The sequence below is a fragment of the Hyphomicrobium sp. CS1GBMeth3 genome (assembly GCF_900117455.1).
Classification (GTDB): domain Bacteria; phylum Pseudomonadota; class Alphaproteobacteria; order Rhizobiales; family Hyphomicrobiaceae; genus Hyphomicrobium_C.
The window spans coordinates 788,991-845,572 of the sequence record NZ_FPHO01000003.1 but is presented as its reverse complement, the minus strand read 5'-3'; the positions used below and the strand labels follow the sequence as shown (position 1 = coordinate 845,572).

General features: G+C 63.1%; 51 protein-coding genes (1 of these 51 only partly in view). 25 read left to right on the top strand and 26 right to left on the bottom strand.

Annotated elements, in window-relative coordinates; translation table 11 throughout:
- On the bottom strand, positions 1-564 hold the 5' portion of the coding sequence (gene alr, locus CS1GBM3_RS11220) for an alanine racemase (RefSeq protein ID WP_072395382.1). Its footprint begins 555 nt before the window's first position; the window shows 564 of its 1,119 coding nt (coding positions 1-564); its start codon is at positions 562-564; its stop codon lies off the left edge, out of view.
- Positions 565-696: 132 nt separating this feature from the next.
- Between alr and CS1GBM3_RS11215 the strand changes: the two genes are divergently transcribed.
- The 7 genes from CS1GBM3_RS11215 to CS1GBM3_RS11180 all read left to right on the top strand — a co-directional run bounded on the left by CS1GBM3_RS11215 (position 697) and on the right by CS1GBM3_RS11180 (position 6,344).
- Positions 697-1,176 carry an Lrp/AsnC family transcriptional regulator gene (locus CS1GBM3_RS11215; protein WP_072395381.1) on the top strand — a complete coding sequence of 160 codons (480 nt, stop codon included), beginning with the start codon at positions 697-699 and terminating at the stop codon, positions 1,174-1,176.
- Positions 1,177-1,272: 96 nt separating this feature from the next.
- The gene (locus CS1GBM3_RS11210) at positions 1,273-1,611 is read left to right on the top strand and encodes an ArsR/SmtB family transcription factor (RefSeq protein ID WP_244534632.1); all 339 of its coding nucleotides are present in this window, start codon (positions 1,273-1,275) and stop codon (positions 1,609-1,611) included.
- Positions 1,592-2,722 (top strand): SRPBCC domain-containing protein, encoded by a 1,131-nt coding sequence (locus CS1GBM3_RS19300; RefSeq protein WP_083567476.1) that lies wholly within the window; start codon positions 1,592-1,594, stop codon positions 2,720-2,722. Before CS1GBM3_RS11210 ends, CS1GBM3_RS19300 begins: the two co-directional genes overlap by 20 nt.
- A gap of 168 nt (positions 2,723-2,890) precedes the next feature.
- The gene (locus tag CS1GBM3_RS11195; RefSeq protein WP_083567474.1) at positions 2,891-4,426 is read left to right on the top strand and encodes an ArnT family glycosyltransferase; all 1,536 of its coding nucleotides are present in this window, start codon (positions 2,891-2,893) and stop codon (positions 4,424-4,426) included.
- 3 nt (positions 4,427-4,429) lie between these two features.
- Positions 4,430-5,227, top strand: a complete 798-nt coding sequence (locus CS1GBM3_RS11190; protein ID WP_072395378.1) for a phosphatase PAP2 family protein — start codon at positions 4,430-4,432, stop codon at positions 5,225-5,227.
- Positions 5,227-6,021, top strand: a complete 795-nt coding sequence (locus CS1GBM3_RS11185) for a glycosyltransferase family 2 protein (protein ID WP_083567473.1) — start codon at positions 5,227-5,229, stop codon at positions 6,019-6,021. The genes CS1GBM3_RS11190 and CS1GBM3_RS11185 overlap by 1 nt, the downstream gene beginning before the upstream one ends.
- A complete protein-coding gene (locus CS1GBM3_RS11180) occupies positions 6,006-6,344 on the top strand; it encodes a lipid-A-disaccharide synthase N-terminal domain-containing protein (RefSeq protein ID WP_072395377.1) in 339 nt (112 codons plus the stop codon). The genes CS1GBM3_RS11185 and CS1GBM3_RS11180 overlap by 16 nt, the downstream gene beginning before the upstream one ends.
- An 8-nt stretch (positions 6,345-6,352) precedes the next feature.
- On the opposite strand, the gene CS1GBM3_RS11175 is transcribed toward CS1GBM3_RS11180, so the two are convergent.
- A complete protein-coding gene (locus tag CS1GBM3_RS11175) occupies positions 6,353-6,784 on the bottom strand; it encodes a hypothetical protein (protein WP_072395376.1) in 432 nt (143 codons plus the stop codon).
- Positions 6,785-6,803: 19 nt separating this feature from the next.
- Positions 6,804-8,243, bottom strand: coding sequence for a GMC oxidoreductase (locus CS1GBM3_RS11170; protein ID WP_072395375.1), 1,440 nt, complete (start codon positions 8,241-8,243; stop codon positions 6,804-6,806).
- A gap of 321 nt (positions 8,244-8,564) precedes the next feature.
- Between CS1GBM3_RS11170 and CS1GBM3_RS11165 the strand changes: the two genes are divergently transcribed.
- A complete protein-coding gene (locus tag CS1GBM3_RS11165; RefSeq protein ID WP_072395374.1) occupies positions 8,565-10,136 on the top strand; it encodes an FAD-dependent oxidoreductase in 1,572 nt (523 codons plus the stop codon).
- A gap of 16 nt (positions 10,137-10,152) precedes the next feature.
- On the opposite strand, the gene CS1GBM3_RS11160 is transcribed toward CS1GBM3_RS11165, so the two are convergent.
- Genes CS1GBM3_RS11160 through CS1GBM3_RS11140 form a run of 5 tightly spaced genes read right to left on the bottom strand, consistent with a single transcriptional unit; the run spans position 10,153 to position 16,947 of the window.
- Positions 10,153-11,217, bottom strand: coding sequence for a glycoside hydrolase family 5 protein (locus CS1GBM3_RS11160; protein WP_072395373.1), 1,065 nt, complete (start codon positions 11,215-11,217; stop codon positions 10,153-10,155).
- A complete protein-coding gene (locus CS1GBM3_RS11155) occupies positions 11,207-12,085 on the bottom strand; it encodes a glycosyltransferase family 2 protein (RefSeq protein ID WP_083567471.1) in 879 nt (292 codons plus the stop codon). The genes CS1GBM3_RS11160 and CS1GBM3_RS11155 overlap by 11 nt, the downstream gene beginning before the upstream one ends.
- Positions 12,073-13,362, bottom strand: coding sequence for a polysaccharide biosynthesis protein GumE (locus CS1GBM3_RS11150; protein WP_171946482.1), 1,290 nt, complete (start codon positions 13,360-13,362; stop codon positions 12,073-12,075). Before CS1GBM3_RS11150 ends, CS1GBM3_RS11155 begins: the two co-directional genes overlap by 13 nt.
- 23 nt (positions 13,363-13,385) lie before the next feature.
- Complete coding sequence (locus tag CS1GBM3_RS11145; RefSeq protein ID WP_072395371.1) at positions 13,386-15,236, bottom strand: WecB/TagA/CpsF family glycosyltransferase; 1,851 nt, start codon at positions 15,234-15,236, stop codon at positions 13,386-13,388.
- Positions 15,237-15,264: 28 nt separating this feature from the next.
- Entirely contained in the window at positions 15,265-16,947 is a 1,683-nt protein-coding gene (locus CS1GBM3_RS11140; RefSeq protein ID WP_072395370.1) for a tyrosine-protein kinase domain-containing protein, read from the bottom strand.
- Positions 16,948-17,229: 282 nt separating this feature from the next.
- On the opposite strand from CS1GBM3_RS11140, the gene CS1GBM3_RS11135 reads away from it, so the two are divergent.
- Genes CS1GBM3_RS11135 through CS1GBM3_RS11125 form a run of 3 tightly spaced genes read left to right on the top strand, consistent with a single transcriptional unit; the run spans position 17,230 to position 20,559 of the window.
- Positions 17,230-17,952 (top strand): sugar transferase, encoded by a 723-nt coding sequence (locus tag CS1GBM3_RS11135; protein WP_244534631.1) that lies wholly within the window; start codon positions 17,230-17,232, stop codon positions 17,950-17,952.
- A gap of 46 nt (positions 17,953-17,998) precedes the next feature.
- Positions 17,999-19,051 (top strand): phosphoribosyltransferase family protein, encoded by a 1,053-nt coding sequence (locus CS1GBM3_RS11130; RefSeq protein WP_072395368.1) that lies wholly within the window; start codon positions 17,999-18,001, stop codon positions 19,049-19,051.
- Entirely contained in the window at positions 19,048-20,559 is a 1,512-nt protein-coding gene (locus CS1GBM3_RS11125) for a lipopolysaccharide biosynthesis protein (protein ID WP_083567467.1), read from the top strand. Before CS1GBM3_RS11130 ends, CS1GBM3_RS11125 begins: the two co-directional genes overlap by 4 nt.
- On the opposite strand, the gene CS1GBM3_RS11120 is transcribed toward CS1GBM3_RS11125, so the two are convergent.
- Positions 20,546-21,562: a glycosyltransferase family 2 protein gene (locus tag CS1GBM3_RS11120; RefSeq protein WP_072395366.1), complete on the bottom strand. Its 1,017-nt coding sequence runs from the start codon at positions 21,560-21,562 to the stop codon at positions 20,546-20,548. The genes CS1GBM3_RS11125 and CS1GBM3_RS11120 overlap by 14 nt on opposite strands.
- 44 nt (positions 21,563-21,606) lie before the next feature.
- Positions 21,607-22,941 (bottom strand): polysaccharide biosynthesis/export family protein, encoded by a 1,335-nt coding sequence (locus tag CS1GBM3_RS11115; protein WP_171946481.1) that lies wholly within the window; start codon positions 22,939-22,941, stop codon positions 21,607-21,609.
- A gap of 417 nt (positions 22,942-23,358) precedes the next feature.
- Between CS1GBM3_RS11115 and CS1GBM3_RS11110 the strand changes: the two genes are divergently transcribed.
- A complete protein-coding gene (locus CS1GBM3_RS11110) occupies positions 23,359-25,155 on the top strand; it encodes a polysaccharide biosynthesis tyrosine autokinase (protein ID WP_072395362.1) in 1,797 nt (598 codons plus the stop codon).
- A gap of 16 nt (positions 25,156-25,171) precedes the next feature.
- Here CS1GBM3_RS11110 and CS1GBM3_RS11105 read toward each other — a convergent pair whose 3' ends face one another.
- The 5 genes from CS1GBM3_RS11105 to CS1GBM3_RS11085 all read right to left on the bottom strand — a co-directional run bounded on the left by CS1GBM3_RS11105 (position 25,172) and on the right by CS1GBM3_RS11085 (position 30,435).
- Positions 25,172-26,383, bottom strand: a complete 1,212-nt coding sequence (locus tag CS1GBM3_RS11105) for a glycosyltransferase family 4 protein (protein WP_072397433.1) — start codon at positions 26,381-26,383, stop codon at positions 25,172-25,174.
- A 133-nt stretch (positions 26,384-26,516) separates the two neighbouring features.
- Positions 26,517-27,296 (bottom strand): cobalamin-binding protein, encoded by a 780-nt coding sequence (locus tag CS1GBM3_RS11100; protein ID WP_072395360.1) that lies wholly within the window; start codon positions 27,294-27,296, stop codon positions 26,517-26,519.
- A 5-nt stretch (positions 27,297-27,301) separates the two neighbouring features.
- The gene (locus tag CS1GBM3_RS11095; RefSeq protein WP_072395358.1) at positions 27,302-27,871 is read right to left on the bottom strand and encodes a hypothetical protein; all 570 of its coding nucleotides are present in this window, start codon (positions 27,869-27,871) and stop codon (positions 27,302-27,304) included.
- A gap of 125 nt (positions 27,872-27,996) precedes the next feature.
- Positions 27,997-29,454 (bottom strand): DUF4332 domain-containing protein, encoded by a 1,458-nt coding sequence (locus CS1GBM3_RS11090; RefSeq protein ID WP_072395356.1) that lies wholly within the window; start codon positions 29,452-29,454, stop codon positions 27,997-27,999.
- A gap of 102 nt (positions 29,455-29,556) precedes the next feature.
- Positions 29,557-30,435: an alpha/beta fold hydrolase gene (locus CS1GBM3_RS11085; protein ID WP_072395354.1), complete on the bottom strand. Its 879-nt coding sequence runs from the start codon at positions 30,433-30,435 to the stop codon at positions 29,557-29,559.
- 53 nt (positions 30,436-30,488) lie between these two features.
- Between CS1GBM3_RS11085 and CS1GBM3_RS11080 the strand changes: the two genes are divergently transcribed.
- The 4 genes from CS1GBM3_RS11080 to CS1GBM3_RS11065 all read left to right on the top strand — a co-directional run bounded on the left by CS1GBM3_RS11080 (position 30,489) and on the right by CS1GBM3_RS11065 (position 35,667).
- Complete coding sequence (locus CS1GBM3_RS11080; protein WP_072395353.1) at positions 30,489-31,337, top strand: fumarylacetoacetate hydrolase family protein; 849 nt, start codon at positions 30,489-30,491, stop codon at positions 31,335-31,337.
- Positions 31,338-31,508: 171 nt separating this feature from the next.
- Entirely contained in the window at positions 31,509-33,023 is a 1,515-nt protein-coding gene (locus tag CS1GBM3_RS11075) for an undecaprenyl-phosphate glucose phosphotransferase (RefSeq protein ID WP_072395352.1), read from the top strand.
- 2 nt (positions 33,024-33,025) lie between these two features.
- Positions 33,026-34,291 carry an O-antigen ligase family protein gene (locus CS1GBM3_RS11070; protein ID WP_072395351.1) on the top strand — a complete coding sequence of 422 codons (1,266 nt, stop codon included), beginning with the start codon at positions 33,026-33,028 and terminating at the stop codon, positions 34,289-34,291.
- Complete coding sequence (locus CS1GBM3_RS11065; protein WP_072395350.1) at positions 34,288-35,667, top strand: lipopolysaccharide biosynthesis protein; 1,380 nt, start codon at positions 34,288-34,290, stop codon at positions 35,665-35,667. Before CS1GBM3_RS11070 ends, CS1GBM3_RS11065 begins: the two co-directional genes overlap by 4 nt.
- Here the strand turns inward: CS1GBM3_RS11065 and CS1GBM3_RS11060 are convergent.
- Positions 35,664-36,449 carry an alpha/beta hydrolase gene (locus tag CS1GBM3_RS11060; RefSeq protein WP_072395349.1) on the bottom strand — a complete coding sequence of 262 codons (786 nt, stop codon included), beginning with the start codon at positions 36,447-36,449 and terminating at the stop codon, positions 35,664-35,666. The genes CS1GBM3_RS11065 and CS1GBM3_RS11060 overlap by 4 nt on opposite strands.
- A gap of 35 nt (positions 36,450-36,484) precedes the next feature.
- Between CS1GBM3_RS11060 and CS1GBM3_RS11055 the strand changes: the two genes are divergently transcribed.
- Entirely contained in the window at positions 36,485-37,675 is a 1,191-nt protein-coding gene (locus tag CS1GBM3_RS11055; RefSeq protein WP_072395348.1) for a glycosyltransferase family 4 protein, read from the top strand.
- A gap of 209 nt (positions 37,676-37,884) precedes the next feature.
- The gene (gene infC, locus CS1GBM3_RS11050) at positions 37,885-38,412 is read left to right on the top strand and encodes a translation initiation factor IF-3 (protein WP_072395347.1); all 528 of its coding nucleotides are present in this window, start codon (positions 37,885-37,887) and stop codon (positions 38,410-38,412) included.
- A gap of 74 nt (positions 38,413-38,486) precedes the next feature.
- Here infC and CS1GBM3_RS11045 read toward each other — a convergent pair whose 3' ends face one another.
- From CS1GBM3_RS11045 to CS1GBM3_RS11025, 5 genes are all read right to left on the bottom strand, one after another.
- Complete coding sequence (locus tag CS1GBM3_RS11045; protein ID WP_083567463.1) at positions 38,487-39,857, bottom strand: vWA domain-containing protein; 1,371 nt, start codon at positions 39,855-39,857, stop codon at positions 38,487-38,489.
- Between the two features lie 193 nt (positions 39,858-40,050).
- A complete protein-coding gene (locus CS1GBM3_RS11040) occupies positions 40,051-40,698 on the bottom strand; it encodes an energy transducer TonB family protein (protein WP_139247887.1) in 648 nt (215 codons plus the stop codon).
- Positions 40,699-40,816: 118 nt separating this feature from the next.
- The gene (locus tag CS1GBM3_RS11035) at positions 40,817-41,266 is read right to left on the bottom strand and encodes an ExbD/TolR family protein (RefSeq protein ID WP_139247886.1); all 450 of its coding nucleotides are present in this window, start codon (positions 41,264-41,266) and stop codon (positions 40,817-40,819) included.
- Positions 41,266-41,970: a MotA/TolQ/ExbB proton channel family protein gene (locus tag CS1GBM3_RS11030; protein WP_072395344.1), complete on the bottom strand. Its 705-nt coding sequence runs from the start codon at positions 41,968-41,970 to the stop codon at positions 41,266-41,268. The genes CS1GBM3_RS11035 and CS1GBM3_RS11030 overlap by 1 nt, the downstream gene beginning before the upstream one ends.
- Positions 41,971-41,995: 25 nt before the next feature.
- Positions 41,996-42,436: a hypothetical protein gene (locus tag CS1GBM3_RS11025; RefSeq protein WP_083567459.1), complete on the bottom strand. Its 441-nt coding sequence runs from the start codon at positions 42,434-42,436 to the stop codon at positions 41,996-41,998.
- 623 nt (positions 42,437-43,059) lie between these two features.
- Between CS1GBM3_RS11025 and CS1GBM3_RS11020 the strand changes: the two genes are divergently transcribed.
- The 3 genes from CS1GBM3_RS11020 to CS1GBM3_RS11010 all read left to right on the top strand — a co-directional run bounded on the left by CS1GBM3_RS11020 (position 43,060) and on the right by CS1GBM3_RS11010 (position 49,860).
- Entirely contained in the window at positions 43,060-45,528 is a 2,469-nt protein-coding gene (locus tag CS1GBM3_RS11020; RefSeq protein ID WP_083567457.1) for a TonB-dependent receptor, read from the top strand.
- A gap of 356 nt (positions 45,529-45,884) precedes the next feature.
- Positions 45,885-48,527, top strand: coding sequence for a TonB-dependent receptor family protein (locus tag CS1GBM3_RS11015; protein ID WP_244534630.1), 2,643 nt, complete (start codon positions 45,885-45,887; stop codon positions 48,525-48,527).
- 364 nt (positions 48,528-48,891) lie between these two features.
- Positions 48,892-49,860, top strand: a complete 969-nt coding sequence (locus tag CS1GBM3_RS11010) for a 2-hydroxyacid dehydrogenase (RefSeq protein ID WP_072395341.1) — start codon at positions 48,892-48,894, stop codon at positions 49,858-49,860.
- Positions 49,861-49,942: 82 nt separating this feature from the next.
- On the opposite strand, the gene CS1GBM3_RS11005 is transcribed toward CS1GBM3_RS11010, so the two are convergent.
- Positions 49,943-50,371, bottom strand: a complete 429-nt coding sequence (locus CS1GBM3_RS11005; protein ID WP_139247885.1) for a hypothetical protein — start codon at positions 50,369-50,371, stop codon at positions 49,943-49,945.
- Positions 50,372-50,561: 190 nt separating this feature from the next.
- Here CS1GBM3_RS11005 and CS1GBM3_RS11000 point away from each other — a divergent pair, with 190 nt between their 5' ends.
- A complete protein-coding gene (locus CS1GBM3_RS11000; protein ID WP_072395339.1) occupies positions 50,562-51,509 on the top strand; it encodes a patatin-like phospholipase family protein in 948 nt (315 codons plus the stop codon).
- 3 nt (positions 51,510-51,512) lie between these two features.
- Here CS1GBM3_RS11000 and CS1GBM3_RS10995 read toward each other — a convergent pair whose 3' ends face one another.
- Complete coding sequence (locus tag CS1GBM3_RS10995) at positions 51,513-51,992, bottom strand: nucleoside deaminase (protein WP_244534629.1); 480 nt, start codon at positions 51,990-51,992, stop codon at positions 51,513-51,515.
- Between the two features lie 263 nt (positions 51,993-52,255).
- Between CS1GBM3_RS10995 and CS1GBM3_RS10990 the strand changes: the two genes are divergently transcribed.
- Both CS1GBM3_RS10990 and rsmD read left to right on the top strand, forming a co-directional pair.
- Entirely contained in the window at positions 52,256-53,071 is an 816-nt protein-coding gene (locus tag CS1GBM3_RS10990) for a pseudouridine synthase (protein ID WP_348533605.1), read from the top strand.
- Positions 53,071-53,631 carry a 16S rRNA (guanine(966)-N(2))-methyltransferase RsmD gene (gene rsmD, locus CS1GBM3_RS10985; protein WP_072395338.1) on the top strand — a complete coding sequence of 187 codons (561 nt, stop codon included), beginning with the start codon at positions 53,071-53,073 and terminating at the stop codon, positions 53,629-53,631. The genes CS1GBM3_RS10990 and rsmD overlap by 1 nt, the downstream gene beginning before the upstream one ends.
- A gap of 12 nt (positions 53,632-53,643) precedes the next feature.
- On the opposite strand, the gene CS1GBM3_RS10980 is transcribed toward rsmD, so the two are convergent.
- From CS1GBM3_RS10980 to CS1GBM3_RS19550, 3 genes are all read right to left on the bottom strand, one after another.
- Positions 53,644-54,201 carry a tetratricopeptide repeat protein gene (locus CS1GBM3_RS10980; RefSeq protein WP_072395337.1) on the bottom strand — a complete coding sequence of 186 codons (558 nt, stop codon included), beginning with the start codon at positions 54,199-54,201 and terminating at the stop codon, positions 53,644-53,646.
- Between the two features lie 74 nt (positions 54,202-54,275).
- Entirely contained in the window at positions 54,276-54,566 is a 291-nt protein-coding gene (locus tag CS1GBM3_RS10975) for a tetratricopeptide repeat protein (RefSeq protein ID WP_171946480.1), read from the bottom strand.
- A complete protein-coding gene (locus tag CS1GBM3_RS19550) occupies positions 54,550-54,831 on the bottom strand; it encodes a hypothetical protein (protein WP_139247884.1) in 282 nt (93 codons plus the stop codon). Before CS1GBM3_RS19550 ends, CS1GBM3_RS10975 begins: the two co-directional genes overlap by 17 nt.
- A gap of 232 nt (positions 54,832-55,063) precedes the next feature.
- On the opposite strand from CS1GBM3_RS19550, the gene CS1GBM3_RS19295 reads away from it, so the two are divergent.
- Positions 55,064-56,443 carry a thermonuclease family protein gene (locus CS1GBM3_RS19295; RefSeq protein ID WP_083567448.1) on the top strand — a complete coding sequence of 460 codons (1,380 nt, stop codon included), beginning with the start codon at positions 55,064-55,066 and terminating at the stop codon, positions 56,441-56,443.
- The last annotated feature ends 139 nt before the right edge of the window (positions 56,444-56,582 follow it).

Below are 56,582 nucleotides of genomic sequence, written 5' to 3'. Positions count from 1 at the left end.
CTCTCTGTTCTGCGGATTGTCCGGGTCGTCGGCAGATGCAAGGTGGCTCATCACGAACAGCAGGTGGATGCCGCGCAGCAGGGTGGGTTCCGTTGCGAGAGCCTGCGCATCGGTTTCGGAAAGTCCGAGCCGCGACATGCCCGTATCGAACTGCAACACCGCAGGCAGCTCTCGGCCGAACGTTTCCGCGCACGATGACCATGCCTGAAGCTGCTCGAGCGAGTTCAGAACGGGGATAATGCCAGCCGCGGCGCAGCGTGCTTCCGCTCCGGGATGAAGGCCGTTCAGCACGAACAGGCGGGCTTCGATCGGAAGGACGGCCTTGAGCGGCAGTGCCTCGTGGAAATGGGCGACGAAGAAGTCGCGGCATCCGGCATCGAAAACCGCGGGAGCGACGCGAGATGCGCCGAGGCCGTAGCCGTCGGCTTTGACCACGGCCGCTGCGCGGACCGGCGCAAGGCGCGCTGCGAGCGCTCGGTAATTTTCGCGCAAAGCTGCGAGATCGACGGTCAGCAACCCTGCTGCCGTATCGCTATCGAATTGCCCCCCGAACCCGCCATCCATGATCCTGCGCCTCCCCGGAACACTTGGTGGAGGATGACGCAATAATCTAGCAATTTCATAGCTATTTCTGCGTTTATATGCCATTTATACGCCTGTTCTGCAATAAGCTGCGATTAATTAGAATAATCTGCCATGCTCCAACTTGATGCCATTGACCGCACCATCGTTCGCCTGCTCCGCCTCAATGCGCGGATGAGCAATGCCAAGCTTGCTGAGGAGGCCGGTTTGTCGCCCTCGGCTTGCCTTCGGCGGATCAGGGCGCTCGAACGCAGCGGTGTAATCCGGGGCTATACGGCAATCGTTGGTGCGTCGGCGAGCGAAACGACGATGGCCGTGATCATCAACATCACGCTCGAGCGGCAGACCGAGGACGTTTTCAATCGCTTCGAGGCGGCTGTGCGCAAGCATCCCGAGATCCAGGAGTGCTATCTGATGACCGGCGGCTCGGATTATCTGCTGCGTGTCGAGGTCGAAAATTCGGCCGAGTTCGAGCGCATTCACACGGAGATCCTGTCCATGCTGCCGGGCGTGGCGCGCATTCATTCGAGCTTCTCGATCCGCAACGTCCTCGCCACGCGACGGCGATCGGCGTCCAAGCGAGGAAGCGATTGAGACCTGCTATCGAAGGTGCTTCGGGGATCCCTCAAAGTCAGTTTGACAAGCCCTGGCCGGAGTGGGACATTCAATCGTGTGGTTGAGGATAGGAACGTGCCACTCGATGCACTTTTTCATGCGCTCTCGAACGACACGCGGCGGGAAATCATAAGCCTGCTCGCTGAGCGCCCGCACAACATCAGCGAGTTGGTGCCACGGTTCGACATGTCGCTCGCGGCCGTGTCCAAACACGTCAAGACGCTGGAGCGCGCGGGCCTCATCGATCGGCAGGTTGTCGGGCGCAATCATATCTGCCGGCTCAATGCCGAGGCACTCGGTGAAGCCTACGCATGGATCGGCGGTTACGAGCGCTTCTGGCAACAACGCATCGACACACTGGAACGAGTCCTGAAAGAGACTCAGGGTGGATCGCATGGCGGCAGAAAAAAATAATAAGCCGGTTTCCGTCACGCTGGTGCGCAAGATCAGCGCCGCGCCGGATGCCATCTACGCGGCCTGGACAGAGCCGGGCCTTATCGTTCGATGGCTCGCGCCCGGAGCCGACACGGTGACGTCGGTTACGATGGATGTACGGCGCGGCGGCCGGTTCCGTCTCGAAGGACGGCATGGCGACGGGCGGCCCTATGCATACTCCGGCACCTATCTCGAGCTTGCGGAAGATCGCCGCGTGGCGCTGTCGTGGATCTATGATGGTCCGATACCGGCGCTCAAAGGCGGGGCGTCGGTCGTTATCGCGGATATCCGGCCGGTTGCCGCGGACCTCACGGAGCTTACGGTCACGCACGAGAAGCTGGGCGCGCGCGATGCGGCCGAAATCTATCGCGTGGCCTGGGCGGAATGCATTGACCACCTGGAGGCCGTTGCCTGTGACGCAGGCTCCGAGGTTGCGCACCCTTTTGAAGTTGAACGGCCGGATTTCTATTCCGACAGTCAGCGCGATATGCAGGCGCGGTTCAAAACCCGCGGGCTTGCGGATCGGTTGGAGGCCGTTCTTGTTCACGATCACCTGAGTGCCGCCGACGCGGCGTTCATCACGCGCCAGAACATGTTCTTCCTCGCGACAACCGATGTCTATGGACAGCCCTCGTGCTCCTACAAGGGGGGCGCGCGAGGTTTCGTGACGGTGATCGACGAGCGAACGCTTGCCTTTCCGGACTACGACGGCAACGGCATGTACCTTTCGATCGGAAACATTAGCGAGACGGGGAAGGTCGCGCTGCTGTTCGTCGATTTCGAGCGGCAAGCCCGTATGCGCGTTCTCGGTACGGCTTCTCTTGCGGACGATGACCCGCTTCTGTTGCGTTATCCTGGCGCGCAGATCGTGGTGCGGATCAATGTCGAGTCTGTCTTCTCCAACTGCCCACGGTACGTGCACCGAATGCAACTCGTTGAAGAGTCTTTGTATGTGCCCGCGGAGGCGAGCGGCGATGCCCCGGCTCCTGCATGGAAACGCCTCGGCACGATCGCGGATGTCCTGCCCGACAAGGACAAGAAGCACGCGGGTCAGGATATCGACCTCAACAAGACCCTGAACAAAGATTAGGCGCGGCGGCCGCTCTGCCTTGGCGCACTCGTCGCTCTGTTGCGCATTCGCATCTCATGGCGCTGTGTCATCGAAGCGTCGCCAATCGGTTGCCTCTCCGTCGTACTCGATTGCTAGCCACCTCAGACGGGCGGTCGTCTGAGGTCGCCGAGCGTCGGGGGACGCGAGATGGGCGTTGGCTACGGGTATCGGGGTATGGTGGGCGCTGCGGGCGGCGGTTCGCTGCGCTCTGGATGGGCATTTGGAAATCCGGGCTTCCTCTTTCTTTTGAGCATCCTTGCCGTGATCGGTGTGTTGCGCGTGTTGGCGCTCGTTGCTAACGGTACCGATCTCTACATGGATGAAGCGCAATACTGGGCGTGGTCACGAGACCTTGCGCTCGGCTACTTTTCTAAGCCTCCGCTCATCGCGTGGATCATCAGCGGCGCGACGGCCGTGTGTGGCGACGGCGAGGCGTGCATCCGATTGCCGTCCGTTGTTCTTCATCTGGTCACGGCGGCTCTCATCTATGGCATTGCTGCCCCGCTCTATTCCGAGCGCGTGGCGTTCTGGGCCGGGCTCGGCTATACGCTGCTGCCGGCTGTTTCGCTGTCGAGCGGCATCATTTCGACTGACGTCCCGCTGCTGGCAGCCTGGGCCCTCGCGCTGTTTGCGTTCGTGGGTCTCCTTAGGTCCCCGACGTGGCAGGGTGCGGTGCTGCTTGCCCTCGCGCTTGGGCTTGGGCTCAACGCCAAGTACGCGATGGCGTACTTCATCGTCTGCGCTGCGGTTTACTTTGTAGTGGCGCGCGAGCATAGGCAGCGTCTTAGGCAGCCGCACTTGTGGCTGGCGCTCGCCGGCGGGCTTGCGCTCATCGCACCGAACGTCGCCTGGAACGTTGCCAACGGCTTCGTGACCTTCTCCCATACAGCGGACAACGCGCAATGGGGCGGCATACCGTTTCATCCGGTCAAGGCGGCAGAGTTCGTTCTTTCGCAATTCGGTGTCTTCGGGCCGATCCTGTTCGGCGCTCTGCTGGTGATCGCCTGGCGGGCGGCGCGGCGACCTCTCGAGGTTGCGGCTGCCGATAGGCTTCTGCTCGCTTTCTCCGTGCCGATTCTGCTTTTGGTCACCACGCAAGCCCTGATCTCGCGCGCGCACGCGAACTGGGCCGCGCCAGCCTACGTGGCAGCGGTCGTCCTGGTGACCGCAGTGATGCTCAGAGATCGCGCGTTCACGTGGATGCGCGCATCGTTTGCGCTCCACGCCATGGTGGCGATCGGGATCGCGCTCGCGACATGGCAGGCGGGACGCCTTGCGCTGCCTGGCGTCGGTGACCCGTTAGCACGCACGCTTGGCAACCTAGCCCTCGGCGACGCCGTGCGGGACGAAGTCGCTGCTGCGCGCCTCAAAGGTTCTCCTGTTGGCGCGGTTCTTACGGATGATCGCGAGCTTGCGGCGGCGCTCAGCTACTACGGTCGCGATCTCGCTGTGCCGATCCTTTCGTGGCGCAGTGGCCCCGCGCCACGCAACTACTTTGAAATGGCTCATCCGTTCTCGGCGTCCTCTCCGACGCCCGTGCTGCTTGTCAGCCTTCGCGCAACATCGCCGGCAACGCACGCATTCGCCTCTGTGGCACCGAGCGGATCACGCGTGATTGCAGCCGGTCAGCACGCCACCAAGATCCTTCATTTCTCAACGCTTGCCAGTTTTCGCGGAGACTGAGTCATGGCCGCCCACGATCCTCATGCGCCCGAAGAGGTCAAGTTCAGGCGGGAGTTCCTGATCGCCGCAGCTGTGTTGGCGGCTCCGCTTGCGGCGATCCTTATCGCGAACCCGGATATTGACCTTGCCATTTCCCAGGCGGCGCGTGAGGCGTGCAGCGTGCCAGCGACGGTCCCGGGCAGGCCGTGGTGCCCCACGGATGCCATGGACTTTGCCCGCCGCATATTCATGGCGATTTTTGCGCTGGTGTCGATTGCAGCCGTCATTACCGCGCTTCGCGTGGTCGTCGCCCGGCGCAAGTGGATCGGTCTCGAACAGGCCCGCTGTGGGTTTCTCATCGCCGTGCTCGTAATGGGGCCGGGCGTGGTCGCCAATCTCGTGCTCAAAGATAACCTTGGCCGCGCACGCCCGCGCGACGTCATTGAGTTCGGCGGCGACAAAGCGTTCACGCCGGCGCTGGTGCCCTCCGAGGAATGTCCGCGCAACTGTTCCTTCATCAGCGGCGAAGCGTCGTCGATGTTTGCCGCGTTCTTCGCGTTGGCACTGGTCCTGCCGCAATACCGGCGAGGACTTCTGGCTGCGGGCGTTCTCGTCGGCCTGTTGGCTGGCGCGGTCAGGATCCTGCAGGGCGCGCATTTCTTCAGCGATGTGCTGTTCGCCGGTGTCTTCATGGCATTGACGGTGAGCGTTCTTCACATCGCAATCATCGGTATCTGGCGCGATCCGCGGCGCACGTGGGTTTTGCTATCAGCGCCGTTCACGCCGCTTGTCCGCGTTGCCATGGTGGGGAGGACACGCTGATGCAAAGCGGCACGCTTTCCGTCGTCATTCCGGCCTTCAACGAGGCGGGTAACATCGGGGCGCTCGTGCGCGAAACCGTGGCTTGCGTGCCTCGCGATCTCTTGCATGAGATTGTTGTTGTCGATGACGCCAGTGACGACGCGACGGCGGCGGAGGTGCAGGCGCTGCTTCGGGAGGTCCCACAGCTACGCCATATCGGCCACGCGCGTCGTGCCGGTCAAAGCGCGGCGATCCTTTCGGGCGTCCGTGCGGCTACGGCCGAGCTGATCGCTACGATGGATGGCGACGGCCAGAATGATCCACGCGATATCACGAGACTGCTGGCGTTGCTTGATGCGGGCCGGGGACGCGTTGCTCTTGCCGGGGGTGTGCGTGTCAATAGGCGTGCGGAATCGTCCAAGCGGATAGCATCCTGGTTTGCCAACTGGGTGCGGAATGCCATCCTCGATGACCGCTGTCCGGATACGGGGTGCGGAATCAAAGTCATCCGCCGCGACGTGTTTCTTTCGCTGCCCTACTTTTCAGGCATGCATCGGTATCTCCCGGCGCTCGTGCTGGCGCATGGTTATGAAACGGCCTACGCGCCGGTCAACGACCGTCCGCGCCGTGCGGGCGTTTCGAAGTACACCAATCTCGGCCGTGGGATTGTCGGCATCTACGATCTCATCGGCGTGCGCTGGCTGATCAAGCGCACTGTGCTGCCAGGCGCGGGCGTATCGCTCGGCGAGCCGCTGGCGGGAGTCGAGCGCACCAAGTCCGCCTCACGGGAGGAACTAAAATGTTTGCCAAACTGATTGCGTGGTGGTCGGCGCTGTCGCCGGCCGAGGTGACGTGGCTTGCTGTTGGCCTTGTCGGGCAAGCGTTGTTCTCGGCGCGCTGGCTTATCCAGTGGCTGGTGACGGAAAGGTCGCGCCGTTCCGTTGTTCCGGATGCCTTCTGGTATCTGAGCCTGTTCGGTGGGCTGCTCGTCTTTGCCTATGGCGTGCACCGGATGGATCCGGTCATCATCCTCGGGCAGTTTGGCGTCATCATCTATGCGCGCAATCTTTTCTTCATCCGGCAGGAGAAGCGTGCACCCGATGCGTCCACGTCGGTGCCGCTAAGCCCAGCAGCGTAAAAGTAAGGTTATTCATCGAAGACGGCGAACGGGTTCTGGCACGCTACTGGACCCTCTCTCAGGCCCTCGTAGACCACGGTTTCGGCGCGCGGATCGTCGAGGTTGAAGAAGTTCGAGCGCAGGAGAAAATCGGAGACTGCTTTTCGCTCGAAGGCGTCCACCTTCTCGCGAAGTCCGTTCGATAGGGCTGCCATGTCGGCGCCCATCGACAGGCTTGCCGCGTAGATCCTGTAGTTGGGGTTGCTTCCGATCTCACGCAGCTTCTCGGACGAGAAGCTTGTGAGGCCCTTTGGATCGATGCGGACGCCCGGCAGGTGGCGTGTGATGATGGTTTCGATCCAACCGCGGATTGTGCCTTCGCTGGTTGCTACGTAAATCCCTCCGAGTGCCGTCGTTCCCAGAAGCGCCGTTCCTCCAATCAAGACGTTGCGTCGATCCATCGTCAGCACCTCGCACTTCTTAGGCTGAGCGTGTCAGCAGGTCGGCAGCCCGCAACGACAGCGCGGCAACGGTCAGGCTCGGATTGGCGGGCGGGCACGTCGGGAAGACGGCGCTGCCGACCACGATCAGATTTCTGATGCCATGATGGACAAGGCCGGGATCGACGATCGATCGCTGCCGGTCGGTACCCATGGGCAACGAGCATTGGATATGAGATTCCGTCGGTCGCTCGCCTCGGAAGATGATGCGTTCAACGGGGAGGGGTGTAAGGATCCGTTCGAGCGAATCCAGAACGGCCTTTTGTCCACGCTCGGCATAGTCGGAAAATGTGCCGTGGTTGACGGACGCTCTGCGGTTTACGTCCAACGTGACCGAGTAGGTTTCAAGGGGCATGTTTTCGACCGCGATCGTAAGCGGCAGCGTTTGGCGCCATCGACCGTATTCCTTGCGCAGGCCGTGGCTCCAGCGATTCTCGAAATACACCAGAGCGGCGCCGCGGTCTTTCCGGAACTCTCCGTCGTAGAGGCTGAAGTTCAGACCGGTCGTGATGGTGCTGCCGTCGAAGTTGTCTAAACCGTCGAGCAAAACCTCGACCTCGAATCCGAGCTGCTCAGTGACGCCGACACCCGCCTTGCCTTCATCGATCTTGGAGCGAAGGAGAATGGCGGGGCTCTGAATGCCGTTGGCGCCGAGGACGGTCAGATCGCCGTCGACTGTCTCTTCTCGACCGTCTTTGGCATAGCGCACACCGGTCGCGACACCGGCGCTGTGATCGATCTCCATCACCTGGGCCCCGAAGACCCATTCGATCTTCGGGTGGGACAAAAGGTGCTTGAAGCCGTTCAGCGCGGTGAACTTTGCGTCAACCGGGCACAGATTGCACCGGGCGGTGGCACAACAGCGCGACCTGTCGTCCGTCGCGACGCGCGCCCGTGCCGTGGCGATGGGTACGTGCTTATCAGGCTGCGCGTTCATCATGACGCGGTCGACGGAGCTCACACGGTGTGCCGGCTGCGGAAACGGTGCCGAACGCGGCATGATCTGGGCCATCTCCTCGGCGCCGGAGATGTTCATGATCGTCTCGGCTTCGAGGTAGTACCTCTCCAGGTCATCATAGGAGACGGGCCAATCGCGGCCGACCCCGTATTTCGTGAATAGAGAGAAGTCATTGGGATGCAGGCGCGGGCTCTGGCCGAACCAGCAATTGGTGCCGCCGCCAAGGCCGATCGTATAGTTCCAGGGTTTTTGGTCCGGAACCTGCACGTGCGCGTCGGCAGGTGCGATGGGCGAGTTGCGGTTGTTGCTGACTTGCCACTCGTGGGAATTCGCCGATCCCCACTCGAGCACAATGGCGCGCGCCTTGGGTCGGGCCTTCAGGAACCTGTCTAGGAAGAACAGGGCTCCGAATCCGGAGCCGATCACGATGAGATCGTACGTCTCGCGGGAGCTCGTTTGCATTCAGCAGCAACACCAGCTTGCGCTCTCGCGAGCGTTAGAAGGACAGCAACACTTGTTGTGATGTTGTGAGCGGGAACGCCGGCAGATTTGTGGAGGTTCCATGCCCCCCACGCGGTGCGGGCGTATGCCAAACGAAACGTAAAAAGAAAGAGCTCTCGATGTGCTCGATGCATCGATATCCGTGATCATGTTGGCGCGCCTCGATCATGAGCTGCGCAAAGAGGTGGAACGATTACGCCTCACGATGGTTTCCTGTCGCCACAACACCGTTCAGTCCATGCCCGAGCGCATTGGTCTGCAGAACCCCGGAATAATCATTACATGTTGATCGATGCGCGCTCGTTGCCGGACGGTGCCAAGCTTTATACTGATGTCTGCATCGTTGGCGGTGGGATAGCCGGCATAACGCTCGCGCGCACGCTCGAAAGGCGAGGGATCGCGAGCATTTTGCTCGAAGCGGGGGGACTTAAGTTCTCCGGCCGGTCGCATTACGAGGGCGAGGTCTCGGGTCTCGCTTATGATCTTGCGGCCTCGCGGACACGACAGCTCGGCGGAAGCTCCAACTGCTGGTGGGGATGGTGCACCCCGTTTTCGGAAATGGACTTCCGCAAGCGGTCGTGGGTTCCGAACAGTGGCTGGCCGATCGCATCAGCCGACCTCGAACCTTACTATCCTGCTGCGGCAGAGATGCTGCAGATCGACGCATTCGATGGCACGGGAGGGCAGCGGCATGCGGCGGCCGTACCTGCGGCCCTCACGTCCGGTGACCTCGCAGCTTGGATCAGCCACCTCAGCCCGCCGACGCGTTTCAACGATGCGTATCTGGCGATGTTGCGGGCGAGCCCGCTCATCAAGCTGTTCCTCAATGCGCCGGTGGTCGAAATTCTGACGTCTGATCCGCCGACGCTTGCGCGTGGCGTACGTATCAAGGCAGACGGCCAAGATCGCGTTGTCGAGGCGCGCATCGTTGTGCTCGCGGCGGGCGGTATCGAGAACCCACGGCTGATGCTGGCGTCGAATGCGGTGGAAGCGGCCGGTGTCGGCAATCAGCATGACACCGTAGGCCGTTACTTCATGGACCATCCGCGGCTCCGGATCGGGCACGTTCGGTTGAAGGAGCCGGAACGCGTCCGGCGCCTCTTTGACGTGCGCTACTATTACGGCAACCGCTCGCTGCGTGAGCGGGTAGCAGGAAGTATCGGACTGTCCGACGCATTGCAGGAGCGGGGCCAGCTCCTGCAATGCTTTTCCGGCCTCATGGCGTCCTATATCGGAGAGGAAGCGCCGGGCGTCGATATCGCAAAGACGGTCTACAAGGCGGTTATGCTGCCGCAAAGTCCGCCACTGGCGGCGCGCTCGCTTTTGAGTGTGGTTTCGGCTTTGCCAGCCGCGTCGTTTGCGTACGCTGCGTCGCTGACACGTTCCACGGCGCTGGTGCGGCATTTTGAAATCCAGTCAGCGCTCGAACCTGTTCCGGATCGGGACAACCGCGTGACGCTTTCCGAGCGGCGGGACGAATTGGGCATGAGTCGGCCACGGCTCAGCTGGCGGATCGGCGAGGCGGAGAAGCGCACGCATCTGGCCGCGCTCAACGCCATCAAGAGTGCGATCGAGGGGCATGGGCTCGGCAGCGTGGAGATCCGGGGCGACGATATGGGCGCAGAATGGGAAACGCTCGTTCTGCCGTCCAATCATCACATGGGCACCACGCGTATGAGCGAAAACGCGCGCGAGGGTGTGGTGGATGCCGATTGCCGCGTGCATGGCTACGGGAATCTTTTTGTTGCCGGCAGCTCGGTGTTTCCAACCGGGGCCGGGCAGCCGCCGACGTTCACGATCGTCGCTCTCGCGTTGCGGCTCGCAGACACGGTGGCCGCATCTTTGCGGACATAAGTCTCGGTTTCTCGGTTCAGCCGCTTGGAATGCGTTGCGCGTACTCGGCGAGGATCTCGGTCTGCTTTCGCGCCTTTCCGTCTTTCGTCGGCTCGAGGTTGAAGAAGTAGTCCTGAGGCCACCAGGATCCTCCTGCCCACGCCGTCCATCCGATCCAGACGTCGGCGTTGTCCTCGAGCGTCTGGCAGAGATCGCGCAGAGCGGCGAGCGATAGCTCGTTGTCGGCGGCACCGAACTCGCCGAGGAATCCCTTGACGCCGTTGTCGCGCGCCCAGCTCTGGAAAGCGCGGATGCGCTGCGAGCCGATCGTTGCGCTCATGGCGTCGGGGGTCGTGCCGGACGAGTCGCGGTCGAGATACTGGTGGACCTCAAATGCGAGGTTGGCGGCGGGATCGACAATTTTACCCATTGCGACGTTGCCGGATGAGAGCCAGGAGTGCGCGCCGGTAAAATCGATGCCCGGCACCAGGATCAGGTTGGAGGCCCCGGCATCGCGTATGCTCGCCACTGCGGCCTGGGCGGCGGCGAACCACGGATCTATAGCAATTCCGGCGGGTTCGTTCATCAGCCCGAAGATGACGCGCGGGTTGTTCTTGTATGTTTCGGCGAGGCGGTGCCAGAGGTCGGCAAATGCGTCTGTCGGTACCGCGCTGGTGCCGATGAAGGGGCGGGTTTTCCAGTTGTCGTCGGCGATGCGCCGGCGCGCATAATTGTGCGGATCGAGGATAACCGATTGCCCTTTTGCGCCAGCGCGCGAGACGACGGCCTCGAGGCGAGCGAGCTCCTCAGCGGCAAGTGGCGCGCCCAGCGTCGGCTGCAAGCGCTCCCAGAGGAATGGAAGGCGGATGACGTTGAAGCCGAGCCCGGCATAGTAGTCGATGTTTGCGGGCTGCGGGTATGTGTAGTCGTATTCGTAGCGTCCGGGCACCTTGCCGAACTCGGCGCCTGCGAGATTAACGCCGGCGAAGGCGAGCTTTGGCTTTTCTGGCGTCTGCTCTGCGCGCACTGCTAGACCGGCGCTGCCAAGCGTAAGCGCCAAACCGCCGCGGAGCACCGCGCGCCGTGTCGTCTCATGCGCCATGCGGATCTCCTCTTATCTGGGACGTGTCCGCGGTGTGCGCGAGCGGGGCCGTGTAGCCGAGCATGGAACCGACAAAGCACGTATAGCGATGGCGGGCACCGGCCAAGTCCCCCTTGGCCATGCGCAGGCAGCCGCCGATGACGGTGCGGACATTGCGGGCCAGAAACAGCGACGGGCCGAGATTGTGCAGACGCGCGACGCGTCCGAAGCCGATGGAGTAGGCGCGCACCCGCTCGAGCGTCTCGTTGACCTGATCGTGACGGATGGTGAAGTCGCGGTCGTAGTAGCCGTGGAGACGGTGCTCGAGAGCCCGCAGGAGGAAGTCGCTTTCCTCTCCGGCCTGGAACGGCGTGCTAGCGCCGACGCCAAGTGTCTCATCGAATCCCCGGATGGCGGCGACCACGGCGCTGCGAACGAAGATCGTGTTGGAGTTTCCTGTGCCGAAGACGTTGGCGCGCGTGATCGGCTCGCTTATTGGCCAATAGCGATTGAGGCTTTCCGTGCCTCTGGCGTCGATCGTGCGCCCGCATAGAAGGCTGATATCCGGACGAGAGGAGAAGAACGCGCCGACCTTTTGCAGCACGTCGGGATCATACCAGCAGTCGTCATCCGGAAAGCCAATGATGCGTCCCTCTGCAAGGTTCAGCCCGACGTTGCGCCCGCGTGACAGGCCCCGCTCGGAGCGGACATGCCGGATCGGAAGCCCTTTGTGCTCGGCGAGCACGGGATCGAGATAACCGGGCGGGTTCTGATCGACGACGATGATTTCGTGCGGCGGGTGAGCCTGCGTATCGAGGGACGCAAGCAAGCGGCGCAGCGGCTCCGCGCGGCCGAGCGTGCATACCACGAGGGATATCATCTCGCCCATGAGCTTTCCTCCCTGGGAGACAGCATCTTTCTCTCCTCCGTGTCCGAAAGCCTGCGGCTTATTGCGCGTATGGGGGTCGACTGGAGTGAACCCTGGATGAACCAGAGCAAGGCTCCGGTCTTGATGGTCAGGAACGAGTAGCTGACCATCATAGACAACGCCAAATAGAGAGACAGCGCGTGCGTGAAACGTATCTGCTCATCCGTATCTTCTCGCGTGCCGAGCGTGATGTAGGCCCAAAGCATAATGAGCCCGAGCAGGGATTGCGTCGTGATCAGGTACGCTACGCCGGCGTCCATCGCCTTGCCCAAGTACTCGTTGGAGAGCCCCAGGAATTCGGGAATGTCATAGTTGCGCAGAAGCGCGACCGTATGCGCCAATCGGCCGGGGAAATCGTCGTTGCCGGGTTTCAGACCGGTGCCGATGACGACGGCGAATACGAAACCAAGCACGAGCGGCAGATGCAGAACCGCCGTCTGCCGCGGCAGCCAGGTTGCAATGACGCACACAATGATGAGCAGGACGCAAGTCGCGGTCGCGAGTCGCCCGTCGCAGCCGACGAGCATCGCTAGGGTGGTGACGGCGAGATATGCAGAGGCCGCGAATCCGAGCCGCCGGTAGCAGGCGCCGACGAAGGCGGTGATGATGCTGCAGTAATTTCCGAGCGAAACCGGCTCGAGAAAGATCGAGGATAGGCGCGGCGCGTCGACGAAGGAGAAGAACCGTTCGTTGGGCCGCGTTGCGCTGATGAAGAGCTCCGAATCGGTATTGTAAAATTCGTCCAGCTTGTTGCCGCGCGTCGTGATGTAATAGTCCTGAATGCGGAACAAGTCAGAGTACATCTGCGGGGCAAGCGCCTCGATCAAGAGCACGGCGAACACGAGCGTATGCAGGGCGACGATCGTGCGAACCAGGCCGCGATCGTCGAAGGCCATGCCGAGCATCAGGAATACCGGAATCAGCATGACGTCGCGCAAGAGCTTCGGGTCCGGTTGGACCATCAGCAGGCCGCGAAAGACGGCGAACAGCGCCAGCGCCGCGATGATAGCGAGAGACGGCGCCATCTGTGGCCTCCAGGCCAGAAATGCGAGGCCCATGGCGGCAGAGACGAGCGCAGCCTCGGTTCCGATCACGAGTGCCGTCGGCACCGGCATGATGTGTCCGTTGACGAGGGAAAGCCCGGCGTTGAACGCGGTGCTCGCGATCAGGACCAGCGCTGGCAACAAGCGGAAGCGCACGATATCGGGCGGCGCCGAGGTCGCCGGGTAGACGAACACGCTGTCTCTGCCGACCGCCCACATCAGGGTGCAAGTCCGATGCGGCGGTCGCCAAGCACGTGGCGGATGAACAGGAAGCCTCCTACCACATAGCGGGAGAACAACCGGCGCGGCTCGCAGGCCAGCCGATACATCCATTCACAGCGCAGGCGCCGGACCCATGGCGGGGCGCGGGGCACGCGGCCCGATGTGAAATCGAAGAGCGCGCCGACGCCCATCTGCAGGCGCACGCCGGTGGCTGCGCCGCGTTTTGCGATCCACATCTCCTGTAGCGGATTGCCGAGTCCGACCAGAAGCAGGTCTGCTTTCACCTCCTTGATTACGCGACAGAGATCGTCGACCTGGTCCTCGTCGCGGAAATAGCCGTCGCAGGTGCCGATGATCTGATGCTGGGGCCACGTGACGGCGAAGCGGCGCGCTGCTTCGCTCACCACCTCCGGTCGTGCGCCGACGAGAAAGATGCGCAGCCGATGTTTCGTCCGGCTCAGGTAATAGGGCACGAAATCCGTGCCGTTCAGGTTGTCGGGGAAGGACCTGCCGAATTTCAACCTGCTCGCGAAGTCGACGCCGATGCCGTCATTGAGCACCAGGAAGCGGTCCAAGGTGCGACGGAAGGCGGTGTCCCGCTGGGCCAGCGTCAGCGTGTGGGCGTTGGCAAAGGCAACGTGCAGAGGCTGTCCGCGCTCGAATTCAGTGTCGATCTTCTGCACCGCTTCGGAGCGTGTCATGGGCTGGAAGTTGACGCCAAGCAAGGTTCGCCGTTGAATTCCGAGGATTGCTTCGTACGCCTCGCGGAAGCGTTGCTCGGTTCCCTGCCAACCGTAGGGCTCGACCGACGCCATCGCTTTGGTGCGCAGCTCGTCGTAACGGCTCGTTGAAGCCGTGATGGCGGACGCCATTGCGTCCGCGGCTTGCGCTGGATCGGAGAAATCGACGATGTGCCCGACGCCTGCGTCCGAGATGATTTTCTTGAAGCTCGGTATCGGGCTGACGATGGGTACGAGGCCCGCCGAAAGCGCCTCGACCAGCGCAAGGCCGAAGCCCTCGTATTCGGAGGCACTGACGAAGAAGCTGCACTCGCTCAAGGTTCGCGCAATCTCGGCGTCGTTTAGGCCGGTCTTGATCGTGACGGATCCCTCGTGCAGCAGCCGTTCGTACTTGGCGCGCAAGCGGATCAGCGTGCCATCGGCGTCGTTGCCGATGATCTGCAACTCGACTGCTGGAATGCGCGTGCGCAGGATCTCGAACGCGTCGAGTACGTGCTCGAGGCCTTTGTGAGTCGCGATGCGCCCGAAATAGACGAGCGAGGGGCGTGCAACGGGAGATCCGGCGCCGGCGAACTTTCCGATATCGACGCCGTTGTCGATATGTTGCACGCGGTCGGCGGCGATGGCGCGGAACGTGTCCGCGTCGGAGGCGCTGCAGGCGAACACGCGCCGGTAACGTCTGAGCATCGTTCGCGTGACGGTGTTGAAATAGACGCGCTTGAGGTTACGGGCAAAGTCGGTGTGGAAGAAACCGCCGTGCGTTGTCAGCACGAGCGGCTTGCGATGGAACGGCGCCATCAGGGCGAGGTAGTCGCAAAAAAAGTCCACGCCGTGCACGTGGATCAGATCGTATGGCTTCAGGTGTGCGAGCACTTTCGGCGCGATCGGATAGCGTGTCGAGCCGACGTAGGCAATGCGGCGCACAGGAACGCCGTCGACGACATCGCTCGCGGGAAGCTTGTCGCGGGGATTTGAAAACTCGCGGTCGAGTGTCAGAACGTCGGCTTCGATGCCTGCGCGTCGCTGCGCAACGCTCAAGGCATGCACAACCGCCTCGAGGCCGCCCACCGCGGGGTGAAACTGGCGTACGACGTGCAAAACGCGCATTGAGACCCCTTTTCTGATGCCGGTTTCCTTAGGACATGACGTTGCTTCCGAGTGGTGCCTTGTTGATAATCACGCCCACCAATCGCTCGGAAATCACCGTTGATTTAAGCGCGGCACGCGTGGCGGCTGCCGAGGGCGTGCGGCCCCATTCCGTGACCAGAACCAACGCGTCGAAGGCATCGGCCGCTGCCTGCACGTCGGCATGGCCGAGCACATTCGGCAGGTCGCAGACGACGCAGTCGTAAAGATCGCGCGCGGAGGTGATCAACTCGCGCATGGCGGGGGACCCGAGGAGGACAGCCGGATGCTGAGGCGGCTCGGGTGAGCATTCGCCCAAGAGATCGAACCCCAGCTCGTTGCGCGTGACCGAATCCGACAGCTGGGCGCGGCCTTCCAATGGTGGAAGCAGTGTCCCGCGCGGCAAAGCCCTGCCGATGGAGGGGCGGCGAAGGTTGGCGTCGATCAGTAGGACGCGCTTGCCGCTTTCAGCTTCCAGGACCGCGAGGTTGAAGGCAATGGTCGATTTCCCTTCGCCGGGATGGGCCGACACGACACCGATTACACAGGTACTGGGCGGAGAAAGCTCGTTGACGGCAATGCGGATGCCCCGCAAGGCGTCGCCGCGATCGTGCAGCAGCAGAGGCAGCATCTGATGCGATTGTGGGAGAAGGCGGCGCCCCTGCACGACGGGCACGATGCCCAAGGCCGGGACGCCGACATTCTGCTCGATCTGCTCCAGAGACCGGATCGGCCGCGCGACATATTCCTTGCGCACGGCGGCAGCTAAGCCGATCAGGCCTCCAGCGCAGGCACCGAGCAGCAAGGCGAGCGGAACGTTGGGCGTGCTCCACCGCGTCGGTGCGCTGGCCTCGCTGACGAGTTTCGCCTCGGAGACGGGAGACGCGTGCTCATGGACCGACCTCGCGTAGCGTTCGACCAGAGATCGATAAAGGGAGCGATAGGCTTGAGACTGCGTCGTCAGCGCGCGCACCTGGTCGTCGGGGGGCGCTTGATCCGGCTGAGCGGTGTCCTTCAGCTTGTCGATCGCCGCGGAAGCGGCGGCAGACTTCTCGCGAAGCCGCGTGATCTGGCCTTCCAGGCGCGCTCCGGTCTGCTCGATACCGCGCTTCTGGATGTTTGCCCGATAATCGACATAAGCCGCCGCGAGAGCATTGGCGACCCGTGCCGCTTTCTCCGGATCTCCCGACGTGAACGAGACGTCGGCCACGAAGCTTTGGCCGACCCGTTTGATCGAAGTCGCATCTTTGAAGTGCGCGAGGACGGCTTCTTTATCGGGGGATGATGTCGCTGTCTTTTTGCAGGTATTCGTCGTCGTGGTGGCAAAGATCCGTTGGAGCCCGCCATCGACACAGGCAAATTCAGCATCGTTCCAAAGGCCGAGCTTGTCGACGACCGAGCGTGTGAGACCGTCGCCTCTCAGCGTTTCGAGCTGGTTTTCGACCTGACTGTCGAGGAGTGACGTGCCGCCGTTTACGACGCCGACCGAACTCACTCCGAGCAAAAGGTTGGAGGTTGCGGTATAGCGCGGCCGCACGAGCAGAAGCCCCGCCGCGGTCACGGCAAGACCGATGATGATCCAAGACAAGATCGTTGCCTTGCGCCATCGCAGCGCCTCGAGCAGAGGCAACGGCGTTGTTGGGGAGCTACTGAGCTCGCGCACCGCGGTGGTGCGGCGCACAATTCTGCTCATTTCTCCTAAAAATACGGGCCTCGACATGAAACGCGCAACGTGGCCTGGGCGGGTTGGTTCCCGTCTTTGTTGCGTGTGCGAAGCCCGCGTTGCGCAACGGCGATTAGTTTAGCCCACAAATCCGGTTAGCACGCTTCTGCGCTGCGGCGAAACAGCTCACATTTGACTCCTTCAAGCATTGGAACTTTTCAGCTCGCCGCCACCTTATTGAGCCCATAGTGCGACGCAACATCGGCGTGCGCACCCAGCCGACGTATGTTCAGCGGCAGAAAGAGGGGTCTCATGTCTGTGTTGAGTATCGCCAAGCGCAGAATGTATTCCGGACTGCAGAGCTTCCGGCCGTCACCTACCCCCACCGGCACCATCACTTTTGATGCTTCAATTCCAGAGGCGAGCGTTGGCATCGCGCACGCGATCAAGCGCGCGACGGATATCTTCGTTTCGTCGGCGCTGTTGCTCGCGTTGTCGCCCGTGCTGGCCGCGGTCGCGCTTGCGATCAAGCTGACCTCGTCGGGGCCGATATTTTTTCGGCAGCAGCGCTACGGACTGAACAGCGATCTTTTTCCCATCCTCAAGTTCCGCACGATGTATGTCGGCGACATGGACGTGACCGGTGTCAAACAAACGCGGGATGCCGATCCGCGTGTGACGCCGCTCGGGCGTTTCCTGCGGCGCACGAACCTGGATGAGCTTCCGCAGCTTATCAATGTGCTGCGGGGAGATATGTCCCTGGTGGGCCCGCGCCCCCACGTGCCGGGCATGCTGGCGGGCGGCATGCCGTACGAAATGCTGGTGCCGACCTACTTCGAGCGTCACCGCATGCGGCCAGGCATGACGGGGCTTGCGCAAATCAACGAGCTCCGGGGAAGCACGACTGACGCCAAGTTCGCGCGGGCGCGCATCGCGTACGATATCGCCTACACCGAGAACTGGTCGCTGCTTCTCGACCTTCGCATCTTGTGGACCACGTTTCGGACTGAAGTACTGCGCGGCACCGGAAACTGATCGGACACACAACAACGGAGCCCGGATCCGGGCCGCGGAGGTCTCGATGCACTATCGATCCGTTGCCGATCTCAATGACGACATCATCTCGGGTCTGCCACTTCTTCCCCCGGATGTGGACCTCGTCATCGGCATTCCGAGAAGCGGCTTGCTTGCCGGCACGCTGCTCGCGCTTGCCCTCAACGTGCCGGCGACGGACGTCGAAGGGTTTCTCGCAGGGCGCATTCTTTCGACGGGCAGGACGCGTCGCCGTGAGTTGTTCGATTCCGATCCTCGGCGGGCGCGGCGCGTACTTGTGGTCGATGACAGCGCCGACACGGGGCAGTCGGTACGCGACGCAAGGGCCCGGCTCACGTCTGAACACCCCGGCGTGGCCTTCAGCTTCTGTGTCGTCTACGGCACGGCGCCTGAGTGCGACGGGGTCGACATCACGCTCAAGGTGGTGCCGCAGCCGCGCCTGTTCCAATGGAACGTCATGCACCACAACATGCTGGCGCGTTGCTGCGTCGACATCGATGGCGTGCTGTGCTCCGACCCGAGCGATGATGAGAACGACGACGGCGAGCGCTACCTGAAGTTCCTTCTCAATGCGCCGCCGTTTCACACGCCGACTCGGCGTATCGGCTGGCTGGTGACGAGCCGGCTTGAGAAGTACCGCAAGGAAACCGAGGCGTGGCTCGCGAAACGCGGCATCGAGTACGGCGAGCTACATATGCTCGATCTTCCGTCGCGGGAAGCGCGTCTCAAGGCGGGCAGCCACGGATCCTTCAAGGCGGAGGTCTATAGCCGCACGACGGGTGCGCTGCTTTTCATCGAGAGTGAGCGGGAGCAGGCGCGTGAGATCTGCCGTCTTGCCGGAAAGCCGGTGCTATCTCTGGGTTCGCAGGAGTTGTTCACGCCTGAACCGCTGTCTCCGCTGGCCCTCGCGCAACGCGTTCGCACACTACCCGCGCGGTATCGAGCGGAGCCCGGCTCGCCGACGTCGCTCGCGCGGCAGGTCGTCGGCAGTGCGCTGCGCTCCACTGTCAGTCCCAAAGTCTATGATGCGCTCAGAACGCTGAGCCGCCGCGGCCAAGCGAGGCCCGGCGGCCGCGCGTGAAGCAGAGCCAACCCGAAGCGCCCGGAGCGGGCGCACTCCCCGATCCCGTTTCGAACGGCTCGCGGGGCGAGACGGCGCGCAATGTCTTCGTCATGGGCGCGGCGCAGGCGTGGCGCGTCGGCATCGGCTTCGCATTCACCGTTGTCTCGGCGAGGCTTCTGGCGCCGTCGGATTTCGGCCTCATCGCAATGGTGATGACGGTAACGGCACTGGTGACGATGATCCAGGATCTCGGCGCCACGCAAGCCGTCGTGCAACGGGACAAGATTACGCAAGGGCAGTTGAATGCCCTGTTCTGGATCGCGGTTGGTCTTGGTGTCGCGCTGGCGGCGCTGCTCGCCCTCAGTGGTCCGGCGGTGGCGCGCTTTTTCGGAGATCAGAGGCTCGAAGGCCTCATGGCGGCATTCGCGGTGCCGATTATCGCCACAGGCATTCAGGCCGTGCCGTTCGCGCTTCTCAATCGCCATATGCGCTTTGGGCGGCTTGCGCTCGTCGATGCGGTGGCGGCTGGCGCCAGTTTCGTGGTGGGCGTTGTGCTTGCCTGGCAGTTCGAGAGCTACTGGGCGCTTTATGCGGCAGCCTGTGCCTCATCGCTGGTGATGCTGGTCGGCTGCTGGGTCGGCAGCGGGTTTCGTCCCGGAAAGGCGACGTTCGATCGGGAGACGCGGGCCATGGTCGGGTTCGGGTCGGGCGTCACTGGCTTCAATCTCGCCAACTATTTTTCGCGCAACGCCGACAAAGTTCTCATCGGCAAATATTTCGGTGACATCTCGCTCGGATTTTATGATCGGGCGTACCGCTTGTTGCTGTTCCCGCTATCGCAAATCCATGCGCCGATCGGGCGGGTCATGATTCCGCTGCTGTCGCGAAACCTTTCGGATCCGGAGCGGTACAGGCGCTCCTATATGGAGTGCGTATCGATCCTGCTGCTCGCAACGCAGCCAGCCATTCTGTTCGCCACGATCTATGCTGAAGAGGTCTTCCGGCTATTGCTCGGCGAGCGCTGGGTCGCATCGGCGCCGATCTTCGTCTGGCTTGGCATCGCGGGTCTGCATCAGGTGATGACGTCTACCGTCGGCTGGCTCTATATCAGCCAGGGACGCGGCGGCGCTTTCTTTCGATTAGGGCTCTTCGGCGCCGTGACCACCGTTGCAGCGTTCGTTGCGGGTATGCCCTGGGGGCCGGTGGGTGTGGCAGCCGCCTATGCGATTTCGGACTATGTCGTGCGCTTGCCCGTCATCTGGGCGAGTGCAGGACGTGAGGGTCCTGTCAGCGCGCGGGATCTTTATGTGATGGCGGCTCCGCATGCGTTGGCCACGCTGGTGGCAGCCGCCGCGCTCTTCGCGCTCAAGTTTCAGGTCGACGCGGGAAACATTTTCACATGTGGGGCGCTGGCGGTGCTCGGTTATGCCGTCTATCTCGGAGCCTTGATGCTCTTTGCGGAGAAGCGCGCTTATCTTTTCCGGAACGCCGAATTCCTCCGTACGCGCCTTGCTAAGCAGGTGTAACCGCCGTTGCTTCGCGGGTGCGTGGGGCGGATCCGGAGCGCCGCAAGCCGATGGAGCTCCGCAACCGCTGCATGAAATCGAGGGTCTGCTCCATACGGCGGCGGTAGGTCAGGTAATCTTGCGCCGTCGAGCCGTGCCAGAGCATGGCGCCTATCTGGCGAAACCGGCGCGGCTCCCGTTTCAACGCGTAGCGGCATAGCTTTCGGAAGGACCGGCGCTTGTGCCGATTGTGGCAGAGATCGGCAAACGTCAGAGCGAGGCTCGTGCGATCGCCGCGGAACTCGCGGCCCCGGCGAATATGCGACTTCCAGATGTGCAGGTGGCCGGATTGTCGTTTCCGGCCGTCGGTCGAGATGCAGTCGCGCGTGTTCAGGCGGTAGAACACATGCGCGGGTTTTGAGATCGCGATGCGTCCGGTTTCGGCCATGCGTAGCCAGACGTCCCAGTCCTGGCAGGACTTCAGGTGCTCGTCGAAGCCGCCGATGGCGAGAAAAGGTTCGCGGCGCGCGGTCATGCAGGAGCAGGTGCCGAGGAAGTTCTCGGTGCGGAGCTTGGTTGCGACATCGGCGACGAACTCCTTCGCGGTGGAGGAGGCGCCTGCCCGACCGTCGATGACGAGGCGGTGGTTGGCGGCCACGGCGACGATATCACTTCGCTCGGAGGCAATGAGAGTGCTTTCGGCGGCGAGCTTCTCCGGGTGCCATGTGTCGTCGCTGTCGAGGAACGCGATCCATTCGGCCGTTGCAGCGCGCGCGCCGCGGTTTCGCGAGGCGGTGGCACCCATGTTACGCTCATTGACGAGCACCTTGATCAACGGATGATCCATCTCCGTCAGGCGGCGCACGGTATCGTCGGTCGAGCCATCGTCGACGACGATGATCTCTTTAGCGGGATGCGTCTGCCGCAGCACGCTGGAGATTGCTTCGTCGATGGTGTCCGCGCGGTTGAAGGTCGGAATGATGACCGCGAAGTCTATGCCGTCCTGGCCGATTGCTTTCTGCATGGTTCACCCGCCATGTTGTCCGCGTTACGCCGGAGACCGAGGCCTCATTGAGAGCCGGTATCGGCTTTACTCTGCTTGCTTTCAACGGGCGGCTCATCGCCTAGGATCATCCGCTTCTGGAGCGCGACGTCGACGACGTCTCCCGGCTGCAGCTCCTGGTCCTGATTGGCAACGATCGGCTCCGTCTGCTTGCGATGGATCACGACTTCGGGGTTGGAGCCCTGGCCGCGCACGAGCTGAGAGCGAACCAGGCCGGTGTAAACGAGTTTTTCGCCCACGGCTTTCAGCCTTGCGCGCGTGGTTGCCAGCTTCACGTTGGCATCCTGCAGATCAAGCAAAACATCCCTGCGGCGGTTGTCAGCGAGCTTGTCGAGCCGGGACTGCAATTCGTCGCGGCCCCGCTCGGCGCGCCCCTTTTCCACGATGGTTTGCAGATAGCGGGTCGACGAAAAGAGGATCGTGCGGCGAGCGTCTACGACGCGGGTGATGGGAAGTGTCTGTTTGTCGAACAAGCCCTTCACGCGTGTGTACTCGCCAATATCGGCATCGACGCCTTCCTTTTCGCGCTTCTGCTGGTCCGCGAGGATGACGATACGATGGTCCTCCTTCTTCAATGCGTCCTCGAGATATTGGTGGTCTTTCCGATAGACGGCGTTGCGGGCGGCAAGCTGCTTCTCCTCGATCTCGACGATTCTTTTGGCGAGCGACGGAGGAATGGGCGTGTCCTGCAATGCCTTGCGGTCAATGGCGTCGGCGTTCTGCAGCTCGGCCTCGAGCCGTTGAATAACCGCCTGCTGCTTGGCGAAGTCCGTCCAGAGCGACTCGTAGTCGCCGTGCAGGTCTGCTTGCTCGAGGAACGGGTTCTGCATGCGGATGTGCATGACGTCATAGCCACCGGCCAGCGCGATGGCTTGGCGAACGGTGAGGCCAGGACGGAACGGCTGCTCGCCGGGTTTCGATACGTCGCCATTGACGTAAATAGGCCGATACTCGGCGACGGTGACGATCACCTCGCCCGGACCGATCATGACGGGGATTTCGCGTCCGTCGTCGCTGCGGCGCCGGTAGACCTTGGTTGCGAGCTCGTCCTGCAGCTTGACGTTCAGCTGCTCGAGCGTCAGGCCAGCGACCTCGATATCGCCGACGAGAGGCAGTGTGACGCGGCCGTCGAGCCGGATCGGCGCGCGTGTTCTCAGATCAGGGGTGGCGACGGTCGAGAACTCGATCGTGTCGCCCGGGGAAAGGCGGTACTCGTCGGCGAAAGCAGGTGTGAGCAAAAGGATGCTGGCGAGCGTTGCCACCACGGTTTGCACGCATCGATGCGTGCGCGATTTGACCGCACTCACCTGCGAAGAAACGGCTGCGTCGGCATGGCGCACCTTATGCAGCTCCGTTTTAAAACGCCGACAAATGCTCTTCGCGTTTACGAAGTCGCGCACCGCTGTTGCGCTTCTGTCACCTCGCCAAAAGCCCATGTTTGCAGGGCAGACCGCGAGAGTGGCTACGATGCGTTGCATCAAAGGCATTCCGAAAACCCCCGTTTCCGTTACTGACTAGGGCCCGTTCTTTTGCAGTGCACGCGTCGAAAACGCTCATAAGGGGGCCTGTGTTCCCCTGGTGCATTCAATGGGTTGGGTCGCGGCCATGGAACGCTAAGCTGTCGAGCGGCGTTAGCGCCGTTGCGATGCAGCACGAGCTTGGTCTTTTGCGGCACGCGCGGATGCCGGATCGGGCGGCTCGCGTGGGCTTCAGGGATAGCCCGTGTATCTTTTGAGCGCCCGAAGTTGGGGGACGCAATGCTTCATGTACCTTCTGATCTCGCCCGTCACGCCATCGAGATCCGTGGCCAGCCTCAACAGGCGCATTGGTCTTTATCCGACATCGTCGATGTCATCCGCTGGCGAAGGCGGCTCATCTTCTGGTCGGTGGTGGCGGTCCTGATCCCGGCCTTGATCTATGTGGCGGTGGCGTCGCCGATGTACACCGCGACGGCGGTGCTGATGACGGATACGAAGCGGTCGCCCGCGTTCGGAACAGCCGGAACACCTGACACCAGTGTCGACATGGTTGTGGTGGACAGTCAGAACGAGACGTTACGCTCGGACAAGATCGCGCTCGCCGTCATCGATAATCTTGGGCTCTGGGAGGATCCGGAATTCGTTCCAGATAGGCCAAGCTTACTGGGCTCTGTATTGGCCTTCGTCAGAGGGAGTGTCCCCAAAAAAACGAGACCTGCAGAGATCAAGCGCCAGATCGCCCTGGGCAACTTCAAGAAGGGGCTTGAGGTGGAGCGTGCGGGCCGCAGTTATGTATCGAATATTTCCTTTACGTCGACCGATCCCGTGAAGTCCGCCCGCATCGCGAACGCCGTGGGCGAGTCCTACATCGTGGACCAGCTCAGCGCCAAGCTGCAGGTGGCGCAACGGTCGAGCGATTGGGTCGAGAGCCGCGTCAACGACCTCAATCAGCGCGCACGTGAGGCGGCCGAGGCACTGGCCGATTTCAGGGCCACGAACAATGTTGGCGGGGCATCGCCTGCGGCGGCCAGCGGATCTTTGGCCAATTCCGTGTCGGTTATTCGTTTGCGGGAGCTTGAATCCGCGGCGCAGAGCGCACGAACGACATATGAAACCTTCCTCAACCGCTATACGCAGAGCATCCAGATCCAGCAGCAGGCGCTGCCGGTGACGGAAGCGCGCGTGTTGGCGGAGGCCATGCCGCCACTGTCGAAGACCAAGCCCAAGACGCCCTTGATTCTTGCGCTCGCGTTGGTGGCCGGCGGTACGCTCGGCATGGTGGGGGCGTTCGCCCGCGAGTATGGGGAGAGACTGGTGCGGTCTCCGCGGCAGCTTGAGCGGGAACTGCGCGTGCGCGTTCTTGGCGCGATTCCTCGCGTTGTTCGGTCATTGCTCTCGCGTGGTGGACTGCTCACGCTGTTCGCTCAGCCTGCAAGTCGTGCTGGAAAAAGTGGACCGCTCTCTATTGCGGGAGAGGGGCTTAGAGGCATCAAAGTGGCGCTCGAGCGTAGCGTGAGTGAGCAAGGCCGGGTGATCGGCATTACCTCGCCGCGTGCCGGAGTGGGTAAAACGACGCTCGCCTACAATCTCGCTCTGCTTTCGGCGCAGGCGGGTGGACGGACGTTGCTGATCGACGGCGATCTCCGAAAGGCGACCTTGACGCGCAATCTGGCATCCAAATCTCCCGATGGCCTGTCCTCGCTCATATCCGGGCAGGCGGACATCGGGGAGTGCATTGTCGAGCACCGGCCGCTGCTGCATGTTCTCGGGGAGTCCTCCGCGGCGGCTGTTGCGCATCCGGCCGAGGTGCTCGGCTCGGCGGCAATGGCCGTTACGATGTCTCGCCTGAGAGAAGTCTACGACTACATCTTTATCGATCTGCCGCCGCTCCTGGATTGCGTCGACGTCCGGGCGTCGGCACCGACCATCGGGCTTTTCGTCGTCGTGACCGAGTGGGGAAAAACTCCGATCGAGGATGTGGACCGGGCGCTTGCGAGTTGCGACATGGTCGTCGAGCGGTTGCTCGGCGTGGTGGTGAACAAGGTGGAGCCGTCGGAGTTCGGACGCCGCCACTAGATTGCGCGTCGCAACCTCATGTCGCCCTGGCCGGCTGTGCTTGCCCTGTGCGTTCGCGTAGGATGTCGGCCAGGAAGGTCTCGAGCGAGCTGCCAAGCCGCTCGGGGCTGTAATCGCGGGTCCGCTTCAAGGCTCCTCTCTGAAGCTCGGCGAGCAAAGACCTGTCGCGCTCGATGCGGTTCAGGCACTCTGCGAGTGCCTCAGCGTCCCCGGCCGGGTATGTCAGGCCGTTCTTGCCGTCTTCGACGATTTCTGGAAGCGCGCCCGAGCGCGCGGCGATCACGGCTACGCCGTGCGAGAAGGCTTCGATGCAGACACGGCCGAACGGCTCGCCCCAGAGCGACGGCACGACGAGAACGTCGATCTCCGGGTAGAATGCTTTCGGATCGACCCAGCCCAAAGACTGACAGCGACCGTTCGGAAAGATGGTGTGCACGTGCTCGGCGTAAGACGAGGGACCGCTGCCTGCGATCAAATAGCGGAGCGGCGCCTGCTCTCCGAGGCGGGCCGCCGCGCGGGCGAGGGTTTCGACACCTTTGTTGGGTGTGACGACGCCGATGTAGCCGACCTTGATCGTGTCTCTGAGGGGGCGGGGCGCTTCTTTTATGGGCCAGTCGGTCGCAGCGGGAATGACCTTCTGCTTTGCCTTTGCGAAGTAGCCAGCTTCGGCGTGCCGATCGAGCATATGGCGCGATTCCGCGATCACGCCGTCAACCAGGTGAGAGTGCAGCCGCTTCCCTGTCGATGCATAGCGGCACGACCGACATTGACGCGGACAGTTCACGCCGTCGCGAAACATCGAGCCGCGCCAGCATAACAGGAAATAGCTTTGCACCGCATGAACCGTCGGAATGCCGAGGGTGCGTGCCGCGAGCCAAGTTGCGACGTTGATATTCTCACAACTGATCGTCATTACGATGTCGGGCTTGGCGGCTGAGATGGCGTGGCGCATACGGACAAGCGCACGCGGATTGCCGTTCTCGAGCAGATGCCAGGCAACCTTCTTGTAGAGGGGGTTCTCTTTCCAGTAGTCCCAATAGACGTTCGGGGAGCGCAGGGTGCGGATGTCGATTCCGTCGCGCACCTCGTGCGTTTCTTCGTCGGCGACAGTGATGACACGAACGTCGTGGCCCTGGGCGTGGAGGGCGCGCGCGATGCTTTCCGAGGCGGCGGGGCCGCCGCCTTTGCCCTGCGGGGGGTACGCCGCGCACGCCAGCACAATGCGCATGCGAAGCGCGGCTTCGCTCGCATTTCGTTGCTCGCTCAGAAGAGCCAAATAACGCGTCCCCTCTCGGACCTTCACACCGACAGGGGTAACGTTATGGGGTCGGACTTGTTCCCCCCGGCCTCGGTTGCCAGAGCTACTGCAGGGCCGCCCTAATGGCGTCGAGCCCGTCGGTTAGAGCCGCGGGGCCTGGCTGCAGAATCAGGGGGGATTTAATCTCCACGATGCGGCCGGTTTTGATGGCCGGGATCTCGCCCCAGCCCTCGCGTGTGCCGAAGCTCTCAACGCGGACTTTCTTGCCGCACCATGAGGCGAGCACGACGTCGGGGCGGCGCTCAATGACCTGCTCGGAGGTGACGATGCGCTCTTTTGCCTCCGGTTTTTTACTTAGGTCGGCGAAGATATCGGTGCCGCCGGCAATTTCGATCAGCTCCGAGACCCAGCCGATGCCGGAGATCATCGGGCTGTCCCATTCCTCGAAGTAGACGCGCGGACGTATCGTGTGCCCACGGGTCTCCGCCGCGATTCCGGCGAGGCGCGCCTCGAGGTCGCGAGCCAGAGCGCCGGCTTTCTCGCTGCAGCCGATCAGGGCGCCGAGCGTGCGGATCATGGCGAAGATGCCGGCGAGATCGCGTTGGTTGAACAGATAAACGGAGAGGCCTGCGCGCGCGAGCTCGGGGATGATCGGCCCCTGGATGTCGGAGAAGGCCAGCACGAGGTCTGGCTTCAGCGCGGCGATGCGCGCCACGTCGGCCGACGTGAAGGACGAGACGCGCGGCTTTTCCTTGCGCACGCGCGGCGGGCGAACCGCATAGCCGGAGACGCCGACGATGCGGTCCTCCTCGCCGAGGAGATAGAGTGTTTCGACCGTCTCCTCGGTGAGGCAGACGAGGCGCTGGGCCGGATAGCGCCGCAAGTGGCTTATGCCGAGGCGGTCGCCGCGTTCTGCGCCGGCTTCACCAGCGCGAGGGCGACCGCGATGCGGTGAATCACCAGGAAGGCGATGTAAGCCACGGCGTTGATGGCGAGCACCTCGCCGACGACGGCAAGCGAGAACGAGTCACCGGCATAGGACGTGGCAACGCCGAAGGCGTAAAGCGCGAACTGGTAGACGGCGAATGCAGCTGCGAACGCCGCGACGATGCCGGGCAGCGTCGATCCCAGGCGGGGCACGATGGTCGTTGCGGCCAGATAGCCGAACAGGGAGGCAGCGCCGATAGCCGCGCCCCAGGTGTAGGTGTCGGCGGTGTGCGGGTAGCTCAGCAGCAGGAAGCCGACGGCCTGGTTGATTAGCCAGGCCGCGATCACGAGGATCAGGCCCTCGGTGCGGTTCAGGGTCAGAGCGGCGAGTGCAGCAACGGCTGCAAACGGCGCGACGCAGGCAAAGCCGTAGCTTCCAATCACCGTCAATCCGGCGATCAGCGCGATCCAAAGGCCGGATCCTGCGGTTGCCGATGTGGGGTTGGTCGCTGTTGCAGCTCTGTCAGTCATTTTGCGTATTCCCTGTCCGTTCCGGTGCTGCCGGATGCTTTCCGACCTACGGATAGTCCACTCCGGAGACGTGTCAATGTAATTCCGGCAGAGGGCGACTTTCGGCTTTCAAACAGGCGAAAACATCATGCTGCGCGGACCGCTCGGGCCGCAGCGAGCCAGCCCTTGATGCGCTCGATATCCGGCGGGGCCCCGTCGCGCAGGATGCGCTTGCCCGCGGAGGTCGTGGCGAAGGCCAGGACGTCGGCCGAAAGCTTGACCTCGTCGGCTTCCGCAAGGCTCCCGGCCGTGCGATAGCCTGACCCGGCCAGCAACTCGGCATGCGTGCAGCGGACGCCCGGCACGTCGAGCATGAGACGGCATTGGTCTTGCCACAGCGTTATGGTCTCGGCTGTTACGTTGCGCAGTGTGAGGCCGTCCGCGATTTTCCCGGGCGTTGCGGCGAGGAAGTCTGCAACTGAGACGACGCCGAGCGGAGCCAGGCGCTGGGCGGTGCGCGGGCCGATGGTGGGTGCGCGCTCGATATTGTCGGCCAGGGCGAGGTAATGCCTGGCTGCCGGAGCAGCGGGCGGTGAAGCGTTCGCGGATGCGCGCAAGGGAACGAGAATGGGCTTCGGCGCGGGAGCAGCGGAGGCAATGACGGCGGCGCGGGCCTTTTCGCGTTCGGCGAGGCGCGGGGCCTCGATCTCCTTGGCATATAGGTCGCGCACGACGCGGTCATCTTCGGGCAGCGTTGCCTCTACGCGCCCGGTTGCCGTGAGCTCATCGTACATGGCGCTGACGATGCGCCGGTCCTCGGCATCCGCAAGCCGTTTGGCCAGCGTTTTTGCCGGGATTTTCACTGCAGCGAGGATGGTGTCGAGCGTCAATGACACCTCGGGCGGTTCGCGGCCGCTGTCGGCAAAGGCGCGGTCCAGCACGGCGGCGAAGGCTGCGGCGGCGTGCACGACGAGGCCGCCGAGGATCTTGCGGCTGACGGCATCAAGTCCCGACGGCGGGTCGCTGACACCATTATGCAGATCGTAGTGGGCGATCAGCGTCTCGTAATGCTTGTTGGCTTTTTCAGCGCCCGTCAGCACGAGCTCGCGCAGCCAGGTGTCATCGGTGCTCGTGGTGACGACGTAGGGCGCGCCCTCCGCGAGCCCTTGGGCACGCAGCGCGTCGTAGCTTTTTGAGATCGACCATTCGGCCGCGCGGTGGATGCTGTTTTCCGCGTCCGACTGGCCGGTGTGAAAGGGCTGCACCGGATCAGTGACGTAGTGGGACAGCACGCCTGCGCTCCAGACGGCCTGCTCCCAGTCGCCGCGCGCCAGCGTTTCCGTCAGCTCGCCATACCATTTCCCGGACTTCTCGAGCGCGCCGCCCCAATTTCCGTCGCGGACGTGGAGGACGTGGTTCTTGAAATCCTTGAACTCGTTGTCCGGCGCCTTCGAGCCCTGCATGTAAAGCTCGGCGTGCTTCAGAAAGAGGCGCTGCCAGCGTTCGGTGTTGGGGTTCGTCAGATGACGTAAGGCGTCGAGCGCCAGCTTGTGATGTGTGCCCGTGGCGTGGGCGGCGTAGACGATCCGGAACAGCAGGGACATGTGCTTTCCCTTCCAGGGGCAGGCTGAATTCTCCCATTCCGTTCTTGGGGCGAGTCGCCCGTGGCGGGAAGGCGCGGGGGCGTCGCGGCTGTGCATGAGGCGTCAGAGAAAGGTCAGCAGGCTTCGTAGTGTGTCGTCCGGAGCCTCCTCGGGAAGGAAGTGGCCACAATCTATGGAGTGGCCGGTGACGCTGGATGCGGATTTCTCGCGCCAAGTGCCTAGGACGTCGAAGGACTTTCCGACGACGCCGCGCCCACCCCAGAGGGCGAGCACGGGCATGGTGAGTTTGTGGCCTTCGGCATCGCTTTCGGTGTCGTGGACGAAATCGATGGTGGCGCCGGCCCGGTAGTCCTCGCAGGCGGCGTGGATAGCCGCGGGGTCGAAGAAGGCTTCGACGTAATGGCGCAGGATGGCTTCGTCGAAGGCGCCCTCCGTCCGACACCACGATGCGATGGTGTGGCGCAGATAATAGTTCGTGTTGTTCGCGATCATGCGCTCGGGAAAGTCCGGCGGCTGGATCAGGAAGAACCAGTGATAGTAAGCCGTGGCAAAAGCCTGGTTCGTCGCGGCGTACATCGTCGCCGTGGGGCAGATATCGAGCACCGTCAGGCGCTCGACGGCATCCGGATGATCAAGGGCGAGGCGGTGGGCGACGCGGCCACCGCGGTCATGACCAACGAGGCAAAAGCGCTCGAAGCCGAGCGCGCGCATCAGCGTCACCTGATCGGCGGCCATAGCGCGCTTCGAGTAGGCGGCGTGATCGCCGCCGCCCGGCGGTTTGCTCGAGGCCCCGTAGCCGCGCAGGTCCGCCGCGACAACCGTGAAACGCTCGGCAAGGCGTGGCGCGATCTTTCGCCAGCAGGCGCGCGTTTCGGGATAGCCGTGCAACAGCAGCAGCGGTGGGCCGGATCCGCCGGCAACGGCTGCGATCTCAACGCCGTTGCCCACGGGGACGGTGTGTGATGTAAAGCCTTCGAACATCGGCGGCCTCCCGCCGTTCTTGATAGGCAATACGCGTAGCTGGGGGAAGATCAATGAAGCTTGTACGGTTTGGACCCAAGGGCTCGGAGAAGCCCGGTCTTGTCGATGCGGATGGCAGGATCCGCGATCTCTCTCAGCATGTGCCCGATATCAATGGTGAGACGCTGGCGCCAGACAGCCTGGCGCGGCTCAAGGCTCTCGATCCGGCCTCCCTGCCGCTGGCGCCGGCGGGTGTACGGCTCGGCGCGCCCGTCTCTCGGCCGTGGAGCTTTCTCGCCATCGGCCTCAACTATGCCGATCATGCCAAGGAGGCGGGGCTCGAAGTGCCGTCGGAGCCGGTGATCTTCAACAAGCTCGGCAATACGGTTTCTGGCCCGTTAGACGACGTGATCTATCCCAAGAACTCGAACCGTCTCGATTGGGAGATCGAGCTTGCGTTCGTTATCGGCAAGCGCGCCCGTTACGTCGAGCAGAAAGACGCCATGGACTACGTGGCCGGCTACACGATCTGCAACGACGTCTCGGAGCGACGCTTTCAGATGAAGCGCAACGGCCAGTGGTTCAAGGGCAAGGCCGCGGAGACGCTTGGGCCGCTCGGCCCGTGGCTCGTGACGCCCGACGAGATCTCCGATCCCAGCAATCTCAAGATGTCGCTCAAGGTCAACGGCGAGACCAAGCAGCAGGGCTCGACCGCGACGATGATCTTCTCCATCCCGTATCTCGTCTCCTACATCACAGAGTTCTGCGTGCTCGAGCCCGGCGACGTGGTGACGACGGGCACGCCGCCCGGCGTCGGATCCGTGATGAAGCCGCCGCAGTATCTCGTCGCGGGCGACGTCATGGAGCTCGAGATCGAGGGGCTCGGCCTGCAACGGCAGACGGTTGTGCCGTTCACTGGCTGACGCCGCACAAGGATCGATTGCGAAACGCGCGGTAACGGGTCGCTAACCATAGCGGACAACTCGTGCCGCGCGGCCTCGCTCAGGCAGCTTCACCCCCGGAAAATTTTACGGGTTCGAGACGAACCTTCCTCATGGTCAAAGGCCAAGTTTTGCGCGGGCAGTCGTGCGGCCATGGCCATCCTGTTTCATCATCAATCCGATAAAGTCGAGACCAAGAGGCACGGCGATTCCGGCCTTGTTGCGGCGTTGGGGCGGGGCATCGATGCCGTGTTCAGCGACAAGCGTCGCGCGATCTCGCGGCCGAAGCTCCTGTTTGCGACGTCCCTGATCGACGTCCTCATTCTGGTGGGGACGGGGATCGTGGCATTCCGCGCCTTTGGGGACGGCAGCGAGACGGCGACGATGATCGGTGGTTGGATCTTTGTCATTTCGCTCATGACGATGCTCGCGCTACGCCGAAACTGGTCCTACTCGGTGCACGCGCTGCGCCGGCCGGCTGAGCAAGTCGGAAAGATCGTGAAGAGCGCCGGGTTCGTCTTCTGCATCGCGGCGGGGGCGGGCTATCTCCTGCATTTGCCCACCTTCGCGCCTGCGACCGGACTGGCGTGGCTCATCTCCGCCATCGCGCTGATGTCGTCGGTTCGCTACATCCTTGCGCGTATTCTCGTTCGCCTGACGGAAGCCGGGCGTCTTGTGCGCCGGACGGTCATCGTCGGCGGTGGGCCAGAAGCCGAGCACCTGATCGAAACGCTTGAAGCCGGCAACCACAACGAGCTCGCCATCCTCGGCGTGTTCGACGACCGCTCCGACGAGCGCTCGTCGGCCAGCACCGCGGGTTATCCCAAACTTGGAACGTTCGATGATCTTCCGGCCTATAGCCGCAACGAAGGCGTCGACCTGATCATCGTCACGGTTCCGATGACGGCCGAGCAGCGCTTGATGCAGATCCTCAAGATCCTGTTCGCGCTGCCCGTCGATATTCGCATCTCCGCGCTCGGCTCCAGGCTGCGCCTCAGCTCGAGCGCTTACAGCTATGTCGGCCGCGTCCCGATGCTGGCGCTGATGGACCGGCCGCTGACCGATTGGGATCGGGTCATTAAGAATATCGAGGATCGCGTGATCGGCGGGCTGTTGCTTGTGCTCGCGGCGCCCGTCATGGCGCTCGTGGCGTTGGCCATTCGGCTTGAAAGTAAGGGGCCGGCCCTGTTCAAGCAGCGGCGCTACGGCTTCGACAACGAGCTGATTGAGGTGTTCAAGTTCCGCTCGATGTATGCCGACAAGTCGGACGCGTCCGCCTCCAAACTAGTCACGCGTAACGATCCGCGCGTGACGCGCGTCGGCCGCTTCATCCGCAAGACCAGCCTCGACGAGCTGCCGCAGCTTTTCAACGTGCTCAAAGGGGAGATGTCTCTGGTCGGTCCGCGTCCGCACGCGACGGAGGCCAAGGCCAGCTCCGACCTCTACCAAGCCGTCGTCGGCGAATACTTCGCGCGCCATCGCGTGAAGCCCGGCGTCACGGGGTGGGCGCAGATCACCGGCTGGCGCGGCGAGACGGATACGCACGAGAAGATCCAGCGCCGCGTTGAAGCTGATCTCTACTACATCGACAACTGGTCTCTGCTGTTCGATCTCTACATCATTGCATCCACGCCGTTTTCCCTTCTCACCGGCAAGAACGCGTATTAGCCGTGTCGACGCTCTCGCTTCCCTCAGAGCCAACGGATGGTGGCCTTGTCGGCTCCCGTTGGACCGTCTCGGCCGCGACGCTGGCTGCCATCGCCGTGGCCGGCGCCATGGTTACGAGCAGCATCGTGTTCTCGGAACCGGCGGTTGCGGACGTACTGATGGCAGCGGTGATTGTCGGGCTGCCGATGCTCGGCGTCGTGCGCTTTGGCAACGCCGCGATCTTGAACTTCGTGCTGTGGTTGGTGCTCGTGGCGCTGAGCCTCGCCGCCTGCTCGGTTTCGACTGCCTTCAGCACGGCGCTGACGCATCAGGTGGTGACGCTGTTCCTCGCACTGGGCGCCTTCGTGCTGGCGGGCTACATCTCCGCAGATCCCGAGCCCCGCTTCCGGCTCGTCATGGTCTGCTATGTCGTGGCGTGCCTCGTCGCATCTCTGGCGGCACTCGCCGGCTATTTTCAGATCGTGCCCGGCATGAACGAGCTGTTCACCAACTACGGCCGCGCGCGCGGCACCTTCAAGGATCCGAACGTGCTCGGAGCCGCGCTCGCACCGGCCGTCATCTTCCTTGCCTGGGTCGCCTTGCGAGGGCCGCTGCGGCACGTGCTTCTCGCTGCGGCGGCGAGCCTGCCGCTCGTGCTGGCGCTGCTGCTGTCGTTTTCGCGTGGAGCCTGGGCGTCGGTCGCGCTATCGCTCGTGCTCGTCGGCTGGCTGGCGCTGGTCACGACGCGGCGTGCGGAAGACTTCAGGCGGCTTATTGCGGTGGCGGCACTTGGCATGGTCGCGCTTGTGGTCGCCATCGGAGGGGCGTTGCAAGTGGATGCGGTGGCAAGCCTCTTCCAGGAGCGCGCCAGTTTCGATCAATCATATGATGCTGGGCCTGAAGGGCGCTTCGGCGGGCAGGCGAAAGCCGTGGCGCTCATCCTCGAAAATCCATTCGGTATCGGAACGCACACGTTCCGGAATACGTATCACGAGGAGGAGGCACACAACGTCTACCTCAGCCAATTCCTCAACGCGGGCTGGGTCGGGGGACTGGCGTATGTTATCTCAGTACTCGGCACGTTGGCCGCGGGGTTCTATGCGCTGCGGCGCCGATCGCGATTGCAGGGGCCGCTGATCATCGCCACGGCGGCGTTTGCCGGGCTCGTCTTCGAGGGGTTTGTCGTCGACACGGATCATTGGCGCCATTTCTTCGTCTTCATGGCGCTGATCTGGGGGCTCGTCGATGCCGAGGGCGCCTCAGCCGGCAGGGGAGGGCCGTCTTCATGATTGAGGCCCGTGGCGCCAATCCGAATTTTCTGCGCGGCGCGCTCGATGTGCTTTGGAACAGCCGCACGGCGCATGCCGCGAGCTGGAGCGGGATCAGCGCGTTTGCTGTGCGCGCGGTCAGCGCGGCGCTTCTCTTCGTGACGCAGGTCGCGCTGGCGCGTTGGATGGGCGCTTCCGAGTACGGCCTGTTCGTCACGGCGTGGACGTCGGTGCTGCTGCTCGGCGGCGTGACGCATCTCGGGTTCAACGTCGCAATGATGCGGCTTGGTCCGCAGTATCATGCGGGTGGTGAGCATGGACGCTTTCGCGGGCTTCTAAACGGCGGACGCGTGGTGGCGCTAATGTCCGCGACTGTCATCGCAGCGGTCGGTATCGCCGTCATCTACCTTTTTCATATCGAGGAGCGGATGGCGCTCGCGGTGCCGTTGGCGCTTGGCCTGCTGTGTCTGCCGGCCTACACGCTGACGGATGTGCAGGATGGTCTCGGGCGGGGCCAGGGATGGACGCTCGAGGCGATCGTGCCACCCTACATCGTGCGGCCGCTTGCGATGCTGCTACTCGTCACCGGCGTTGTCGGCATTGGGCTGACGTCGAGTGCCGTTGCCGGCATGGGGATTGCGCTCGCGGCGACGGTGGTTGCGGCGGTGCTGCAGACGCTTCTGATCGAGAAGCGGCTTGCCGAAAGCGTGCCGCGCGCCGAGCCGCAATACGCGTTCCGGAAATGGTTCGGGATCTCGCTGCCGCTGCTTGTCGGCGGGGTGTGCGAGATCGTGATCCAGAACGCCGATGTCCTGCTGCTCAATCTGTTTCGGCCGTCGGAAGAGATCGGGCATTACTTCGCGGCGGCGAAGACGACGGGGCTCGCGCTGTTCGTCCTCTACGCCGTCGGGACGGCGTATGCGGGGCGGATCGCGGCGGCGCATGCGCTCGGCGACAGGCGCGAGCTCGAGAGCCTCGTCGATACGGCCGTGCGGTGGACGTTCATTCCGGCTTCGGTGGTCATCCTCGGCATTCTTGCCGTCGGATATCCTGTTCTAATGCAGTTCGGCGAAACGTTCACCGATGCCTATCCGCTGATGTTCATTCTTGCGGCGGGTCTGCTCGTGAAGGCGGCGATGGGTCCCTCGGAGGTGATCCTCAACATGATGGGGCATCAGCGCGCGACCGCAATCTCGCTTGGTGTCGCTGCCGTGGTCGCGGTGGTCCTGAACCTCGTCCTCGTGCCCCTGCTCGGCGTCTCCGGAGCCGCTGTCGCGACGGCGAGCGCATTCGTCACGATGGCTCTCATGAACTGGTTTGCCGTGCGCAGGCTCGAAGGACTGAACCTGTTCGTCGGCGCGCATCGGTGGCGCGGCCGGCAGTCGGCCGTGAGCTAGACGAGTTCCTCGATCAGCGCGTAAAGCTTCTCAAGGTCCTCGGGGCGCGACAGGCGGTGCTCACCGTCAGGCACCTCTGTGATGCGAACCCAATCTCCCGCCAGCACGGTGCGCAGCGCGCGTGCATGCTCAATGGGGACGTCACGGTCCTCAGCGCCCTGCAGAACGAGCACGGGGCGCCCGGGGTCGAACGCGGTGTCTTTTAGGAGATGGCGGCGGCCGTCCTCCATGAACTGGCGGGTGATGATATAGCCTGCGGGGTCGTAGGCCGACGGGCGCACCCAGAAGCCTTTTTCTTCGATCTCACTCCGCGCCTCCTCGGGAAGCTGGCTCCACATGAGCTCCGTCAGATCCCACGCTGGGGCAATCAGCACGAGGCCGCGTATGCGGGCGGCTTCCTCCGGGGTAGTCTCCCGGAGGTGACGCAGCAAGAGCAAGGCGACGTGCGCACCGGTGCTCGAGCCAACAAGGATCTGCGGTCCCGCCGTGATCTCGTGGAACACGGCTGCGGTTTCCTCAAGCCAATCGGAAAGTGTGGCTTCTTCGAAAAGGCCCTCCGAGCGGCCGTGGCCCGAATAGTCGAAGCGTGTGAAGCCGAGCCCGTGCTGAGCGGTCCAGGCGGCGAGGGCCTCTGCCTTCGTCGAGATCATGTCGGACTTGAGCCCGGTCAACCAGAGGAGGCTCGCCGCGTCCTCCCTCGCTGGGTTTTGGGCTAGATAGGCAATCTTGCGCTCCGATGCTCCGCTGCCGACAGTGATGAATTGCGGATCGTTCGCGCCCATCCTATGAAGCCCTTTCCTTATCGTTGGAGGCCAGCTTGGCCGGGAAGCGCCCGACCATACTTCAGATCATCCCGGAGCTCGATACCGGAGGCGCGGAGCTGTCGACGGTCGAGATCGCGGACGCCGTCGTGCGCGCGGGCGGGCGGGCGCTGGTGCTCTCAGAGGGCGGGCGGTTGGCACCGCGCATCGCGGCCTCGGGCGGCGAGTTCGTGCCTTTCGCCGCGGCGACGAAGAATCCTCTGCACCTCTTGTGGAACGCACATGTGATCCGTCGCATGATCGAGAGCGAGGGCGTGGATCTCGTGCATGCGCGCAGCCGCGCGCCAGCGTGGAGCGCTCTGATCGCAGCCCGTCGCGCGGGCGTGCCGTTCGTCACCACCTATCACGGTGCCTACAACGAAAAGACGCGATTGAAGCGCGCCTACAACGCGGTCATGGCCAAGGGCGACATCGTGATCGCCAACTCGCGCTATACGAAGGACTTGATCGAGACGCGGTACGGCACGCCCCCGCAGCGGATCCGTGTCATCTATCGGGGCGTCGATGGCGGGACGTTTGATCCTGCCGCCGTGTCCCTCGACCGGAAGGTGGCGGTGGCGGTGCGTCTTGGCATCTCGCCCGGTACACGGGTGATCCTACAACCCGCGCGTCTGACGAGCTGGAAGGGGCAGCGGACGGTGATCGCGGCGGCCCTTCTCCTGGAGCGGGAAGGACGCCTCGGTGACACCGTTGTCGTGCTGGCCGGCGACGCCCAGGGGCGCGAGGCCTATCGGGAGAGTCTCGAAAGCGAGATCCGTGACGCTGGCCTCGAGGGCAAGGTCATCCTGCCGGGGCACCTGGACGATATCCCCGCCGCGCTCTCTATCGCGCACCTTGCCATCGTGGCGTCCGTCGAGCCCGAGGCCTTCGGTCGGGTCGCGACTGAGGCGCAAGCCATGGGGTGCCCGGTGATCGCGACGGACATCGGCGCGCCGCCGGAAACAGTGGCTGCCGTTCCGCACGTGGACCCGGGAGAGGAAACGGGTTGGCTGGTGCCGGCGGGCGATGCCGAGCTCCTGGCCTCGGCCATGGGGGAAGCCCTTCGTCTTTCCGACGCAGCGCGGGCGGCGTTGGGTGCCCGGGCCCGGGCTCGCGCTCTCACCTACTTCAGCCTGGACAGCATGCGCAGAGAGACGCTCGAGGTGTACGATCGTTTGCTTGGGACCGGGCTCGCGGCCCGTATTTGAGGGCGCCGTTCGCGCTTCATTCCTCTGCGGCCGGTCAGGGCCAGCAGCTTGACTTGCACGGGGTTCTTCACAATTCTCCGCCGAAATGGTCGGCAGTCCACGGTCAAAATTGCGGCTCTGCTAAGGAGCACGTTGTATTCTGACCGAAGCTGCCGTAGCTATTCCCGACGGATCTTAATTACTGAAGGAGATTGAACATCCGCAAGCCTATGCGTGGCGCCGCCGAGCGCGAGCCGACCGGCCCGAAAATCAACGACGCGATCCGGGCGCGTGAAGTACGGCTTATTGACGAGAACGGACAGAATGTCGGAGTCGTGAGCAAGCTCGATGCTCTCGCCCGCGCCGAGGAGGCCGGATTGGATCTGGTCGAGGTTTCTCCCGACGCCGAGCCTCCCGTCTGCAAGATTCTCGATTTCGGCAAATACAAATATCAAGAGCAGAAAAAGGCCGCCGAGGCCCGCAAGCATCAGAAGACCGTCGAGATCAAAGAGATCAAGATGCGTCCTGGCATCGACGATCACGACTACGACGTGAAGATGCGCGCCATCAAGCGGTTCTTCGAGGAAGGTGACAAGGTCAAGGTGACGCTGCGCTTCCGCGGCCGCGAGATGGCTCACCAGCATCTCGGCATGGACGTGCTGAGGCGCGTCAAGAGCGACGTCGAGCCGATCGCGAAAGTGGAGTCCGAGCCTCGCTTCGAAGGCCGCCAGATGGTAATGGTGCTGGCGCCGAAGTAAGCTCCGACGATTGCAATTCGTTGAATTAGACAAGGGCGGCGCGCAAGGCACCGCCCTTTCGTTTTTCATCAATCTCAGTAGGACTGCTGGACCTTGGCCTTGTGCTGATCGTGGCGCATCATCTTGCGCGTGCGATCCCAGCTCTCGCCTTCCAGGTTCTCGGCCGCCTCGCGGCTCTTGGTCTCGAGCTTGTCGAGCGCAGAGATCGAAGCTGTTGGCGCTGCCGACGAACCCATGCTGAGGGCGCTCTTCTGCTTGTTCAAGTAGAGAGCGTTGTCCTCGAGCACCTTGCGTGCGGCCGAGATGTCGCCGGCGTCGCGCAGCTCGACGGCCTTCTCGCTGTTCTCGGTGGCGATCTGCTCGGTGACCTGGCTCATCACGGTTTTGTTGATGCTGGCTTCTGCCTCATCGGAGGTGTCGGTGAAACGTGCCGTCACCTTCGAGTCCGATTTGGTGCGGGTGCCGCTTTCGAGATCGACATAGTCGACGGTGACGTTGGCGACCTCCCCTTCGCTCGCGGCGGCATCGGAAGCCGTCGCATCGAGCTCGACGACGACGTAGCGCTCGGTATCCGCGGGGAGCTGGTTGAGCTTCAGCGTGATGCGGTTGCCGGAGATCTCAGCATCACGCCCGAGGACGCGCTTCGGCGCGAAGCCCGTATTGCACTCGATCTGGATGATGATGTCGCGTGCCGCGACTGACAGCGCGTCGCCGAACTCGCGGTCGAAGATCTCGGCGAGGTCACTCGGCCGCTCGACGAAGACGTGGTTGCCGTCGCTCGCTGCCGCCAGTCGCTGCATCAGATCCTCGTTGTATTCGAGGCCGAGCCCGATCGTGGAGACCGAAATGCCCTTGGCTGCAAGCTTGCGGCCGAGTTCTGCAAGCTCTGCGGGCGAGCTCGGTCCCACGTTGGCGAGGCCGTCAGACAGGAGCACGACGCGGTTGACCTTGAGGTCCGAGACGTGGGCCTTGACCTGTTCTCCGCCTTCCTGAACGCCAGCGTAAAGCGCCGTTGTGCCGGACGCCGCGAGCTTTTCGATGGCGCGGTCGAGCTTGTCGCGTCCTGAGCCAAGCCGATCCGCTTCGGCGAGCACGTCCACCTCGTGATTGTAGGAGACCAACGAGACGAAGTCGTCGGACGAGAGCCGCTCGAGGGCGACCTGGGCACCTTTCTTTGCTGCCACGATGCGATCGCCGCTCATGGAGCCCGAGCGGTCGATGACGAGCGCGACGTTGATGGGCGTGCGGTTGGAGTCCTTTTTCGCGGCCAGCGTCTTGAGGGAAAGCCGGAGGTACACCCGGTCGCTGCCTTTTTTGATCGCCGTGTGGCCGAGCTCGGCGCCGAGCTCCACTCCAGCGGCTTGGGCGGCGGCAGCCGGTGCAATGCATGCGCCGCATAGGGCGGCCATTGAGAAAAGAGAAGAAAGCATCCGTTGAGACGACATGAGACTCTCCTCGAAAATAAAAAATGAACGCGCAGAATAAATTCGTCGCACGGCGGAAGCATGCGGAAGTGGTGGCCGAAGCGGGCTGGTCCCGTGGCGGAAAAAAGAAATGTGCGCAGCTCGTCGCGCGTGCCATCGGTCGCGCGCAATCGGCGTCGGTACCGCAAAGTGGACTTGCTTAGGAGCGTAGGCTCTAGCGCACGGAGAACTTGAACGGGACGGAAACCACGAGGGGGCCTGCCGTCCGCGCCTCGTTCGGCATAGCGGGGAACGGCGCGGCGCGCTCTATGGACGCCACCGCTGCGTCGTCGAGGAGCTTGGAGCCGGAGCTTGTTGCGATCTCGCGGGAGATCAGCTCGCCCTCTGGGCCGACCGTGAAGCGGATGACGACCGTTCCAGATTGGCGCGAGCGCGGGTTCACCTTGCGCTTCGAGATGTGCGTGAAGAGCCTGCCTTTATAAGCTGAGATCGCGGTCGTGCTGCCGCCGGTTTGGCGGACGCCGGAGGCGCGCTGCTCCTCGACGGGGACCTCGGTCTGCTCAATGGCCGCGATCTGCTCGGGTTTGGCCTCCTGGACTTCCTCGGGCTTCGGCTCGCGTACCACGCGGTCCTGCTCGGGGCCGGTCTCGGAGCCGATGACGTGCTGTACGTCCTCCTCGAGCGGCTTCACCTCCTCGACGGGCGGCGTGGACTGCAGCACGGGGGGCGGCGCCTCGACGGCGTCGATGCTCACCTCGGCCTCTCCGAGCCGCGCGAAGCCTTCAAGCGCGATACCCTGCTCGACGACGAAGGTGTCCTCGCCCGAGCCCTCGTCGAGCGACGCGCCGCCAGGGGACAGCATGAAAACCCCGGCGAATGCGCCGTGCGCGATCAAAGAGACCAGCCATGTCAAAGCCCGCAGGTTCATTTTGCGACGCGGATCTCCGAAAACGCGGCTGTTGCCCCGCTTGTGGCGCGGTTCATTGCGCGCCCTTGGGTTTGGGTTGCGAGAGCAGCGAGACGCGGCCATAGCCGCTTTCTCCGACGCGGCCCAGGACATCCATTACGTCGCCGTAGTTGCGGCTCTTGTCGGCGCGGACGTAGACGACGGTATCGCCCTCGGCAGCCCGCAGCTCTCGCAGTCGCGGCGCTAGGCCGTCCTGTGTGACCTGCTCCTCGCGGACATAAAGGTTGCCGTCGGCGGCCAGCGAAACCACCATGGCTTTCTTCGACTGGCTGACGCGAGCGGCCGAGGTATTCGGCAACTCGAGCGGCACGCCAGCCACCATCAGCGGTGCGGCGACCATGAAGATGATCAGCAGCACCAGCATCACGTCGACCATGGGCGTGATGTTGATCTCGGCCATCGGGCGATAGCCGCCATCATCCTCATCGCCCTGTGGCGCGTCATGTCCGACGGCCATTCCCATCAGGATGCCTTTCCGGCCCGCAATGGCTCGGCTACGCGCGGGAAGCCTTCAGCTGCGGGCCGTGACATGCGCTTTGCCAGCTCTGCGATCGTCGTACTGGCGCGACTGGCACCGCGTCCGAGCGAAACCGCGATCATGTTGTAGGCCATGACGGCCGGGATGGCTGCCGCGAGGCCGAGGGCGGTCGCGAACAGGGCCTCCGCAATGCCCGGCGCGACGACGGCCAGCGACGTGTCCTTCTGGTTGGCGATGGCCGTGAAGCTGTTCATGATGCCCCAGACTGTGCCGAACAGGCCGATGAAGGGCGCCGCCGAGCCGATGGTCGCCAGGAACGGCAAACCGACCTCGAGCCGCTGCAACTCTCCTTTGAGAGAGAGACGCATGGCCCGCTCGAGGCGGGCGCGCAGCTCGCCTCGAGCCTCGTTGCGTCCGCCGTCGTCGGCCTCATGATGTGCTGCCGTCAGCAGCGCGCGCACGAGGCCGCGCGGGGCATCCGCCATTCCGTCCTGAGCAACAGTACGCTCGAGGCGGCGCAGATCGCGGCTGAGCTTTGTGAGACGGATCATCTTTTCGAGGATGATGGCCCAGCAGGCGACAGACGCCAGGACCAGCAGCAGCATCACTGCCTTGACGATTGGGTCGGCCTGCATGACCAGGCCCCAGATCGAAAAGTCGTGACCTGCGGTAACGGCGATTTCTTCCACGACGGATACCCTTTACTCGTCCCGATTACTTCTGGAGTTGTGCTTTGGCGAGCGATTTGACCGTCACGCCTGCAAGGCAGTTCTCTACGGGGCCTGTCTCGCTCGCGCACTCGACCACGTCGTTGATCAGGAAGCTGCCGATGTTGTCACACGGGATGTTGTCGAGATCGAACAGCTTCACGGTGCGCTTCTTGGCCTTCAAGGGGCCGAGATCCATGGCGAAGCGCCGGCCAATGATCCCGTCGCTCTGAAAGAGGACGAGGTCGAGCTTGAAGGTCTTGTAGCTAGCGTCGTCGTCGTTCTGCACGACGACATAGGCCCGACAACCGGTGCCTTGAGTGTCCAGTTTGTTGAGCTCAACGGTCAGAGCCTTCGGCTCTGCCACGGCCGCGACGGTGCCGAGCGTCAAACAGGCAAAGGCAGTGATGCCGAGGTTGAAACCTCGGGCGCGGATATGGCGGTTCAAGAACGTCCTCCTAGACTTCAGAATTTCTGGCTGGCGTGACACGCCTTCTTGGTCCGCGGGGGACGGTCGGGCGGTCCGCTGGCTCGTTCTATTATAACCTGACGCGCAACCGCCGTCCGTAAGTGCCGCTTCCCGGCTAGACCGGCTTGCATTTTTCGGTCCGGCCGGCCGCGCTGGTGTCCATTCTGTCGCAGCGTTTGTCTGGTCAATATCGCGAAACGAAGACCAGAATCAACAGAATGCGCGGGAACATTTGGAGATGCGTTCGGGGCTCCATAGGAAATGGAGTGTGGATCTGAACGGCACTACGCTAACAGATCGCTGGCCTTGTTAGGGAAATCGGCGACACTTACTTCCCGACCCTGGACCATGACTTGGCGCGACCAATACTTTGGCCAGTTGTTTGATCGGCTGGGATCGGGAATATGTCCCGAGTAAAACCGGGAATAATTCCCGGTGCGATATGGCCACAATCTCCCGTAAATCGTCCTTTCACTTCGAAAACAAGCCGCCGAATCGTTGATCCTCTACAAGCGTTCCTCGTACTGTTCACCTCAGTAATTTCACTGAGCTGCGTTGCTTCATTTATGCACGCCGTCGGTAGAAGAAAAGGGGAGTGGGGGATGAAGATCGGGTTTGCGCGCCTAGCCGTGGTATCGGGCGCGCTCGCATTTGGACTCCATACGGCAAGCGCCCAGGAAGGTGGCGGCGCTCAGCCGCAAGCCGCCGAGCCGGCGGCAGAAGAACTCCCCGCCGTCGACGTCATCCAGGACACTCCGGTCAAAAAGGCCGCTCGTGCAAAGAAAAAGGCCGTCGCCGTTTCGCCGCTCACTAGCGTGTCGGCCGAGCCAAGCCCTCCGGTAGCGGCAAGTGCTTCGGCAGAGCCCGGCGCTGCGGCAGGGTCTACGGTTGCCGAGACTCCGCTGCCGAAGGTACCGAGCGCTGTCACCACGGTTTCAGACACTGAGATCGAGCGGGAGGGCACCGGGTCGATCCAGCAGGCGCTGCAGCAAAACGTGCCCGGCATCATCATCTCTGATGCCGCGGGCAACCCGATGCGCGCCGAAATCTCCTACCGCGGCTTTGACGCTTCGCCTGTCAGCGGGCGTTCACAAGGTATTGCTGTCTATCAGAACGGCGTGCGCATCAACGAAGCCTTTGGCGATACGGTGAATTGGGACGTGATCCCGAGCAACGCCATCGCCTCCGTGTCGGTGGTCAGCAACAACCCCTCGTTTGGTTTGAACGCGCTGGGCGGTGCGATGAGCATCCTCATGAAGGATGGCTTTAGCTACCAGGGCGCAGAGGTCGACGTCATGGGCGGCTCGTTCGGGCGACGCCAAGTAGGCGTCCAGGCCGGCCAATCGAGCGGCAACGCTGGCGTCTATGTTGCCGGCGAATGGGCTAAGGAGGACGGATTCCGCGACTTCTCGGATAGCGAGATCCGGCGCTTCTACGGTGATGTAGGCCTCAAGGGCAGCGTGGCTGAGTTCCACCTCAGCCTGACTGCGGCGGACAATCATTTCGGGGCCACGGCTGCTGCGCCGGTAGAACTGCTCGAGCGCAGTTGGAGCAACACGTTCACCTCGCCGCAGACCACCGATCTCGAAGTTCTGATGCCGACCCTCTCGGGCTCGGTGAAGGCGACAGATTCGCTGACGTTCTCGGGTGTCGGCTACTACCGGCGCTACAAGAACCGTGTGGTGGACGGCAACGTGACGGAGATCGAGGAGTGCGGCGGGTTCCTGTGTCTTGAGGACGATGGGGCGTTGGAGGTCGTGGAGGATCAGAACGGCAATCCCGTTCCGGCCGGTGCTGTGGATGATCCGCTGGGCTCGATCGAGCGGCTGAATACCGATAGCTGGAGCTGGGGCGGCGGACTGGAGGCTCAAGAGAAAACCCCGCTGTTCGGACGCCCGAACCAGTTCATCGCCGGTGTTTCCTATGATCAGGGCCGCTCCAAATATCGCACGTCGAGCGAACTCGGTACGATCGGACCCAAGTATGTCGTCGACGGCTCAGGGATCATCGTCGCGGAACCTGACGATCTTGCGCCGCGCAACCTGCTTACCGAGAACACCTATTGGGGTCTCTATTTCTCGAATGCGCTCGATGTCACCGATCGTCTGACCGTGACGGTCGGCGGCCGATACAATCACGCCACCATCAAGATGGAGGATCGGACGGGGAACTTCGAAGAGCTCAACACCACCAACAAGTACTCTCGGTTCAATCCGATGGCGGGCGCCAACTACAAGCTACTGCCTGGCATCTCACTCTACGGCGGCTACTCGGAGTCGAACCGCGCGCCGACGCCGGCCGAGCTCGGCTGTGCGGAACCCGAAAACCCGTGCTTGATCGAGAGCTTCCTTACGGATGACCCGCCGCTGGATCAGGTGGTCGGGCGCACGTCTGAAATCGGTCTTAGGGGGCAGGGCTTCTATAATGGCGGCCGCTATACCTGGGGTGCAGGTTTGTTCCGCACGCTGGCGTCGGATGACATCCTGCCGATCACCAACGACACGGGCCGCATCTATTTCGTCAACGCGGGCGATACGCTTCGTCAGGGCGTTGAGCTGTCTGCGACCTACGAAACTCGCAAATGGAATATCTACGCGACTTATGCGTTCGTAGACGCGACGCTGGATAAGTGCACCAACCCGGGTGAAGAGGGTACGTGCGCATTCCTCAACTCGGGCGATCGCCTGCCGGGTATTCCGCGTCACCGCTTCAAGGCTGGTTTCGAGTACTGGCTCACGTCCAAGTGGAAGTTCGGTGCCGACATGGTTGCAGCCAGCAAGTCACCCTTCTTCCCCAACGAGGTCTCGGACGAAGAAGATCTCAGCGCGATGCTTGCCGGCTACACGCGCGTCGATCTGCACACGTCTTACGACATCACCGACAACATCCAGATTTACGGTCTTGTCAAAAACCTCTTCAACCAGAAGTACGGCCTCTACGGCACGTATTTCGAAGCCGACGAGGTGAGCGAGGTGGACGAGGAACTGGGAGGCCCCGGTTTCAACGATCCGCGCACGATTTCGCCCTCGATGCCCTTTGCGGCGTACGGCGGTGTGAAAGTCAAATTCTAGACGGCTGATTCTGAGCTCGTGCCCGCTTTGGCCGGGCGCGAGCTCTCCGGACCCGACCATGGCTCATGTCTTCCGTAATAATACGGAAGCATATCCTACGGTTATCGGTGTTCACTACCGTACAAACCACGAGATATTGGTGCGTACGCGCAACATCCGACGTGGCTTGCCTATAGTTCCCGGTGAAAATCGGGAAATAGAGCCATTGTCCGTCCCCTGCTCTCCGCGGATAGCTGATTTTGGCAATCCGGAGGCAAACCCAAGGCATTTTGCACCCGGAATTGTCCTACGGGGGTTTGCACTAGGGAGTGGGATTAATGCCAACTGCAAGAAATCAAAGAATAAAACTTGTACTCATGGCGAGTGTTGCAAGCGTCGCCTCTAGTGCAGCCCTGGCGCAGCAGGGCGCTCAGCCTGCCGATGAAGGATTGCCGGAAGTCCAAGTTATTCAAAAGAAAACTCCTGCCAAAAAGGCCGCCCCTGTTGCCAAGAAGGCGGCTCCGGTTCCGGCGCCATCACCGGCACCCCAGCCTCCGCAGGAAGCCTTCACCGAGGATGTGCCCGAGCTGGCCAACTCGCCTTACGGGGCGATGAACAGCGGTGGCGCGCAGGCGCGTGCCGAGCAGTCGGCGCAGACGCCCATCAATCCGACACAGCTCATTCCGCAGAACCTCGATGGATTCTCGTCCGCCGCGACGAACCTTACCCCCGAGGTGCTGACAGAGCGTCAGCCGCGCAATTTGAACGAAGCGCTGACACGTGTGCCTGGCGTTATTGTGATCAACGACGATGCCAGTGCACAGCACGGCGGCATCGCTGTGCGTGGTTCGCCGGCACGCCGCTCGCGCAAGATGCTGGTCATGGAAGATGGCCATACCGTCAACTTGGCGCTCTGGCTGGATCCGTCCGTGCACTATTGGGCTCCGATCGAGCGCACGGAAGGCATTGAGGTGATACGCGGGACGGTGGTCACCCACGGTCCCAACAACAACTTCGGCGTGATCAACTCGCGCAACCTGTCGCCCTTCGGACCGGACGAGACCGTGATTAGCTCGGCGATCGGATTCACGCGGTCGAAGAGAGGCACGTTCCGACCGATCGAAGAGGTCGAGGTCGATGGAGACGATGTCGAGATCGAGTACGGCGACCCCGTCTCGCGCAAATCCTCGACAGACGTTTCGGGACGCTGGCATGTGCACACCCGGCAGAGTTTGGAGAACGTCGGCATCGTAGCGTCCTACACGGGTGCGGACGTGCAGGGTGGCTGGGATACGGAGCGCCTCCGCTTCAATGATTTCTATGGCGCTATCGGTTGGAAAGGCAGAAGCTCCGACCTCGTTGTCTCGTCCATCTATGCGCGTCAGCGCGACAACTATGACGAGCAGAACTTCCTCGGTGGTTTCGAGATCGAGGGTGCAGGCAGCGAGGACGAGGCCGCCGCTATTGCCGCCGGTCTTGCGGAGCAGCAGTTCAGGCAGGTGGGGCACTGCAAGACGTGTTTCGCTCCGGCAGCCGGACTTAACACCTACACCGGCGAGATTTGGCGCGGACAGATCGTGCACAATGCGTATCTGGATGAAGACACGACGATCACGTCGCGGATCTACGCTCAGCATCATCGCCGAGACAGGTACCAGCTCTTTAACTTCGCTTCGGATCCGAACGGCATTCCCGGTGATCCACCGGAAGTCGAGGACGGCGATGACGGCCTGAGCAACATTGAGCTCGGGATCGATAGCATGTTCGGACGTCTGCGCACGTTCCGCCACATTGGCGGAGAGCTGCGCGGCGAGTGGGCTAACCGCAATGTTCTTGGCTTTAGACAGGATTTACAGGCTGGCATCCGGTACGAATACCAGGACATGACGAACAAGAACGTCATTGGCCGCGAAAATGAGATCCTGCGAGACGGGGACAAGGGCTCGTTGACGTTCTTCGATCGCTCGCTCGATGCAAACACCGTGTCCGCGTTTCTGCAAACCAATATCTACGCCGCTCGCGACTTTAACGTCGTGCCCGGCATCCGCTTCGAGTGGTTCGAGGTCGGCCGCCGCAACCGTGTCGTCGCTGCGGAAGAAGGCGAAGCGGAATTCGAGGGCGATGACCTTGAGATCGAGAATATCGACTTTTCTCCAGATCCTGCGCGCGAGAGCTTCTCGAGCTTCAATGCGCTGCCCGGTCTCTCCTTTGCCTACTCCGGCTTCAAGCGGACGACTATCTTCGGCGGCTATCACCGCGGGTTGACGACGACGGTTCTCAGAAACGAGGACTTCCCGGCTCCGGATGAGATCGGCGACAATTTCAATATCGGCGTGCGCAGCTCGGCTATCCGCGGCTTCGACTTTGAGGTCGTCGGCTTCCACCACCGCTTCAAGGACTTCCAGTATGGCGAGTCGTTCTCGGCGATCACAGGCGATCGTGAGTTCGGACGTGCCGAGCGGGCGGAAATCACGGGTGTCGAGCTCTATGGTCGACTGAACTCCCAACCGTTCACCGGGGGCAATCTAAACTTCTTCGCCGAGAGCACTTATACTTATGCCCGCAGTATCTTGGAGAAGGCGTTTGCTTTCGACGAGGACGGCAACATCGAAGCCGACTACAGCGGCAACCACATCCCGGAGGTGCCGTTCCACGTGGCGGCACTCACGCTCGGCGTTGAGAACCGGACCGGGAACGGATGGCGCTGGGATGCGAGCGTGACCTGGACTTATCGAGGGTCCTTCTATACCGACGCGGCCAACACACCCTACGGTTTCGGTATGGAGGTAGGGGAAGAAGATCCAGGCGAGTTCGAGATCGAGGAGGCCGGCGAGTCGGGTGGGGTGCCGGACGTGTGGCTGTTGTCGGCTCGCTTCAATCTGGATCTGGGCAATACCGGAGCCAGCGTGTTCATCGCCGGAGACAACCTGCTCGACGAACTCTATATCACCGACCGCGAAGACGGCATGAAGCCTGGGCTGGGCCGCACGATCTGGACGGGCTTCAAGTACAAGTTCTGAAGCTTCTTCTCTCATCTACCTTACGACAGTTGGGCGCGGCGCTCCGAAAGGGGCGCCGCGTTCGCTTGGGCTGATGACAAGAAACGGGTTAATAACGGGATCGCGTGGATCGCTCGTAAGCCGTGCGGAGCGGCGCCTTCTTCCCTCGCGACTTTTTGCACTGCGGTAGGAGGTGCGGGCGCGGCGAAATCTCACTCCGAAAGGCTTGTCAGGGCGCGCGGCATGCGGCATGGATCGCGGCCAGTCCTGGAGCGTGGGCAACGCGCTCTAGTTTTTTAGTAGGCCGGTGATCACGCTCGGGCTGGCAGGTCCAAAGCGATCATGGCCCGGACCAAATTCGCATACGGGGAAGGACACGCGACCCATGGCTAAGAAAAAGATCCTGATCACCTGGCCGCTGCCGGAGGCCGTCATGGCGCGGGCGCGCGAGAGCTACGACGTCATCGCGCACGGAGATGATCCGAAGATCACCATCGAGGAGATGCTGGAAACGGCGAAGTCCGTCGATGCCATCCTTCTCACGCTCAATGAGAAGTGCCCGAAGGAGGTCATCGATCGCGTCCCCGAGAACATCAAGTGCATTTCGACTTTCTCGATCGGTTTCGAGCACATCGATCTCGAGGCCTGCAAGGCGCGTGGCATTAAGGTCGGCAACGCGCCGCACGGTGTCACGGTCGCCACGGCTGAGATCGCCATGCTGCTGCTGCTCGGATCGGCGCGCCGCGCGTCCGAGGGTGAACGCATGATCCGCACGCGCTCCTGGCCCGGCTGGCAGCCGCTGCAACTCGTCGGTCAGCGTCTCGATGGCAAGAAGCTCGGCATCTACGGCTTCGGCAAGATCGGCCAGGCGCTCGCCAAGCGCGCACGCGGCTTCGACATGGAGATCCATTACTACGACATTTACCGCCAGCCGGCGGAGAAGGAGAAAGAGTTCGACGCGATTTATCACGACAGCCTCGACAGCCTGCTCTCCGTCTCGCAGTTCTTCTCGATCAACGCGCCGTCGACGCCGCAGACGCGCGGCTTCTTCAACAAGGCCACCATCGAGAAGCTGCCGCAGGGCGCGATCGTCGTGAACACGGCGCGCGGCGATCTCGTTAACGACGAGGACATGATCGCGGCGTTGAAGTCGGGCCGTCTCGCTTATGCCGGCCTCGACGTTTTCTTGGGCGAGCCCAAGATCAACGAGGGTTACTACGATCTGCCGAACACGTTCCTGTTCCCGCATCTCGGCTCGGCCGCTGTGGAAGCGCGTAACCAGATGGGCTTCGAGGCGCTCGATAACATCGACGCGTTCTTCGCCGGCAAGGAGATGCCGTTCAAGCTGGCGTAAGCGGCTTCGATTTTAGAACGAAAAAGGGGCAGGTCGCATACGCGGCATGCCCCTTTAAATATTTGAGACGCTGCGGCGTAGGCTAGTGCTTGACCTCGGCGCGCTTCTTCAGTTCGCTCTGGGCTTCGCGCACGCGCTCAAGCATTGCCTTCGCCTGGTCGCGGGAGGCAGCGTCGCAGGCGTCGGGATTGCTGTAGAGCTGATTGTAATCGCGGGCCATCACCGGAAACACCATTTCGCCGAGGCGCTGGTTGGCCTTACTCTCCAGCATGAAGGCGGTCTGACGCTCATCGATGTAAGAGTCGAGCTCGGCGATCTCAGCCTGGGTCAATGCGCTCGGCGACGTCGGTCTGTTGCATTTCACCGCGATAATGCGAGCCGCGATGGCGTCGCCGATTGCGGCGACCGAGCCCGGTGCGCGCTCTGTAGGCGCCGCATGGACGGCGGACATAGACGCTAGCGCAAGCAGTGTAGCCAATGCCGGGACCCCGGCGACGCGTACGGTACGCATATACTTCTCCGTCGTGAGATGACCGTTGTAGCCAAGGGCTCTGCTATGTTGCCCCTCGCTCCCCCGGTGCGGCTCCAGCCTGCCGGGCGGACATCGACGCCTTGATCGTGCCTCGCCGGATACGACACGGATTTGCCGTGATACCCGACCTCTCTATGATGCGCAGAGAAGCTATCTCTGAGGCCTGATCATGGCAGACGCGGCACCCCCGCGCATTGCGGCAAAACGCGGCCGGACCGCTCCTTCAGACGGCGCAGAAGCGCCTTCAATCGGCCTTGTTCTCGGGGGCGGCGGGGCGCGGGGGCTCGCGCATATCCTGATGCTCGAGGTCTTTGACGAACTGGGGCTCAGGCCGAAGATCATTGCCGGAACCTCGATCGGAGCCCTGTTCGGCGCGGCTTACGCTGCCGGACTTTCGGCCCGCGACATTCGGACCCATACCGAGGACACGCTCACCAAGCGCTTCGGCCTTCTGCGAGACGTGTTCGCGTCGCGCGTGCAGACGGGCTTTCGCAATCTCTTCGCTGCGCGGTCGGCGTTGCTGGCGCCAAGCGCGTTGCTCGATTTCGTTCTGCCAAAGAGCGTTCCGGAGACGTTCGAGGAGCTTTCGATCCCGCTCCGCGTGGTGGCCAGCGATTTCTATGCGCTCGAGCCCGCAGTGTTCGCTTCGGGCCCACTCCGGCCGGCGGTCGCCGCGAGCATCGCGCTGCCGGTGATCTTCGAGCCGGTTCTGATCGACGGCAGCAGCCATATCGATGGCGGGCTCACCAATCCGTTGCCGTTCGATCTCATCGCGGGCGAAGCCGATATCCTGGTGGCCATCGATGTTTCGGGCACGACGGTGCCATCGCCGTCGCGGCCGCGCCCGACCGCGATCGAAGCGTTGTTCGCGTCGTCGTTTCTGTTCGAGCGCTCGATCGTGCGCGAAAAGCTCAAGGCGCATCGCCCCGACATCTATATCGATGCGGGCACCGGGCGCTTTCAGGCGCTCGACTTTCTCAAGGTGCGCGAGATTCTCGCTGAGGCCGAGCCTTCAAAGGTTGCGCTCCGTGAGAAGCTCGAAGACGTGCTGGCGATCTCGCGCGGCCGCGCCTCTCGACCCAATAAAATCTCCGCCCGACGCGGTGACGTGGAGTGAGGCTCAGTCCGTGCGGCGGGACGAGAAGAATGTCTTGAGAAGCGCGCTGGCCTCGTCCTCGCGGAGACCTGGATACAACTCGGGACGATGGTGACACGTCGCGTGACTGAAGATGCGGGGCCCGTGTTCCACGCCGCCGCCCTTCGGGTCAGGCGCGCCGTAATACAGACGACGGATGCGCGCGAACGAGATCACGGCGGCGCACATGGGGCAGGGCTCGAGCGTGACATAGAGGTCGTGATCGGGCAGGCGCTCGCTGCCAAGCCGGGCGGTCGCCTCGCGGATCACCAGCATCTCGGCATGGGCGGACGGATCCGCCAGCTCGCGCGTGCGGTTTCCGGCTGCGGCGACGAGCGCGCCGGTTGGATCGACGAGCACCGCGCCGACAGGGACCTCACCACGGGCTGCGGCTGCGCGTGCTTCGTCAAGTGCGCGTTCCATATGGCCGAGGCGGGCCGGCGGTGTCATAAGGTCGTCTTCCATGTTTCTCGTGCTTCCGAAAACCGGCTCCATCCCCGGGCCAAGTCTGGGGACATGCTTTTCGGGACGCGCTCCTTTAGGCCACAGCCATCATGCGCAAGTCATCATTCGGTCATCGCCCGCCGCGGGGCAAGCCACAAAGATCGGGCCCATCGGGGCCTGCGCGCGCCAAGCGCGAAGATCGGGGCGGTGCCGCATCGTCGCCTCCGCGCGGTCCTTTCCGCAAGCGGCCGGCCGGCAAGCGTGGGCCGCAGCAGACGGAAAGAGTGGCGTCGGTCTCCGAGCCGATGCGCATCGCCAAGGCGATGGCGCGGGCCGGGCTTTGCTCGCGGCGCGACGCCGAGCGCTGGATCGCGGATGGACGCGTCAGCGTTAACGGCCGCGTGCTGAAGACGCCTGCGGTCGAGGTCAAGCCGCGCGACCACGTGCTCGTCGATGGGCAGCCGCTGCCGGTGGCGGAGCCGGCGCAGCTCTGGCGCTACAACAAGCCCAAAGGGCTCGTCACGACGCACAATGATCCCGAAGGCCGTCCGACGGTGTTCGACAACCTACCGCCGGGGCTGCCGCGTGTGATCTCGGTCGGCCGGCTCGACTTCAGTACCGAAGGTCTGATCCTGCTCACCAACGACGGCGAGCTCGCGCGTCATCTCGAGCTGCCGGCGACGGGGTGGATGCGCCGTTACCGCGTGCGTGCCAAGGGCCGCGTAACACAGGCGGATCTCGATCGCCTCAGCGAAGGTGTCGAGATCGAGGGTGTTCGCTATGGGCCTGTGGAAGCGGATGTCGACAGCATGCAGGGTGCCAACATGTGGCTCCGAATTGGTATTCGTGAGGGCAAGAACCGCGAGGTGCGCAAGCTGCTCGCGCATCTCGGGCTCGAGGTGAACCGTCTGATCCGCGTTTCGTTTGGTCCGTTCGAGCTGCTCGAGCTCAAGCCCGGAGAGGCCGAGCCGGTGCGGCGGCGCATGCTTGCGGATCAGCTCGGGCCAGAGCTCGCGATGCGGTTCGGGCTTGTCGAGGCATCCGAGAAGAAGCCGGTGCGCCGTCTGCCGAAGCGTAAGCCCAAGCGCGAGGGCGATTGATGCGCGTGGTTGGCGGCAAGTTCCGCGGGCGCGCATTGGCGGCGCCGCAGCACGAGGGCCTGCGCCCGACGTCCGATCGCGTGCGAGAATCCGTTTTCAACATCATCGCGCACGGCATCCCCGATTTCGAACTCGCGGGCGCGCGTGTCATCGACCTTTTTGCGGGGACGGGGGCGCTCGGCATCGAAGCCCTCTCGCGTGGCGCCGGCTATTGCCTGTTCGTCGAGGAGGCTCCTGAAGCGCGCGCTTTGATCCGCACCAACGTCGAGGCGATGGGGCTCACGGGCGTGACGCGCATCTTTCGCCGCGACGCGACGGATATCGGTCCGGCCGGCAACATGACGCCGTATGCGATCGCGTTTCTCGATCCGCCGTACGGCAAAGGCCTGGGCGAACGGGCGCTCATTGCTTTGCGTGACGGCGGCTGGCTGCTGCCAGGCGCCGTCGTCGTGTTCGAGGAGCGCGCGAACGCGGAGGTGTCGCTGCCGGACGGCTTCACGGAGATCGACCGCAGGACCTGGGGCGATACGCAGGTTGTGTTCGGCCGGGCCGGCGCCTAATCGGAGGCCAGGTCAGCCCTTCGAGGCGCCCGCCTCGTATTCGGCGATGTGTCCCTTGAGATCGACGTACGCCGGGCAGCTTGTGCCGCAGCGATCGGCAATCTCCGCAAGCTCGCCGCGGGCTTTCGCCGACTCGCCTTTGGTCAGGAAGGCCTCGCCCATGTAGGCACGGGCGACAACGTAATCCGGATTGAGTGCAATCGCCTCGCGGTAAAGCGGAAGGGCTTCGTCCACGCGGCCGAGCTTGCGGGTCGCGAAGCCGATGTAGGTCAGCACGCGCTCATCCTTCTTCTCGGCGAGCGTAAGGTAGCGCAGCGCCTCCTGATACTGGCCGCTCTTGGCCAGCCAGTAGCCGGCGTAGAAAAGCTCCTGGTCGGACATGCGCGCACTCGCGGTACCGACGCAGGACGACCACGCCGCCGTGCCTTTGCCATGCACGTCGCAGGCCGTGCTTGCGGGGCCTGTATCCTTAGAGATCCGCTCGTTGGCTGCGCTCGGGCCGGCTGCCAGACTCGCGGTCATACCCGCCATCACAAGAAATGCTGCAGCCTTCGATACGACGTTGATCATCCATGCTCCCCTTCCGAAGCGGCCAGTTTGCCGCCCCATTCTTTCAGCCAGTGTATTCCTCGTCGGGCGGCCTATCAGCCGCGCGCCTGTTGCCGCGTCTCGAATGCCGTGATCTCGCGATCGAGATTCAGAAACGAGGCGCAGCCTGTGCCGCACCGGGTGGCGATTTCGCTCAGCTGCTGGCGTGCGTTGGTGACATCGCCCTTGACCAGGAACGCCTCGCCCAGGTACTCGCGGGCCTGAACATAGTCGGGTTCGAGCGCGAGCGCACGCCTGTAGTAGGGCAGGGCGCCATCGACGTCGCCGAGCCTTCGTGTCGCAAAGCCCATGGCATTGAGCGCCCGCGGATTATTGTCGTCCTTCACCGCCGCGAGCAGGGCCCAGAGCCTCGGTATTGTCGCCGGTGTTGGCGAGCCAGTAGGCGCCATTGATAATCTCGTCGTCGGAAGCGCTGTGGTGGGGCTTGCAGGCTTCCTTGGTCTTGTTTTTCGGCTTCGTGCAGTCGATACGCGGCTGGCGCGGGCTGTCGTCGTCGGCGACGGCCGGTGGCGTGGCAGCGGTTATGAGCAGCGCCGCGACACCCAGAGCCAGCACTAGGCCCGGAATTCTGCGAGACCCGGTGTGTGTCATGAAACCCTCCCTACGGAGCGCTATGGGCATCACCGCGTCGCAATCTAGTCTTCGGCGGAGGGTAAGTCCATCGGGTGGCGCAGGGCTGGGGATTGCGCGGCAATGGTCTCGCTCGGCCAAAGCTCTGCCATGATTGGAGCACAAGGCTCCTTAAGGCGCGCTGCGGCCTCCTGGTCGCGGCGACGGCGCCTCTTCCGAGACAATCCTATGGTGACACTGCGCGGGGACGAACGTGCTCTGGTGGCGAAAACGCAATGAAGGTTTCGAGTGGCGCGATTATGTGCGTACGACAATCCTGGTGCGTCGCGAGCAGCGCCGGCAGCGGATCAAGGATGTTCAGGCTGCGGCCGCGGCGCATGTGAAGGACGCCGGCCGGCGCGGTCTCGACGCTGGACTTGCGGGAGCGCGCAGCGCCGGCTCTGGGCTCGAAAGCGGGGCCCGCGGAGCGTGGTCGGCCTTCAAGCGCGGGTCCGCCGCTGCGGGCGCCGGATCGCTGCGGGTCGCGCGGGCGGCAGGCTCGGGTTTTCTGGTCGCTGGCAGTGCGATCATGGCGGCGCTGTCGGCCGGAGGGCAGCGCCTTGGTGCACCGCTCGGGCCCGTGCTGGAGCCGCTTCTCTCCTGGGCGCGTGAGCCGCGTCCCAATCTTATCCTGAAAGCCGTTGCGGTCCTGACCGGTCTCGGCGCGATCTATCGCACGTTCATGTTCGGCTTTGACGGCGATGCGATTGTCGCGGCGCTGGTCTCCTTGATCACCGGAGCCATCGTCGTCCTGGCCGCTTTGACGGATCCCTATCGGGGACCCTCCCACGCCGGCGAAGGCCTGCTTGGCCGCTTGCGCGCCTATGAGCTTGTGCTTCCCGGCGAGCGGCGTCTTCCTGCCGTGCTGGCGCTCGCCGGTGTTGTCGCCATTTTTGCGATCGGCAGCGCCCTCTACCATTACAGCCCGTCCGTTACGGTTGCGAGCCTCGCGCCCCAGCCCGTCGTGACAGGTGCGCTTCCCGACGATGCGGACGCAGCTACCGTCGAGGGGCGCGCCACGGCTCTCACCGGCGATATGCTTCGGATCGGCCGCACGCGTGTCGTGCTCGATGGCATCGAGGCGCCGGAGGCCACGCAGATCTGCCGTCGCAAAAGCGGAACATGGCGCTGCGGGGCCGCGGCAAAGGATGCTCTCTCCGGGCTTGTCCGTGGTCGGCGGGTTTCGTGCGATATCCTCGGGGAGGAGGGTGCCGTGAAGCGTGTCCGTTGCTATGCGGGCGAGACCGATATTGCCGAGGCACTGGTGCGCGGCGGACATGCATTTGCTTCGGGCGGGTTTTGGAGCGCTTACGCGAGTGTGGAGAACGAGGCCCAGACGCAGAAGGCCGGGCTTTGGGCCGGAGAGGCCGAGCGGCCGCAGGATTATCGCGACAGGCGTTGGGAAGAGGCCAAGAAGGCGGCGCCTGAAGGTTGTCCGATCAAGGGCTCGATCCGCTCCGGTGCGCGTCAATACATTCTGCCGTGGGCTGAGCGCTACGACAGCATCGGACTCCGGACGTCCCGCGGCGAGCGGTGGTTCTGCAGCGAGAGCGAAGCTCAGTCGGCCGGTTGGAGCCGGAGCTCGTCATCCTGATTTGCTCGTCAGCCTAGAAACGAGAAAGCCCGCGACCGGGGGGGGCGGGTCGCGGGCTGAAGAACTATGACGCCCCTAGGGGGGATAGGTGGGACGGCGCCACGTTCGCAATTACAGTGAAGCTCAAACAACTATGCAT

Coding starts and splice junctions, on each gene's coding strand:
- CS1GBM3_RS11215 (WP_072395381.1), top strand. CDS start 697: ATGCTCCAACTTGATGCCATTGACCGCACCATCGTTCGCCTGCTCCGC.
- CS1GBM3_RS19300 (WP_083567476.1), top strand. CDS start 1,592: ATGGCGGCAGAAAAAAATAATAAGCCGGTTTCCGTCACGCTGGTGCGC.
- CS1GBM3_RS11195 (WP_083567474.1), top strand. CDS start 2,891: ATGGGCGTTGGCTACGGGTATCGGGGTATGGTGGGCGCTGCGGGCGGC.
- CS1GBM3_RS11190 (WP_072395378.1), top strand. CDS start 4,430: ATGGCCGCCCACGATCCTCATGCGCCCGAAGAGGTCAAGTTCAGGCGG.
- CS1GBM3_RS11185 (WP_083567473.1), top strand. CDS start 5,227: ATGCAAAGCGGCACGCTTTCCGTCGTCATTCCGGCCTTCAACGAGGCG.
- CS1GBM3_RS11180 (WP_072395377.1), top strand. CDS start 6,006: ATGTTTGCCAAACTGATTGCGTGGTGGTCGGCGCTGTCGCCGGCCGAG.
- CS1GBM3_RS11175 (WP_072395376.1), bottom strand. CDS start 6,784: ATGGATCGACGCAACGTCTTGATTGGAGGAACGGCGCTTCTGGGAACG.
- CS1GBM3_RS11170 (WP_072395375.1), bottom strand. CDS start 8,243: ATGCAAACGAGCTCCCGCGAGACGTACGATCTCATCGTGATCGGCTCC.
- CS1GBM3_RS11165 (WP_072395374.1), top strand. CDS start 8,565: ATGTTGATCGATGCGCGCTCGTTGCCGGACGGTGCCAAGCTTTATACT.
- CS1GBM3_RS11160 (WP_072395373.1), bottom strand. CDS start 11,217: ATGGCGCATGAGACGACACGGCGCGCGGTGCTCCGCGGCGGTTTGGCG.
- CS1GBM3_RS11155 (WP_083567471.1), bottom strand. CDS start 12,085: ATGGGCGAGATGATATCCCTCGTGGTATGCACGCTCGGCCGCGCGGAG.
- CS1GBM3_RS11145 (WP_072395371.1), bottom strand. CDS start 15,236: ATGCGCGTTTTGCACGTCGTACGCCAGTTTCACCCCGCGGTGGGCGGC.
- CS1GBM3_RS11140 (WP_072395370.1), bottom strand. CDS start 16,947: ATGAGCAGAATTGTGCGCCGCACCACCGCGGTGCGCGAGCTCAGTAGC.
- CS1GBM3_RS11135 (WP_244534631.1), top strand. CDS start 17,230: ATGTCTGTGTTGAGTATCGCCAAGCGCAGAATGTATTCCGGACTGCAG.
- CS1GBM3_RS11130 (WP_072395368.1), top strand. CDS start 17,999: ATGCACTATCGATCCGTTGCCGATCTCAATGACGACATCATCTCGGGT.
- CS1GBM3_RS11120 (WP_072395366.1), bottom strand. CDS start 21,562: ATGCAGAAAGCAATCGGCCAGGACGGCATAGACTTCGCGGTCATCATT.
- CS1GBM3_RS11110 (WP_072395362.1), top strand. CDS start 23,359: ATGCTTCATGTACCTTCTGATCTCGCCCGTCACGCCATCGAGATCCGT.
- CS1GBM3_RS11105 (WP_072397433.1), bottom strand. CDS start 26,383: ATGCGCATTGTGCTGGCGTGCGCGGCGTACCCCCCGCAGGGCAAAGGC.
- CS1GBM3_RS11095 (WP_072395358.1), bottom strand. CDS start 27,871: ATGACTGACAGAGCTGCAACAGCGACCAACCCCACATCGGCAACCGCA.
- CS1GBM3_RS11090 (WP_072395356.1), bottom strand. CDS start 29,454: ATGTCCCTGCTGTTCCGGATCGTCTACGCCGCCCACGCCACGGGCACA.
- CS1GBM3_RS11085 (WP_072395354.1), bottom strand. CDS start 30,435: ATGTTCGAAGGCTTTACATCACACACCGTCCCCGTGGGCAACGGCGTT.
- CS1GBM3_RS11080 (WP_072395353.1), top strand. CDS start 30,489: ATGAAGCTTGTACGGTTTGGACCCAAGGGCTCGGAGAAGCCCGGTCTT.
- CS1GBM3_RS11075 (WP_072395352.1), top strand. CDS start 31,509: ATGGCCATCCTGTTTCATCATCAATCCGATAAAGTCGAGACCAAGAGG.
- CS1GBM3_RS11065 (WP_072395350.1), top strand. CDS start 34,288: ATGATTGAGGCCCGTGGCGCCAATCCGAATTTTCTGCGCGGCGCGCTC.
- CS1GBM3_RS11060 (WP_072395349.1), bottom strand. CDS start 36,449: ATGGGCGCGAACGATCCGCAATTCATCACTGTCGGCAGCGGAGCATCG.
- infC (WP_072395347.1), top strand. CDS start 37,885: ATGCGTGGCGCCGCCGAGCGCGAGCCGACCGGCCCGAAAATCAACGAC.
- CS1GBM3_RS11045 (WP_083567463.1), bottom strand. CDS start 39,857: ATGTCGTCTCAACGGATGCTTTCTTCTCTTTTCTCAATGGCCGCCCTA.
- CS1GBM3_RS11040 (WP_139247887.1), bottom strand. CDS start 40,698: ATGCTGTCCCCTGGCGGCGCGTCGCTCGACGAGGGCTCGGGCGAGGAC.
- CS1GBM3_RS11035 (WP_139247886.1), bottom strand. CDS start 41,266: ATGGGAATGGCCGTCGGACATGACGCGCCACAGGGCGATGAGGATGAT.
- CS1GBM3_RS11020 (WP_083567457.1), top strand. CDS start 43,060: ATGAAGATCGGGTTTGCGCGCCTAGCCGTGGTATCGGGCGCGCTCGCA.
- CS1GBM3_RS11015 (WP_244534630.1), top strand. CDS start 45,885: ATGGCGAGTGTTGCAAGCGTCGCCTCTAGTGCAGCCCTGGCGCAGCAG.
- CS1GBM3_RS11010 (WP_072395341.1), top strand. CDS start 48,892: ATGGCTAAGAAAAAGATCCTGATCACCTGGCCGCTGCCGGAGGCCGTC.
- CS1GBM3_RS11005 (WP_139247885.1), bottom strand. CDS start 50,371: ATGCGTACCGTACGCGTCGCCGGGGTCCCGGCATTGGCTACACTGCTT.
- CS1GBM3_RS11000 (WP_072395339.1), top strand. CDS start 50,562: ATGGCAGACGCGGCACCCCCGCGCATTGCGGCAAAACGCGGCCGGACC.
- CS1GBM3_RS10995 (WP_244534629.1), bottom strand. CDS start 51,992: ATGGAAGACGACCTTATGACACCGCCGGCCCGCCTCGGCCATATGGAA.
- rsmD (WP_072395338.1), top strand. CDS start 53,071: ATGCGCGTGGTTGGCGGCAAGTTCCGCGGGCGCGCATTGGCGGCGCCG.
- CS1GBM3_RS10980 (WP_072395337.1), bottom strand. CDS start 54,201: ATGATCAACGTCGTATCGAAGGCTGCAGCATTTCTTGTGATGGCGGGT.
- CS1GBM3_RS19550 (WP_139247884.1), bottom strand. CDS start 54,831: ATGACACACACCGGGTCTCGCAGAATTCCGGGCCTAGTGCTGGCTCTG.